The sequence below is a fragment of the Pantoea sp. X-Soil-YNGN-775 genome (assembly GCF_059730575.1).
Genome location: NZ_AP035946.1, coordinates 1 through 57671 on the forward strand (window position 1 = coordinate 1; position 57671 = coordinate 57671).

General features: G+C 54.1%; 43 protein-coding genes and 2 pseudogenes (1 of these 45 running past the window's edge). 25 read left to right on the forward strand and 20 right to left on the reverse strand.

Annotated features, from left to right (window positions below; translation table 11 throughout):
• Window positions 1-43: 43 nt before the first annotated feature.
• The 6 genes from AC6I8I_RS19905 to AC6I8I_RS19930 all read left to right on the forward strand — a co-directional run bounded on the left by AC6I8I_RS19905 (window position 44) and on the right by AC6I8I_RS19930 (window position 6278).
• Window positions 44-973, forward strand: a complete 930-nt coding sequence (locus AC6I8I_RS19905; protein ID WP_031376864.1) for a RepB family plasmid replication initiator protein — start codon at window positions 44-46, stop codon at window positions 971-973.
• A gap of 670 nt (window positions 974-1643) precedes the next feature.
• Window positions 1644-1853 (forward strand): hypothetical protein, encoded by a 210-nt coding sequence (locus AC6I8I_RS19910; RefSeq protein ID WP_312055539.1) that lies wholly within the window; start codon window positions 1644-1646, stop codon window positions 1851-1853.
• A 903-nt stretch (window positions 1854-2756) separates the two neighbouring features.
• A complete protein-coding gene (locus AC6I8I_RS19915) occupies window positions 2757-2882 on the forward strand; it encodes a hypothetical protein (protein WP_256377456.1) in 126 nt (41 codons plus the stop codon).
• 687 nt (window positions 2883-3569) lie between these two features.
• The gene (locus AC6I8I_RS19920; protein WP_046289285.1) at window positions 3570-4769 is read left to right on the forward strand and encodes an AAA family ATPase; all 1200 of its coding nucleotides are present in this window, start codon (window positions 3570-3572) and stop codon (window positions 4767-4769) included.
• 7 nt (window positions 4770-4776) lie between these two features.
• On the forward strand, window positions 4777-5748 hold the full coding sequence (locus AC6I8I_RS19925) for a ParB family protein (protein ID WP_312055540.1): 972 nt from the start codon (window positions 4777-4779) through the stop codon (window positions 5746-5748).
• Window positions 5749-5972: 224 nt separating this feature from the next.
• Window positions 5973-6278: a hypothetical protein gene (locus AC6I8I_RS19930; protein ID WP_497828779.1), complete on the forward strand. Its 306-nt coding sequence runs from the start codon at window positions 5973-5975 to the stop codon at window positions 6276-6278.
• 863 nt (window positions 6279-7141) lie between these two features.
• Here the strand turns inward: AC6I8I_RS19930 and AC6I8I_RS19935 are convergent.
• Genes AC6I8I_RS19935 through AC6I8I_RS19950 form a run of 4 tightly spaced genes read right to left on the reverse strand, consistent with a single transcriptional unit; the run spans window position 7142 to window position 11109 of the window.
• A complete protein-coding gene (locus tag AC6I8I_RS19935) occupies window positions 7142-8152 on the reverse strand; it encodes a transketolase family protein (RefSeq protein ID WP_497828780.1) in 1011 nt (336 codons plus the stop codon).
• Between the two features lies 1 nt (window position 8153).
• Window positions 8154-8996, reverse strand: a complete 843-nt coding sequence (locus AC6I8I_RS19940) for a transketolase (RefSeq protein ID WP_497828781.1) — start codon at window positions 8994-8996, stop codon at window positions 8154-8156.
• Between the two features lie 12 nt (window positions 8997-9008).
• The gene (locus AC6I8I_RS19945; RefSeq protein ID WP_312757730.1) at window positions 9009-10307 is read right to left on the reverse strand and encodes an MFS transporter; all 1299 of its coding nucleotides are present in this window, start codon (window positions 10305-10307) and stop codon (window positions 9009-9011) included.
• Between the two features lie 52 nt (window positions 10308-10359).
• Window positions 10360-11109, reverse strand: coding sequence for an SDR family NAD(P)-dependent oxidoreductase (locus AC6I8I_RS19950; protein WP_312055544.1), 750 nt, complete (start codon window positions 11107-11109; stop codon window positions 10360-10362).
• A 197-nt stretch (window positions 11110-11306) separates the two neighbouring features.
• Here AC6I8I_RS19950 and AC6I8I_RS19955 point away from each other — a divergent pair, with 197 nt between their 5' ends.
• The 4 genes from AC6I8I_RS19955 to AC6I8I_RS19970 all read left to right on the forward strand — a co-directional run bounded on the left by AC6I8I_RS19955 (window position 11307) and on the right by AC6I8I_RS19970 (window position 16296).
• Window positions 11307-12209, forward strand: coding sequence for a LysR substrate-binding domain-containing protein (locus tag AC6I8I_RS19955; RefSeq protein ID WP_312055545.1), 903 nt, complete (start codon window positions 11307-11309; stop codon window positions 12207-12209).
• A gap of 219 nt (window positions 12210-12428) precedes the next feature.
• Window positions 12429-13880 (forward strand): sugar porter family MFS transporter, encoded by a 1452-nt coding sequence (locus AC6I8I_RS19960; protein ID WP_312055546.1) that lies wholly within the window; start codon window positions 12429-12431, stop codon window positions 13878-13880.
• Between the two features lie 331 nt (window positions 13881-14211).
• Window positions 14212-14778, forward strand: a complete 567-nt coding sequence (pagP, locus tag AC6I8I_RS19965) for a lipid IV(A) palmitoyltransferase PagP (RefSeq protein ID WP_497820703.1) — start codon at window positions 14212-14214, stop codon at window positions 14776-14778.
• A gap of 18 nt (window positions 14779-14796) precedes the next feature.
• Window positions 14797-16296: an alpha/beta hydrolase gene (locus AC6I8I_RS19970; protein ID WP_497828782.1), complete on the forward strand. Its 1500-nt coding sequence runs from the start codon at window positions 14797-14799 to the stop codon at window positions 16294-16296.
• A gap of 34 nt (window positions 16297-16330) precedes the next feature.
• On the opposite strand, the gene AC6I8I_RS19975 is transcribed toward AC6I8I_RS19970, so the two are convergent.
• Window positions 16331-17185, reverse strand: a complete 855-nt coding sequence (locus tag AC6I8I_RS19975; protein WP_497828783.1) for an aldo/keto reductase family oxidoreductase — start codon at window positions 17183-17185, stop codon at window positions 16331-16333.
• A 95-nt stretch (window positions 17186-17280) separates the two neighbouring features.
• Between AC6I8I_RS19975 and AC6I8I_RS19980 the strand changes: the two genes are divergently transcribed.
• Window positions 17281-18195: a LysR substrate-binding domain-containing protein gene (locus tag AC6I8I_RS19980; RefSeq protein WP_497820705.1), complete on the forward strand. Its 915-nt coding sequence runs from the start codon at window positions 17281-17283 to the stop codon at window positions 18193-18195.
• Here the strand turns inward: AC6I8I_RS19980 and AC6I8I_RS19985 are convergent.
• From AC6I8I_RS19985 to AC6I8I_RS19995, 3 genes are all read right to left on the reverse strand, one after another.
• Complete coding sequence (locus AC6I8I_RS19985; RefSeq protein ID WP_497828784.1) at window positions 18179-22774, reverse strand: ATP-dependent helicase; 4596 nt, start codon at window positions 22772-22774, stop codon at window positions 18179-18181. The genes AC6I8I_RS19980 and AC6I8I_RS19985 overlap by 17 nt on opposite strands.
• Before the next feature lie 115 nt (window positions 22775-22889).
• Window positions 22890-24083: an MFS transporter gene (locus AC6I8I_RS19990; protein ID WP_497828911.1), complete on the reverse strand. Its 1194-nt coding sequence runs from the start codon at window positions 24081-24083 to the stop codon at window positions 22890-22892.
• Between the two features lie 908 nt (window positions 24084-24991).
• Window positions 24992-25858: an SDR family oxidoreductase gene (locus tag AC6I8I_RS19995; protein WP_497828785.1), complete on the reverse strand. Its 867-nt coding sequence runs from the start codon at window positions 25856-25858 to the stop codon at window positions 24992-24994.
• Between the two features lie 107 nt (window positions 25859-25965).
• On the opposite strand from AC6I8I_RS19995, the gene AC6I8I_RS20000 reads away from it, so the two are divergent.
• Window positions 25966-26835, forward strand: a complete 870-nt coding sequence (locus tag AC6I8I_RS20000; RefSeq protein ID WP_497828786.1) for a LysR family transcriptional regulator — start codon at window positions 25966-25968, stop codon at window positions 26833-26835.
• A 287-nt stretch (window positions 26836-27122) separates the two neighbouring features.
• Here AC6I8I_RS20000 and AC6I8I_RS20005 read toward each other — a convergent pair whose 3' ends face one another.
• The gene (locus AC6I8I_RS20005) at window positions 27123-28214 is read right to left on the reverse strand and encodes a mechanosensitive ion channel family protein (RefSeq protein WP_497828787.1); all 1092 of its coding nucleotides are present in this window, start codon (window positions 28212-28214) and stop codon (window positions 27123-27125) included.
• An 846-nt stretch (window positions 28215-29060) separates the two neighbouring features.
• Here AC6I8I_RS20005 and AC6I8I_RS20010 point away from each other — a divergent pair.
• The 3 genes and pseudogenes from AC6I8I_RS20010 to AC6I8I_RS20020 all read left to right on the forward strand — a co-directional run.
• A pseudogene (locus AC6I8I_RS20010) lies at window positions 29061-29255 on the forward strand (winged helix-turn-helix transcriptional regulator); the annotation flags it as partial.
• Window positions 29256-30266: 1011 nt separating this feature from the next.
• Window positions 30267-32039, forward strand: coding sequence for a coiled-coil domain-containing protein (locus tag AC6I8I_RS20015; RefSeq protein ID WP_497828788.1), 1773 nt, complete (start codon window positions 30267-30269; stop codon window positions 32037-32039).
• A gap of 354 nt (window positions 32040-32393) precedes the next feature.
• Window positions 32394-32741 (forward strand): hypothetical protein, encoded by a 348-nt coding sequence (locus AC6I8I_RS20020; protein ID WP_497828789.1) that lies wholly within the window; start codon window positions 32394-32396, stop codon window positions 32739-32741.
• Window positions 32742-32985: 244 nt separating this feature from the next.
• Here AC6I8I_RS20020 and pdxR read toward each other — a convergent pair whose 3' ends face one another.
• Window positions 32986-34467, reverse strand: coding sequence for a MocR-like pyridoxine biosynthesis transcription factor PdxR (gene pdxR, locus AC6I8I_RS20025; RefSeq protein WP_312055560.1), 1482 nt, complete (start codon window positions 34465-34467; stop codon window positions 32986-32988).
• Window positions 34468-34569: 102 nt separating this feature from the next.
• Here pdxR and puuE point away from each other — a divergent pair, with 102 nt between their 5' ends.
• The 3 genes from puuE (at window position 34570) to AC6I8I_RS20040 (ending at window position 38871) form a co-directional block, all read left to right on the forward strand.
• Window positions 34570-35835, forward strand: coding sequence for a 4-aminobutyrate transaminase (gene puuE, locus AC6I8I_RS20030; protein ID WP_312055561.1), 1266 nt, complete (start codon window positions 34570-34572; stop codon window positions 35833-35835).
• 121 nt (window positions 35836-35956) lie between these two features.
• Window positions 35957-37228, forward strand: a complete 1272-nt coding sequence (locus AC6I8I_RS20035) for a Glu/Leu/Phe/Val family dehydrogenase (RefSeq protein ID WP_312055562.1) — start codon at window positions 35957-35959, stop codon at window positions 37226-37228.
• 161 nt (window positions 37229-37389) lie between these two features.
• Window positions 37390-38871 carry an APC family permease gene (locus AC6I8I_RS20040; protein WP_312055563.1) on the forward strand — a complete coding sequence of 494 codons (1482 nt, stop codon included), beginning with the start codon at window positions 37390-37392 and terminating at the stop codon, window positions 38869-38871.
• A gap of 123 nt (window positions 38872-38994) precedes the next feature.
• Here the strand turns inward: AC6I8I_RS20040 and AC6I8I_RS20045 are convergent, their stop codons facing one another.
• On the reverse strand, window positions 38995-39687 hold the full coding sequence (locus AC6I8I_RS20045; protein WP_312055564.1) for a cache domain-containing protein: 693 nt from the start codon (window positions 39685-39687) through the stop codon (window positions 38995-38997).
• A gap of 24 nt (window positions 39688-39711) precedes the next feature.
• On the reverse strand, window positions 39712-40437 hold the full coding sequence (locus AC6I8I_RS20050; RefSeq protein WP_312055606.1) for a FadR/GntR family transcriptional regulator: 726 nt from the start codon (window positions 40435-40437) through the stop codon (window positions 39712-39714).
• 318 nt (window positions 40438-40755) lie between these two features.
• Here AC6I8I_RS20050 and AC6I8I_RS20055 point away from each other — a divergent pair, with 318 nt between their 5' ends.
• The 4 genes from AC6I8I_RS20055 to AC6I8I_RS20070 all read left to right on the forward strand — a co-directional run bounded on the left by AC6I8I_RS20055 (window position 40756) and on the right by AC6I8I_RS20070 (window position 46041).
• On the forward strand, window positions 40756-42183 hold the full coding sequence (locus tag AC6I8I_RS20055; protein WP_312055565.1) for a gamma-aminobutyraldehyde dehydrogenase: 1428 nt from the start codon (window positions 40756-40758) through the stop codon (window positions 42181-42183).
• 8 nt (window positions 42184-42191) lie between these two features.
• The gene (locus AC6I8I_RS20060; RefSeq protein ID WP_312757751.1) at window positions 42192-42665 is read left to right on the forward strand and encodes an ester cyclase; all 474 of its coding nucleotides are present in this window, start codon (window positions 42192-42194) and stop codon (window positions 42663-42665) included.
• A gap of 263 nt (window positions 42666-42928) precedes the next feature.
• Window positions 42929-44821: a flavin monoamine oxidase family protein gene (locus tag AC6I8I_RS20065; RefSeq protein ID WP_312055567.1), complete on the forward strand. Its 1893-nt coding sequence runs from the start codon at window positions 42929-42931 to the stop codon at window positions 44819-44821.
• Between the two features lie 11 nt (window positions 44822-44832).
• Window positions 44833-46041 carry a cytochrome c gene (locus AC6I8I_RS20070; protein WP_497828790.1) on the forward strand — a complete coding sequence of 403 codons (1209 nt, stop codon included), beginning with the start codon at window positions 44833-44835 and terminating at the stop codon, window positions 46039-46041.
• 352 nt (window positions 46042-46393) lie between these two features.
• Here the strand turns inward: AC6I8I_RS20070 and AC6I8I_RS20075 are convergent, their stop codons facing one another.
• The 5 genes from AC6I8I_RS20075 to AC6I8I_RS20095 all read right to left on the reverse strand — a co-directional run bounded on the left by AC6I8I_RS20075 (window position 46394) and on the right by AC6I8I_RS20095 (window position 51667).
• Window positions 46394-47680 carry a histidine-type phosphatase gene (locus AC6I8I_RS20075; RefSeq protein ID WP_410477758.1) on the reverse strand — a complete coding sequence of 429 codons (1287 nt, stop codon included), beginning with the start codon at window positions 47678-47680 and terminating at the stop codon, window positions 46394-46396.
• A gap of 22 nt (window positions 47681-47702) precedes the next feature.
• The gene (locus AC6I8I_RS20080) at window positions 47703-49061 is read right to left on the reverse strand and encodes an MFS transporter (protein ID WP_031376935.1); all 1359 of its coding nucleotides are present in this window, start codon (window positions 49059-49061) and stop codon (window positions 47703-47705) included.
• A 109-nt stretch (window positions 49062-49170) separates the two neighbouring features.
• Window positions 49171-49980: an inositol monophosphatase family protein gene (locus AC6I8I_RS20085; RefSeq protein WP_497828791.1), complete on the reverse strand. Its 810-nt coding sequence runs from the start codon at window positions 49978-49980 to the stop codon at window positions 49171-49173.
• A 129-nt stretch (window positions 49981-50109) separates the two neighbouring features.
• Window positions 50110-51090, reverse strand: coding sequence for a LacI family DNA-binding transcriptional regulator (locus AC6I8I_RS20090; protein ID WP_312055569.1), 981 nt, complete (start codon window positions 51088-51090; stop codon window positions 50110-50112).
• Between the two features lie 187 nt (window positions 51091-51277).
• Window positions 51278-51667 (reverse strand): nuclear transport factor 2 family protein, encoded by a 390-nt coding sequence (locus tag AC6I8I_RS20095; protein ID WP_497828792.1) that lies wholly within the window; start codon window positions 51665-51667, stop codon window positions 51278-51280.
• 118 nt (window positions 51668-51785) lie between these two features.
• On the opposite strand from AC6I8I_RS20095, the gene AC6I8I_RS20100 reads away from it, so the two are divergent.
• A complete protein-coding gene (locus AC6I8I_RS20100; RefSeq protein WP_031376931.1) occupies window positions 51786-52013 on the forward strand; it encodes a hypothetical protein in 228 nt (75 codons plus the stop codon).
• Between the two features lie 55 nt (window positions 52014-52068).
• Here the strand turns inward: AC6I8I_RS20100 and AC6I8I_RS20105 are convergent, their stop codons facing one another.
• Window positions 52069-52791 carry an SDR family oxidoreductase gene (locus AC6I8I_RS20105; protein WP_497828793.1) on the reverse strand — a complete coding sequence of 241 codons (723 nt, stop codon included), beginning with the start codon at window positions 52789-52791 and terminating at the stop codon, window positions 52069-52071.
• Window positions 52792-52908: 117 nt separating this feature from the next.
• On the opposite strand from AC6I8I_RS20105, the pseudogene AC6I8I_RS20110 reads away from it, so the two are divergent.
• Window positions 52909-53829: pseudogene (locus tag AC6I8I_RS20110) on the forward strand (LysR family transcriptional regulator).
• A 339-nt stretch (window positions 53830-54168) separates the two neighbouring features.
• On the opposite strand, the gene eptA reads toward AC6I8I_RS20110, so the two are convergent.
• Window positions 54169-55809 carry a phosphoethanolamine transferase EptA gene (gene eptA / locus AC6I8I_RS20115; RefSeq protein ID WP_497828794.1) on the reverse strand — a complete coding sequence of 547 codons (1641 nt, stop codon included), beginning with the start codon at window positions 55807-55809 and terminating at the stop codon, window positions 54169-54171.
• A 540-nt stretch (window positions 55810-56349) separates the two neighbouring features.
• Window positions 56350-56874 (reverse strand): VOC family protein, encoded by a 525-nt coding sequence (locus tag AC6I8I_RS20120; protein WP_312055574.1) that lies wholly within the window; start codon window positions 56872-56874, stop codon window positions 56350-56352.
• A 170-nt stretch (window positions 56875-57044) separates the two neighbouring features.
• On the opposite strand from AC6I8I_RS20120, the gene AC6I8I_RS20125 reads away from it, so the two are divergent.
• Window positions 57045-57671, forward strand: the 5' portion of a protein-coding gene (locus AC6I8I_RS20125) for a LysR family transcriptional regulator (RefSeq protein WP_312055575.1). It continues 303 nt past the right edge of the window; only the first 627 of its 930 coding nucleotides appear in the window; the start codon lies at window positions 57045-57047; its stop codon lies off the right edge, out of view.

Here is a 57671-nt window from a genome sequence, read left to right on the forward strand (position 1 = left end):
CAGAAAACGATCCCTTTCATCCACAGAATGAAGATCTCAAGCCATGGCAGATAAAGACAGTGAAAACAAAGCGTTACTAGAACCTTTTCTGTCGGTGACCAAAAACAGTGGTGAAGTTATTCAGCTTCATCCCAACAAGAATAATACGGTCCAGCCTGTTGCCTTAATGCGGTTAGGATTGTTTGTTCCGACGCTGAAATCGACTGCGCGCGGTAAATCGGGTGCGATGGCTTCAACCGATGCGACCAAGGAGCTGAAAAACCTCTCGCTGGTGAAAGCCGAAGGCTATGAAAAGATTACCATCACCGGCGCGCGACTGGATATGGATAACGACTTTAAAACCTGGGCTGGCATTATCCAGTCCTTTTCGCGTTATCCGACCAAAGGCGACACGGTGACGCTGCCGTTTATCGATTTTGTGAAGATGTGTGGCATTCCTTCTGCCAACTCCTCTGCCGCGTTGCGTAAGCGACTGGATGCCTCTCTGCGTCGTATTGCGACCAATACCCTCTCTTTTGAAGGCAATGGCAAGGCGTACCATACGCACCTGGTGCAGTCCGCCTATTACGACCGTGAGAAAGACATCGTTCGTATTCAGGCCGATCCTAAGCTATTTGAACTGTATAACTTCGATCACAAGGTCTTACTGCAGCTGCGGGCTATCTCACGGCTCAAGCGTAAAGAGTCAGCGCAGGCGCTTTATACTTTCCTCGAAAGTCTGCCGACCAATCCTGCACCCATCTCCCTCGCTCGTTTGCGGATGCGTCTGAACCTCGGTTCTAAAACCACCACCCAAAATCACGTAGTGCGCCGTGCAATGGAGCAGTTGAAAGAGATTGGTTATCTTGATTATTCAGAGGTGAAACGCGGCCGCTCGGTATTCTTTATCATCCACAGCCGTACGCCGAAACTTGATGGCATCAGTAATCTGGAGAGCATTGACTCGCTGGATGAGATTGAATTCGACGACTGACCTCACCATTCACTGCAATCAGTTACTGTGCGTTGCAGTGTCACTTTCAGCCGAAACGTGACACTGCGTCTTTTCCCCGTTTTTCCCTCCCGTTCACTGTAATCAGTTCCCCTGTCACTGTTCACTGCAATCAGTAACGTTCACTGTAATCAGCAAACCTCAATCAGGCGAATAGATCCTCCTGCGGGGGTGTTAATGAAAATCATTAAATAACAGTTCTTTACTGGTTAGTGAGTGCTCGCTTCATTTTGTTTTCTTCATGCCGGTCGCTGCGTTTACCCGCTTTACTGATTACAGTGAATGTTCCCGGCAGGTAAACGCGGGTCTGCTGATTACAGTGAACCCTTTACCACAGCGCATTACTGATTACAGTGAATGATAGGGCCTAAATCACTGAGCTATAAGATTATTAACTGACTCAGTGCCTTTGAGCAGGCTATTACGCTTACCGGCAAAGTTTTTCAGGATAATCAGTGACAAACGTGACAGGGTTCGCAAAATCGCTGATTACAGTGAACGTTAAAGACCTGTGCCCGCCTCCCCTGACGTGACTGAGCATCGCTGCCAACATGATTGTTGTGACCTCCGCCGTAAGTGATGGCAAGGAAACCGGATGGATTACTGATTACAGTGAACGTTGCGCACGGTTTGTTCTCCGGCTGGATACGCTGTGAATAAAACGCTGCTTATGGCAGCAAAGCGAAAGCGTTTCCAGGATGTCCTACTGATTACAGTGAATGGTCTGCTGATTACAGTGAATGTTTGTGGCGTTGTGCTGGCTGAAAGAGAACGAGCTAATCGGACTACTGATTACAGTGAATGTCTGGTTGCGATTCTGAATGCGGATTACGGGCTGATCGGCTTCATCCGTGGTAATTAGTTCAGCTGTTTGAGCGTAGCTGTGACTGGCTGGAAAGCTGATGGTGCTCTGCTCTGCTCCATGAGTGGCAGGCGGTCTGACGTTGACTGCTTAGGCGTAATGCTGAAGCTCTGGAATAAAGTCTAAGGGTTGCGGGCGTAGGGTTAATGATTGTGACTTCTGGCTACGAGCTACGAGCTACGAGCTACGAGCTACGAGCTACGAGCTACGAGCTAAATTTTCAGGCTCAAAGCGTAGGTTAAGACATCACGGTTTTGCATCCATGTCAGTGTCAGGGCTCAGGATTGAAAGCTCACGCCTCACGATAAGCAGGCAAGCTCACGGGCTGGAAAACTGCGGTTGTGCTGGTCGATTCGGCGCTTAAGGCACGAGGCAAAGGCTGAGGATGCTGCACGCTGGGATAGCGCTTAAGGCATACGGCAAAGGCTGAGGATCCTGCTCGCTGGGTTTAGCGCTTTAAGTTAGCGACAGGTCTACGGCTCTCGTTCAGGGGCCACATCTGATGCCTCAGAATCAACGCCAGAAGCGCTAAGCTCAGTTCAGGTCTCGTTTCAAAGGTCAGACAGGTCAAGCCAACACACGGCGCTGTATGCCTTTTGGGTGCCTGCATTACGCGGGATGGCAGCCGGGTGACAGTCTGCATGTCTGATGCACTTTGAATAAGCCCGCCGTTCTGTCGAAGGTGGTTTACTGATTACAGTGAACGTTACGAGCAACGCGCGTATATTTTACTGATTATAGTGAACGCTGAGTTGTCATGATAATGCTGCGCTACTGATTATAGTGAACGTTTGACGCTTTGCTCGCTCTTCATCTCTGTCAGCAATAGAGCCAGCCAGTTAGTCAGCGCTCAATGATTAAACAGTTAGCCTGACGCCTGCTGAGATTTGCTGATTACAGTGAATGTTTGCCGGATTTCCCTGCTGCATTATCGCCAACAGTCACCCGGTTACTGACTACAGTGAACGTTCAGCAAGTTTCGTTGCCGGTCGCATCATGCTGCAAAGCTTTGTCGGTGGATTTTACTGATTACAGTGAACGTTACATAAACCGTTTCTCGTAATGCCATAATGCTGGGTGTTGGGTGTTGGGTGTTGGGTGTTGGGTGTTGGGTGTTGGGTGTTGGGTGTTGGGTGTTGGGTGTTGGGTGCTGGGTGCTGGGTGCTGGGTGCTGGGTGCTGGGTGCTGAGTGCTGGGTGACATCAATTCATCACCGTGCTTAGCTACGTATGGTTCCCCCAGAAAAGCCAGTAAAGGCACCGTTCAGCGGTCACTGCCGGGGGCTTCTGCTCATATCGCTACTACCATGCTGACAGGTGCTACTGATTACAGTGAATGTTTGAACCCGTTCCGGACTATTATTCTCCCTGCTCTCCCTGCTCTCCCTGCTCTCCCTGCTCTCCCTGCCAGTCCCGCTCCCCTCTTCCTTTTGTGCCCTGTTCTCTCCTTAACCGGCAAACTCAATCCTCATTACCTTAGCCAGACCCTACCGGTTACTGATTACAGTGAATGTTCTGAAGCCGATCTACTGTTTACAGTGAACGTTCAGCTCACTGGAGAGGCTTTAAGTAAATCAGCATAGCGACGATAATGTGATGAAGCTCACCATAACCAGCCTGACTACACAAATACGAGCTTTACGTTGAGAAGATAAATTATTGCCTCATGTGCAGGATTTCTGTATAAAGTCATAAATCCTACATGTCTGGAGCAACTATGGCTAACGATGATAAGCAGGTAATGAAGGTGGCGCAGCGTTCAGAACGCATGCTGCTAAGCCTAACCGAGCAAATTCAGGCGCAAAAACAAGAGTTACACGAAAACACTTATTATCAGGTCTATGCCAAAGCGGCGTTAGCCAAGTTGCCTAAATTGACCCGTGCCAGTGTGGATTACGCGGTTAATGAGATGGAAGAGAGTGGCTACCAGTTTGATAAACGCGCAGCCGGTTCATCGGTAAAGTATGCGATGTCGATTCAAAACATCATCGACATTTACCACCACCGCGGTGTGCCTAAGTACCGTGACCGTCACGCTGATGCTTATACTTTGTTCGTGGGTAACCTGAAAGGTGGCGTCTCTAAGACGGTTTCCACCGTTTCGCTGGCACACGCGCTGCGCGCCCATCCCCATCTTTTGTTTGAAGATTTGCGCATACTGGTGATTGATCTCGATCCGCAGTCATCGGCCACCATGTTTTTGAATCACGAGCGTTCAGTTGGCCTGGTGGAAGCAACTGCGGCACAGGCCATGCTGCAAAATGTCAGCCGCGATGAGCTGGTGAATGAATTTATTGTCTCATCGATCATCCCGGGCGTTGATGTGCTGCCGGCATCTATCGACGACGCCTTTATTGCCTCACGCTGGGATGAATTATGCGCTGAGCATCTGCCCGGTCAAAACGTCCATTCAGTGCTGTATGACAACGTCATCGCTAAACTGAAGAAGGATTATGACTTCATCTTTATTGATAGCGGTCCCCATCTGGACGCTTTCCTGAAGAACGCTATTGCCGCGTCAGACCTGCTGATGACGCCGGTACCGCCTGCTCAGGTTGATTTCCATTCAACCCTGAAGTACCTCACCCGTTTGCCAGAGCTGATTGGCATCATTGAAGACTCGGGAGCAACCTGTCGGCTGCAAGGCAACATCGGCTTTATGTCGAAACTCTCAAACAAGGCGGATCACAAACTGTGTCATAGCCTCGCCAAAGAAATCTTTGGTGGAGACATGCTGGACGCAGCCCTTCCCCGTCTTGACGGCTTCGAACGGTGCGGTGAATCATTCGACACCGTGATCTCAGCAAATCCTTCGACTTATGTCGGCAGTAGCGAAGCATTAAAAAATGCGCGTTCGGCTGCTGAGGATTTCGCTAAAGCGGTTTTTGACCGTATCGAATTTATTCGCCTGAACTGAGGTTTGTATGAGCGCAAAAAGAATTACGATTGGCAGAACCTTCAGCCAGACTCCGCTGGATAATGACAACAAAGGTGACCAGCACAGCCAGACCTTTGTGCTGGCTACCGGCAAGCGCGCACTGTTTCGCTTTGAGCGCATCGCCGCAAATGAAGTTGAAACTAAAACCTTTGTTACGATGGAAACGAACGGCCGCGACCAGGCCGGGCTGACGCCGGATTCACTGCGTGACATTATTCGCACCATAAAACTGCAACAGTTCTTCCCGGCTATCGGGATAATGCGAAACGACCGGATAGAAATCCTCGATGGTTCACGTCGTCGTGCTGCGGCAATTTATTGCAAAACCGGTCTTGATGTTCTGATCAGCGATGCAGAAATCAGCGCTGATGAGGCGCGTCGTCTGGCGCAGGATATTCAGACTGCGCGTGAACACAATCTACGTGAAGTGGGCATGCGGCTGTTAGCGCTAAAAGATGGCGGTTTGTCGCAGAAAGAGATCGCCGAGAATCAGGGTTTATCGCAGGCTAAAGTGACGCGAGCATTACAGGCGGCCAGCGTTCCGGCTGAATTGATTTCGCTGTTCCCCAACCATTCTGAGCTAACCTATCCAGACTACAAAGCGTTGTTGCAGGCTGCAGATAAACTCAGTGAATCCGGACAAACGGTTGAAGCGCTAATTGATTCAATCTCGATGGAAATTGATGTGATCTGTTCGCGTGATGGTCTGGCTGAGGATGAGCTTAAAAACCATATCCTGCGTTTGATTCGCCATGGCAGCCAGACATTGATAAAAGAACCAGAAAAAGATAAAACGCAGGCGACAACGCTTTGGTCATTTGCTGACAAAGATCGTTTTGCCCGTAAGAAGGTTCGCGGTCGGATGTTTAGCTATGAGTTTAATCGCCAGTCGAAAGAGTTGCAGGAAGAGCTGGATAAAGTCATTGCTGAGACACTGAAAAAATATCTCTCTCGTTAATTGCTCATCGGACAATCAAGCCAGCGCTCGTCGCTGGCTTTTTTTATGTCTGCAGCCAGCAAAAATTCGCTGCGTCCTGCTCTGAAGGTGAATTTCAGGCTGAAATCGCCAGCTTTTCATTTATGAGTAATGTTGTATGTATTTGATATATTTGAATTAAAATTGATATATGGCAGTGAAATTCAGGCTGAAATCGCCAGATTTCATTTCACACCGCCAGCGAAATGGCAGACTTCCCTGCCAAAGCCAAAGCCAAAGCCAAAGCCAAAGCCAAAGCCAAAGCCAAAGCCAAAGCCAAAGCCAAAGCCAAAGCCAAAGCCAAAGCCAAAGCCAAAGCCAAAGCCAAAGCCAAAGCCAAAGCCAAAGCCAAAGCCAAAGCCAAAGCCAAAGCCAGAGCCAGAGCCAGAGCCAGAGCCAGAGCCAGAGCCAAAGCGGCAGATTACATTTTTTTCTGCACGTTTTTATTCAGTCTGCCAGCCCAAAACAATCACCGCTTTGCAATAAAAAAATTCAGCCAGCTGGTTCATTAGTAACCACTTAACCTTAATTTTACATTCGCTGAAACCGGTTCTGTCCCTGACAATCCGGCTACTGTAAAGGCCGCTGCCGGCAATAAATTTATACGCCAGGGCTATTTCGTTATTAAATGATTGTTTTTAATACATAAATATTATGAATTTCAGCCTGAAATCGCCACTATTTCACGCCTTAAAAGCTTGATCCTGTGCGCCCGGACGAAGCGACGAGTAAATAAAATATGCATTTTAGGTCAGCAGCGAAGCCGCGTAAGCCCAGAGAAAAAAGATACTCAGAAAATATCCCTCAGTTATCCACAGAAAAAGTGGATAACTTTTTTTGGATTAAAAAACTTCACTCTCTGCCCGTTATTCTGACGATTGCCGATCGTGCATTTTGCGGCTGCTGGCTCAGTCTCATAAAACATGTTGTCATCAGGATATGTCCACCAGACCGAACAACGATATCGGTTCCTGCGCTGCAAACTGACGTTCACTGCGATCGGTAACGGTGCTTTGGATAACACTGCTCCAGCCTCGCGGCCACCTTCATTGCCGCTGCTCGCAGGCAGCAGATCGATAACTGCTCCGTTTGCTGTTTACAGTGAATAGCGTTTTTCGATTGAAAATCCGGACTCCATTGCCTGAACCGGATAAGAACAAACGCTGTTGCCCAGTGGTGCGCAGAATTCAGCTTATGCTTTGTTGTCAGAAATTCGCTGACCACTGCAATCAGTAGAGAAGGTTCGGATGAGCGCCGTTTAATCGCTCATCTCCGACGGAACGGGAATTCAGAGATAGCGGGCTGAAGAAAATTGCAGGAAGCAGAAACCAGAAAGAAGAAAAAAAAACCGGGCCAGGCCCGGTTTCGATGCGGATTAGCCCGCCAGCCAGGCGGTGATTTGCTTGACCATCGCCTCGGTAGAGATGCCATAACGATCATGCAGCGTTGGCAATGCACCTGCCGCCAGAAACGCATCCGGCAGTGCGATTTGTTTAAAGCGCGGCGTGACATTATTACGCATCAGTACCCCGGCAATCGCCTCGCCTAACCCGCCTACTACCGAGTGATTCTCAGCCGTGATCACCAGCCGATTCATGTCGACCGCTTCCCCCGCTTCGCGCAGGATGGTCGCTTCATCCAGCGGCTTGATGACCGGTGAATGCACCACCCCCACCTCAATGCCCTGTTTCTCCAGCGCCTCGGCGGCTTCCAGCGCCCGCATCGTCATTAACCCGCTGCTGATGATCACCGCATGCTTACCGCCACGCAGACGCTGAGCTTTACCGTGCTGATAGCGATAGTCATATTTATCCAGCACCAGCGGGACCTTACCACGCAGCAGCCGCAGATAAACCGGACCCTGATGTTCTGCGATGGCGGGCACCACCTGGCTAATCTCCAGCGCATCGCAGGGATCGATAATGGTGAGATTAGGCATCCCACGGAAGATAGCCAGATCCTCGGTGGCCTGATGACTGGGGCCGTAACCGGTGGTCAGGCCGGGCAGCGCACAGGCAATTTTGACGTTCAGATTTTCTTCGGCGATTGCCATACAGATAAAATCATAGGCCCGGCGTGAAGCAAACACGGCATAAGTGGTGACGAACGGGGTAAAGCCTTCGCGCGCCATCCCGGCCGCTGCGCTCATCAGCAATTGTTCCGCCATACCCATCTGATAGAAGCGTTCAGGAAACGCATCAGCAAACAGATGCAGGTCGGTGTACTTGCTCAGGTCAGCCGTCATACCGACCACATCAGGCCGTTGCTGCGCCAGCGAGACCAGCGCATGTCCAAACGGTGCAGAGACCGTGGGCTGACCTTCGGCGGCGATCGACGCAATCATTGCTGAGGTTGTCAGGCGTTTTTTCTGTGGTTGTGAATTCATCTCAGACTCCTTGCTCTAGCGCGGTCAGGGCTTTATCCCACTCATCGGCATCGACCCGAATAAAGTGCGTTTTCTCACGACTCTCCAGAAAAGAGACGCCTTTACCCATCCGGGTATCGCAAATAATCACCCGGGGTTGCGGCGCCGGCCAGCTACAGGCGGCATCAAAGGCTGTCTGTAACGCTGTAATGTCATTGCCATCAACCCGCTGCGTATACCAGCCAAAGGCCTGCCAGCGATCGACGATCGGCTCGAAGGCGAGAATCTCGCTGCTGTGACCATCGGCCTGTTGGTTGTTGACGTCGATAATGGCGATCAGATTATCCAGCTGCCAGTGCGAGGCAGACATCGCCGCTTCCCAGGTCGAGCCTTCATTAAGCTCGCCATCAGAGAGCAGGTTAAAAACCCGCGCCGTCGAACCTTTCTGCTTCAGTCCGAGGCAGGCACCAACGGCGATACCCAGCCCATGACCGAGTGAGCCACCGGTGATCTCCATTCCTGGGGTATAGGCTGCCATTCCCGACATCGGTAAGCGGCTTTCATCGGTGCCGTAAGTTTCACGTTCCGTTACCGGTATCACACCCGCTTCCAGCAGCGCGGCATACAGCGCGATAGCGTAATGGCCAATCGACAGGTAGAAACGATCGCGCTGTTCCCAGTCAGGCTGGTCGGCACGATAGTTCATGGCGTGAAAATAGCTAACCGCCAGTAAATCGGCTGCACCGAGGGCCTGGCCGATATAGCCCTGTCCCTGTACCTGACCCATCAGTAAGGCATGGCGGCGGATATTGGTGGCGCGTTGTTGCAGCGAAAGACCGGAAGATGCGTGCAGATGGTCAGTCATGTTACCTCCTGTTTAACGATTAACGTCTGCTGCCCGGATGCGCAGCACGCACAGCGCACCACCCAACAGTACGGCAGCAATAAAATACATGCCCGTCGCGGGCGAGCCGGTTGCCGTGGTGATGGCACCTATCAGCCACGGCGAGAAGAAACCTGCCAGGTTGGCAATGCAGTTGACGGCGGCGATACCTGCGGCAGCAGAAACACCACCCAGCAGATTGGTTGGCAACATCCAGAACAGCGAAGAAGCGGAAAGAATCCCGGCGGCGGCGATACACAGCGAGAGCAGTGATAAAGAGACGCTGTGGCTCATTAAGGTCGCCAGCGACAAGCCGATAAGCCCCACCAGCATCGGGATCACCAGATGCCAGCGGCGCTCACGATGACGATCGCCACTGCGACCGGCCAGCAGCATAAAAATGATGGCGCACAGGTAGGGCAGGCTGGTCAGCAGGCCAATATGCAGCGGCTGACTGACGCCTGAGTTTCTCACCAGGGTGGGCAACCAGAAGGTCAGGGCGTACTGGCCCATCACCACGCAAAAATAAATCAGCGCCAGCAGCCACAGGCGCTTATCTGCGATAAACGCTTTTACCGTGCTGTGACAGGCTTTCTGCTGATTATCCTCATCAAGATCGGCGCGAACCCGGCGTTTTTCCTCATCATCCAGCCAGTCCGCCTGCTCAACGCGATCTTTCAGCACCAGCAGCACCACTACACCCATTGCAATAGTTGGGATAGCCTCCAGCAGGAACATCCATTGCCAGCCTGCCCAGCCATGAAAGCCGGCAAAGGTGGCCATAATCCAGCCAGAGAGCGGGCCGCCGATCATCCCGGAGAGCGGAATGGCAATAAACCACAGCACCGTCATGCGGGCGCGTCGGTAGGAGGGGAACCAATAGGTGAGATAGAGCAGCAAGCCCGGTGCGAGGCCCGCCTCGGCGATACCCAGCAGGAAGCGCAGCAGATAGAACTGCCATGCCGTTTCAACCAGCGCGAACAGCGCCGAGATCAGGCCCCAGGTGATCATGATGCGGGCAATCCAGCGGCGAGCGCCGACCCGATGCAGGATCAGATTACTGGGAACTTCAAAAAAGAAGTAGCCGATGAAGAAGATCCCGGCGCCCAGTCCGTAGACCGTTTCGCTCAGCGACAGGTCGTCCATCATCTGTAATTTAGCGAAGCCGACATTCACGCGGTCAAGGTAGGCGCAGAGATAACACAGCATCAGCCAGGGCATTAAGCGCCAGGCAATTTTGCGATAGGTGAGATCGCGCGCAGCAGAGGCTGCGCTCAGGTTAAGCGTGGTCATGGTATTCACTCCCGGTATAAGCCCGCCGAGTGCGGGCAGGGCAGGGCGCTCGTTAGTGGATCAGCATGCCGCCGTTGACGTCCAGCGTGATGCCGGTCAGGTAACCGGAGAGATCGCTGGCGAGAAACAACGCAGCATTGGCGACATCGCTGGCTGCACCGAGGCGGCCAAGCGGAATACCGTCGATGATGGCGTGGCGGCGCTCATCCTGCAGCAGGCCGCCGGTGATGTCGGTCTGGATCAGGCCGGGGGTAATCGCATTGATACGAATCTGGTCGGGGCCAAACTCGCGCGCCATCGCTTTGGTTAAGCCCAGCACGCCGGCTTTGGCTGCGCTGTAGTGCGGACCGCCAAAAATACCGCCGCCGCGCTGCGCGGAGACGGAGGAGAGACAGACAATACTGCCGCTTTTTTGCTGCTGCATGGTGGGGATCACCGCCTGTGACATCAGCAGCGTGCCGCGCAGGTTCACATCGAGAATGCGATTGTAATCTTCCACGCTAATGTCCAGCGTTTTTACCGGCTGGGTGATACCGGCATTGTTGACCAGCACATCAATGCGGCCGTAGTGCTCAAGCACCTGCTCAATCGCCCGGCGCACCGAAAGCGGATCGGTCACGTCTGCGGCCAGCCCCAGATGGCCATCACCGCACCCCAGCGCACTGGCTCTGGCCGCCTGCAGGTCTAAATCCAGTACCACGACGCGGGCACCGTGTTGAGCAAAACAGGCGGCTGTTGCACGGCCGATGCCGCGTTGAGAAGCCGCACCTGTGATAATCGCAACTTTATTTTCAAGTAACATGGTCCACTCCAGAAGAATAATTATTAGTGGTTCGGTATGCCTACCGGCAGGGTCACGATCAGAATTGATAAAGCCATCGATATTGGCAATGCAAAAAAATTCATTTGATGCTGAATGAATTTGTTGGTTTGATGCAGTTAACATTTCTGCGGTTTAAAAATGGGCATACATCACAAATTTTTGGCATGGAGAAAGAGATGGATAAGCAGGCGGACCACTTACCGTCGATTAAATCGCTGCGGGTTTTTGAGCAGGTTGCTCATTTTGGCAATGTGGCGCGCGCGGCGGAAGAATTAAGCATTACGCCTTCCGCGGCCAGTCATCAGCTGGCAAAACTGGAGCGGGAACTGGGCTGCATCCTGTTTAATCGCTCGGCAAAAGGAGTGGTGCTGACGCTGGCGGGCGAACATTACCTGAAAGAAATCAGCCCGATACTACTGGGTCTGGCGCAGGCGACGGCGCGCATCAGCAATGAGAAAGCACGCAGCAATTTACGCATTCACTGTGCCCCCAGTTTTGGCCTGCTGTGGCTGCTGCCGCGCATCCATAAATTCCGTGACAGCTATCCCGAATTCCAGTTGACGCTCTCCTGCTCCTACGAAAATTTATCTTTCAGCCGCGATAATATTGATATTGCGGTGCGTCACGGTTTTCCGGACTGGAAATCATTCGATATTAAAACCATCCGCCATGAAAGAATGTCGGTACTGGCTTCGCCCGATTATTTAGCCCGTCATCCGGTTACTCAGGCCGGTGATTTAATTAATCATGCATTGATATTATCGGAATCACCGCTTATTCAGTGGCCGCAGTGGTTTGCTGCTCAGCAGTTGCCCCAGCCAGATAATGAATGGCTATTTCGCTTTGACCGTTCCTATATGAGCCTGGAAGCAGCCATGCTGGGCCATGGGCTTATTTTTGAAAGTGAGTTGCTGGCGGAAGATTATTTACGCAGCGGTAAACTGGTCAGAGTTTTGCCTGAGCACTACAGCCTGCCGGTCAGCGCGCACCATCTGGTCTACCCGCGCGGATTTGCACAGTTTCCCCGCGTCAGCCACTTCCTTTGCTGGATTCAGAGCGAGCTTAACGAGTTAATATAATGTTAAATTAAGTTTCGCATCATCACTATACCGGCCCTGCTGCCGGTCATATTTCAGCACACCGTTTTGTAATTAAATATCCCGTCAGAAAAAGCGCATTGCTAAAGCTAATTCAAAAATACCGTCTACACTTCATCTCCCAATCGGTAAATATGTTCCATTTCTATTCCGTATGAAATTTAATCAGCGGATGTTTAACTTGTTAATGGCAGGGTAATTATGAGTACGAATACACCAGATTCTGGTGAAGCGGGCGAACACGCGCCTGCCGATACGGTACGCCAGCGTATTTTTTTAGTGGTGCTGGTGGCCACTATGGGTGCGCTGGCTTTCGGTTATGACACCGGGATTATTTCGGGTGCCTTACCTTATATGACCTCACCGCCGGATCAGGGCGGATTGGGGCTTAATTCCTTCACTGAAGGACTGGTGGCTTCCTCATTGGTGTTCGGCGCGGCTATCGGCTCGTTCCTGAGCGGCTTCTTCTCCGATCGCTTCGGGCGTCGCATCACGCTGCGCAGTCTGGCCGTGCTGTTTGTGCTTGGCTCGCTGGGCACGGCGCTGGCGCCGTCGGTCAATGTGATGGTGGCGATGCGTTTCCTGCTCGGTATCGCGGTCGGCGGGGGATCGTCTACCGTGCCGGTGTTCATCGCTGAAATTGCCGGGCCACGCCTGCGTGCGCCGCTGGTCAGCCGTAATGAGCTGATGATTGTTACCGGACAGCTGATTGCCTACGTAGCCAGTACTCTGCTGAGCTATCTGCTGCACGATGAGCATCTGTGGCGTTACATGCTGGCGATCGCCATGGTGCCGGGCCTGTTGCTGTTCATCGGGACCTTCTTTGTGCCAGCCTCGCCTCACTGGCTGGTGGCCGAAGGCCGCCTTAAAGAAGCGAAAAAAATCCTCAAATACCTGCGCGAAACGCCGCGTGAAGTGCGTCATGAAATGGCGCAGATGAAGAAGCAGGCAAGGGCGGCAGAGCGCGGACCTGATGCAAAAACCCTGATCCGCGAGAAATGGGTGATCCGTCTGATGATCATCGGTGTTGGATTGGGCTTTGTTGCCCAGTTCACCGGGGTGAATGGCTTTATGTATTACACTCCGATCATCCTTAAACAGACCGGACTGGGCACCAGCGCCTCAATTGCCGCGACCATCGGTAACGGGGTAGTTTCGGTTGTGGCCGCCATTGTCGGTATCTGGGCGGTCAGCCGCTTCCCGCGCCGGGCGATGCTGATTACCGGCCTCTGTCTGGTGATCACTTCGCAGGTTCTGCTCGGTGTGGTGATGACCTTCATCAGCCCGAGCCTGATGCAGAGCTACCTTGCCCTGGGCTGTATTCTGCTGTTCCTGTTTTGTATGCAGATGTGCATCTCGCCGGTTTACTGGCTGATGATGTCGGAACTGTTCCCGATGCAGTTGCGTGGCGTGTTAACCGGTGGTGCAGTCTCATTACAGTGGATCTTTAACGCGATAGTCGCCTTTGGCTTCCCGCCGATCATGGAATATGCCGGCAGCACCACCTTCTTCATCTTCGCTGCGATCAACGTAGGCTCGCTGATCTTTGTTATGGCGATGGTGCCTGAGACGCGCGGCAAGAGTCTGGAAGAGATTGAGTCACATATGAAAGAGAAGTTTGGCGAAAATTCTGAAGTGGCGAACGCCAGCTAATTTTTTCCGCCAGCGACACAGCAAAACCGGACTGAACCCAGTCCGGTTTTTTTTGCTCTGATGCGCGGTAGCCGCGTCATAGCTGGCCGGCACCACGTATCTCCTCTGTCTTACATTCACTGTAATCAGTAGAGCAGCACCATTTAACATTCGCGCATCGCTGGCGATTTCAGCCTGAAATTCTGCTTGCTGGCCGATCGTCGCGGCGGATGCTGACCGGTATTACCTGGCTCAGCAGCGAAGTAAGCGAAGCATGACCGCTGACAATCTGCATCTCAGGCGCTGCGCTATACTGATTCGACATGAGCTGCGTGCGCTGAAGGGACCTGCCATGAAAACTGCCATTGCAACGGTATTGCTTACCTCGACGCTGGCCGCCGGGCCGCTTTATGCTGAAACCGCCGTTTCATCACTTTCCTCGTGGTGGGACGGCGTGACGGATGATGTCGCCACAACGTGGAATGAGCCGCAGCACACCGATCTATATCTGCCGTTTATCAGCTGGCATGCCCGCTTCATGTATGACAAAGAGAAAACTGACCACTATAACGAGATGCCGTGGGGCGGTGGCCTGGGGATTTCACGTTACAACGACAGCGGCAACTGGAGTGCGTTATATGCGATGGCGTTTAAAGACTCGCATAATAAATGGCAGCCGATTGTCGGTTATGGCTGGGAAAAAGGCTGGTATCCGGGCGCAAGTCAGGACTTCCGGTTGGGCGCGGGACTGACCGCAGGTATTACGGCGCGCGATGATTTCGGCGGATATATTCCGTTGCCGATCGTACTGCCGCTGTTCTCTGCAGGTTATAAGGCACTTAATCTGCAGTTCACCTATATTCCCGGTACCTATAACAACGGCAATGTCCTATTTGCCTGGTTCCGTTATGGATTTTAATTTCTCAGGAAAGGATGCATGAGCAGGACATTAACTATTATTGCCCGCTGGGCCAGACGCATCACCCTCGGTGCCGCGCTGCTGTTGATACTGTTGCTGATTCTTCGGGTCTATGAGGCCGGGCGCGGACCTGAATTACACCGCTGGCACACCTGGGTCCCGCATGAGTTAAGCGTCGGGCAACTCGATCACGCCAGCTACGCCGATTACCTGACGGCAGAGAACCGGCTGTTCGATGAGATGAAACGGCAGGTCAGCGACAAGCTGGAGGCGGATGAGAAAACGCCGCTCAATCGTTACTACGCCCACAGCATGATCTACCCAGAAAGCTTTGAGCGTGACTGGAACCGTTCTTACGTGCTGCGACCGGCAGGAGTACCGCGAGGTGCGGTGGTATTACTGCACGGCCTGACCGACAGTCCTTACAGCCTGCGCCATGTAGCCGAAGCCTATCAGCAGCAGGGTTATGTGGCGGTGGCGTTGCGGTTACCCGGTCACGGCACGGTCCCGGCGGGCCTGACCGATGTGGACTGGCAGGACTGGCTGGCCACCACGCGGTTAGCGGTACGCGAAGCGACCCGGCTGGCCGGTGAGAACACGCCGCTGCATCTGGTTGGATTTTCAAACGGCGGGGCGCTGGCGGTCAAATACACCCTCGACACCCTGACCGATCACCATTTACGCCGCCCGCAGCAGCTGATCCTGCTGTCACCGATGATTGGGGTAACCCGCTTCGCCAGGTTTGCCGGTATCGCCGGGCTGCCTTCCATCTTTCCTGCTTTTTCCAAAACCGCCTGGCTTAACATTGTGCCGGAGTTCAATCCCTTCAAATACAACTCCTTTCCGGTACACGCGGCCCGCCAGACCTATTTACTCACCCAGGCGCTGCAAAAGCAGATTGCGCAGGAAGCGCGCAGTCAGCAGCTGGCGGATTTCCCGCCGGTGCTGACCTTTCAGTCGGTAATGGACTCGACCGTCAGCACTCCGTCGGTGATCCGCTCTCTGTATAATTATTTGCCGGATAACGGCAGTGAGCTGGTATTGTTCGATATCAATCAGGCGGTCAGCGTCAGCCCGCTGTTCCGTCACTCCTCTTACACTGCCGTTAATCAATTGCTGCCGGCTGCCCGACGTTTATATGCCTCAACGGTGATTACCAACGCCTCAGCAACCTCGCTAAAGATGGTGACTAAAACCGTGCGTGCCGGTGAGACCATTGAACAGACGCAACCGCTGGCGATTAATTACCCGGCCGGTCTCTATTCGCTATCGCACGTCGCGATCCCGTTTCCGCCACAGGATGGGTTATATGGCAGTGAGCCGGCAGAAAAAAATCAGTTCGGCATCAGCTTTGGCACCCTGTCGCTGCGCGGCGAGAGTGCGGTGCTGATTGTCGGCCTCGACTCGATTATGCGTGCCACATCGAATCCGTTTTATCCCTATATGATCGACAGAATCGATCATCACATCAGCTGTAGCGATCGGCCGCAGCTGACGGAATGCCTCAGGCGCTTCTGAGGCATTCCAGCGGCAAAAAAACTGGCGAGCGGTTTCAGATGCCGTTAAGTTTTTCCATAATCTCATCGGTTAAGGTCAGACGGGCGCTGGCGAGGTTCTCCTGCAAATGCTCAGGTGAGGAGGTGCCAGGGATCAGCAGAATATTGGGCGAACGGCGCAGCAGCCAGGCGAGCGCCACCTGCATTGGCGTGGCATTCAGCGACGTGGCAACTTCATTCAGTTGGGTCGACTGCAACGGTGAGAAACCGCCCAGCGGAAAGAATGGCACGTAGGCGATCTGCTGTTGTGCCAGCTGGTCGACCAGCGCATCATCCTGACGATTTGCCAGGTTATACATGTTTTGCACGCAGACAATCGGCGTCATGGTCTGCGCCTCGGCAATCTGCTGCTGCGTCACGTTGCTCAGACCGATATGCCGGATCAGTCCGCGCGATTGCAGTTCCAGCAATGCCGCCAGCTCCGGTTCCAGCGAACCCTCTTTGGGCTTCGCGGCATTAAACATGCTGCGCAGATTCACCACCTCGATCACATCCAGTCCCAGATGACGGAGGTTATCTTCTACCGCCTGGGTCAGCGCTTCCGGCTCCATCGCTGGCAGCCAGCCTCCTTTATCATCCCGTCGGGCGCCGACTTTCGTCACAATGCACAGCTCTTGTGGGTAAGGATGCAACGCTTTTCGGATCAGCTTGTTGGTTTCGTGCGGGCCGTAAAAATCACTGGTATCAATATGATTAACCCCTGCGGCAACGGCATCATGCAGCACCTGAATGGCCCGCGCTTCATCTTTGACCGGGCCGAAGACGCCCGGTCCAGCCAGTTGCATAGCACCGTAGCCTAAACGGTTAACGACACGATCGCCCAGCTGATACGTCATGGTGGTGTATGACATGGAAACCTCCTGCGTGAATGTAGATTGATTGTAACGGTGATTCAGCTGTGCAACTATCCGGTGAAATCGGCACAGACTGTACGGAGTACTGCACAATGGCGGTGGATATTGCGTTGCTGGAAGCGGTGGTGGCGGTGGCGAAAGCTGGCGGGTTCCGCGAGGCGGCTCGCGTGAGCGGCAGTAACGCCTCACGCCTGAGCGAGGCGGTGCGCCGGGCAGAGCAGCAGCTCGGTATCCGGTTGTTTCATCGCACCACGCGCACGGTGGTGTTAACGGAAGCGGGCAGGGCGCTGATGGAACGCCTGCTACCGGCGATGAATGAGGTCAATGCCGCGCTGGATGCGATCAATCTTTATCGCAATACACCCGGTGGGACGCTGCGGCTGAACGTACCGGTGAGCGCCACGCGGCTGGTGTTGCCGGCGCTGATCCCGGCGTTTCTGCGGCGTTATCCCGATATTCAGCTGGAGATTGTCGCCGAAAGTAACGTTCAGGATGTGTTCCGCGACGGCTGCGATGCCGGCATTCGCTACGATGAACGGCTGGAGCAGGATGTGGTGGCGCTGCCGATTGGCCCCCGGATTCAGCGGTTTGCAGCGGCCGCCTCTGCCGATTATCTGGCTGAAAAGGGGCGTCCGACCCATCCGCGCGATCTGATCGATCATCGTTGCCTGCGCGGCCGTTACGCCAGCGGCGTGATGCCGGACTGGGAGTTCAGCCGGGATGGCACCAACCTGAGCGTGCAGGTTAGCGGGCCGCTGGTGGTGAGTGTCGGTGGCGCAGTCGATCTGGCTGTTGAGGCGGCGATGGCCGGTAGCGGCATCGTTTATCTGTTTGAAGAGTGGCTGCGACCCGCTTTTGAGAGCGGCAAACTGGAACCGTTGCTACAGCCGTGGTGGCTCAGCTTCTCCGGGCCGTGGCTTTATTACCACGATCGCCGGTTAATTCCGGCACCGTTACAGGCTTTTATCGATTTTGTTCGTGAAGATAATCTCAGCCGTACCAGCTAAATCCCTGTGGCACCCGCGAAAAGCCAGCATGGCGCAGCACGCTGAGTAACGGCGACTGCGACACCGGCTGACCGTTAACCGTTTCCAGCGTAAAGCTCAGCGATTTTTCGCGTTTCAGTGCCACCGCCAGTGCGGCGATGGCGGCATGCTGTTGCGCGTCATCATCGGTGAAAAGCAGCAGATCTTTTCCGCCCTGCGGCAGATACAGAGCCAGCTTGCCAGCGGCGATCACCACCCGCGCGCCCAGACGTCGCACCGGACGTACTCCGCTCGGATGAAGCGGCCAGCCCAGCGTCGCGCCAAACGGATTCGCCGGATCCATCGCCGCCAGCGCCACGGCTGCGGTGGTTTCCGCCGGTTGCTGCGCCAGTTCACGCAGTCGCTCAATGGTCACGGCGTCAGCGAACTGCGTGCCGCCAGCGCCGGTAATAAAGCGCCCACGCATAATCCGTCCGGCATCCTCCATACCGCGTAATACCGGCTGTAACGCGGGAAAGCCGCCTGGGATCTGTTCTGAAATCGCGCTACCACGGCTGATGACGCCATAGCGGTCGAGCATATTTTCCGCCAGCGCGAGCGCCTGTCGGGTCGGCGAGATTTCCCGGCGAGTGAGACGTGACCAGCGACCGGCAATAGTGTTGACCCCGGGACCCCGCCCCGGCAGCGCGGACGGGGTGAAGCGCTGGCCGTGACGGGTCCGCAGCGTTCGCGTCGGCCGTGAACGTGTCGCGCCAGACGATCCCAGCAGTCCGCGCAACGCTATCCAGCTGTCGGTGGCGATCGCGCCCTGCCACACCAGTTGCCACAGCGCGGCATAAACCTCAGCGGACGGCGGCGATTCCGGCCCGTCGAGTTTTGCCATAATCTCGTGGGCGAACCACGCGCCGCCGTGACTGAGCGCCTCCAGGATCGCCTGCTGTAATGCTGTCAGCGGTTGTGCTGAATCGAATGGCGGCAAGGTCTCAGCGGCAAACTCGCTCAGATGCAGCGAGACCAGACCGTCGTTGTTACCCAGTGCCTTATGCCCACACCAGATCACGTCACCGCTGGCGAGTAGCTCATCAAGCATCGCTGGCTGGTAATCGCGAATGCGGGCGCGGAGGATCTGCGACTCCCACAGCGATGCCGGCAGCGCCACTGCCGCCAGCTGCTCAATCACCCGCGCCAGTCCGTCGACATCCTGGTAAACAGCCTGGGCAACCGGAGACGGCTCACGGGTGAAGGCCGCCGCCGGATTGAGTACGCCGTGTCGCTCCAGCAGTAACGTCACCCAGGCAGTGGGAGGGACCGGGCGGGTCGCCTCGCGTGCTGATTGCAGTGAACGTAGCCGAAGCCGTTTAAAAATGTCGGATGAGACCCAGACGCTGCCAGCCGGGCTGGTTCCGCTACTCATGTGCAGCAGTTTGCCTTGTTCGCGTAACGGCTGCAGTGCGCTGTTGATCACCGCGACGCCTGCGCCATAGCGATCGGCAAGCTGCTGCGCGCTGAACTGGGCGTGGGTACGGGCATAACGGGTGATTAAATCGCGCAGCGGATCGGGCAGCGGTTGTAAAAAGGTAGCAGGCAAATTATCAGGGATGATGGTCGCAAGCGCATCGCGCAGACGGGCAGCATCTTCCACCACCGCCCAGCGCGCCTCACCGGCAAGGGTGACCGGAATGACCCGCTGTGCCGCGGTAAACTGCCGTAACGCCGCCGCCACATGTTGCCGATCGCCGTGGAAACGCGCTTCAATTTCAGCTCGCGACAGCGGGCCGAGTTCGCGCAGCAGATCGACGATGCCTTCGGCATGCTGAGCCTGATAACGTGGGTCCAGCCGCTGTAACTCCTGCTCGACCTGTCCGACAACGGCGGGAGCCAGTAAATCACCTTTATCGGTCTGACCCAGCAGTTCACCCAGCAGGTGACTGTCGAGCGCCAGTAAAGAGGCATGGCGCTCTGCCTGTGGCGCATCGCTGGCATAGATAAATTCTGCCACATAGCCAAACAGCAGCGGCGCCGCGAACGGCGAGGGAACGTCAGTTGTGACCTCAACAAACTGCACGCTTCCCTGCTGTATCTGATTCATCAGACGGTGCAGGGCGGACAAATCGTACACATCCTGCAGACACTCGCGCGCGGTCTCAATCAGGATTGGGAAATCCTGATACTGGCGAGCCACTTCCAGCAGCTGGCCGGCCCGTAAACGCTGTTGCCAGAGTGGAGATCGTTTACCCGGATTGCGTCTCGGCAGCAGTAACGCCCGGGAAGCGCATTCACGAAAGCGGGCAGCGAACAGTGCTGAGCCGCCGATGGTGTCAGAAACACGCTGCGTCAGGTTATCGGCATCAAACACAAACAGTTCCGCGCCTGGCACCCGACCTTCGCTGTCGGGAAAACGGGCAACGATGCCATCGTCGCTGGCGACCACGGACGCATCCATGCCGAGGTGCTGCTGAATACGTGCCGCAATCGCCAGCGCCCAGGGCGCATGGATGCGTTGTCCCCAGGGTGAATGCAGGATCACTCGCCAGTCACCGCTTTCATCACGGCAGCGCTCAAGCACTAAGGTGCGGTCGCTGGGAAGAACGCCGGTGGCGGCGCGCTGTTCTGCCAGTAACGACAGCAGATTGTTGACCGCATTGTCATCCAGCCCGAGTGAACGCAGATAACGTTGTGACTCGACGGGCGTTGCGCTATCAATCTGACGCAAAAAAACCGCCAGGCTGGCACCCGCATCGGCAGCCCGGCCAATGCCTTCGCCGCGCCAGAACGGCAGGCGTGCGGATCGGCCTGGCGCTGGCACCACCACTACCTGATCGTGAGTTATCTGCTGGATCCGCCATGACGTTGCGCCGAGGGTGATGATGTCATTCACCCGCGATTCATACACCATCTCTTCATCCAGCTCGCCGACCCGGCGCGATCCTGACTGCTCTTCGCCCTCCGGCAGAATGACGTTGAACATGCCGCGATCGGGAATGGTGCCGCCGCTGGTGACGGCCAGATGCTGGGTGCCGGGCCGCGCCGTTAACAGGCCGCTTTGGCGATCCCAGACCAGGCGGGGACGCAGATGAGCGAAATCATCCGAGGGAAACTTGCCGGCCAGCATATCCAGCGTGGCGTCGAACACGCGGCGTGACAGGGTGCGGAACGGATCGGCACGCCGCACTCGTTCAAACCATTCATCCGCCTGCAATGGCTCCATAGCGACCGCTGCCAGCGTCTGCTGCGCCAGAATGTCCAGCGGGTTACGCGGCGGCGAAAGGGCATCAAGCTGACCGTTCTGCATCGACTGTACCGTCACGGCGGCGTCAAGCAGATCGCGGCGGGTACGGGGAAACAGGATACCGGTCGAGGCTCCGCCAACCTGGTGTCCGGCCCGGCCAACCCGCTGCAGCGCGCTGGCCACGGACAACGGCGCGCCGACCTGAATTACCAAATCGACCGGCCCCATATCAATGCCAAGTTCCAGGCTCGACGTCGCCACCACACAGCGCAGTTCGCCCTGTTTCAGCGCCGACTCGATTTCACTGCGCTGCTCTTTCGACACTGAACCGTGGTGGGAGCGCGCAATAACGGCAGGCGCGCTGTCGCTGCGATTCTGGCTGCCGCCGGAAAAGGAGTCATATTGCTGCGCCGGATGCGGCTGTCTTTCCGCTGGCTGCGTCGCCGCGTAGCGTTCATTCAGCCGCGCGGTCAGTTTTTCTGCCAGCCCGCGTGAGTTAGCAAACACCAGCGTGGCACGATGCGCCATGACCAGCTGCAGAATGCGTGTCTCAATGTAGGGCCAGATAGATCCGCCCGCCACGCTATCGGGTTTCGGATCGCTGGCGATATCGGTCATGTCGGTCACCGGCACTTCAATGCTGAGATGCAAGGTGCGGCCAGCGGCGGGATTTACCACCTGGGTCGGCTGACAGCCGCCAAGGAATGCCGCCACCCGTTCGACCGGGCGTACCGTGGCGGACAGGCCAATGCGCTGAGCGGGCTGCGGCAGTAAGGCATCAAGCCGCTCAAGGCTGAGCGCCAGTTGAGAGCCGCGCTTTGATCCCGCTACCGCATGCACTTCATCTACAATCACCGTGGTGACGCCCTGCAAGGTGTCGCGGGCTTTTGAGGTCAGCATCAGAAACAGCGATTCCGGGGTTGTAATCAGAATGTCCGGCGGCCGTCGCAGCAGTTTTGCCCGCTCCGCGCTGGGCGTATCGCCGGATCGCATCCCGACCTGCAGTGTTATCTCTGGCTCGCCCTGTTGCTGACGTTCGGCAACCACACCGGCCAGCGGCACATTGAGGTTACGCTGCACATCAGCCGCCAGCGCTTTAACCGGCGATATGTACAAAATGCGGGTGGTGGTCTGGCGATCAGGCGCAGGCTGCCCGGTGCGTAACTGGAACAGCGAATCGATTGCGGTCAGGAAGGCCGCCAGAGTTTTCCCCGAGCCGGTTGGCGCAATCACCAGACAGTGCTGACCGCTGGCAATAGCCTGCCATGCCGATTGCTGCACCGGCGTGGGTGCGTCAAAGGCGGTGGAGAACCAGCGCCGTGTGGCGGGTGAAAACAGCGCTAAAGCATCATCAGAACGGGAATCAGGCATGATATTTATGGCGTTACGCCTCGACAGCGCTCAGTGAATCAACCCGTTGAGTGTAAATGATAATCGCCGTTTGTGAATGACGCCCCGGCGGGCGGCACGTCAATCAGCCCACTCCTCAGGATTGTGCCGTGCTGGCAAATGAACCGGATCGCACCGCCAGCAGCGACACCAGCGCCAGTATCACTATCGTCATGCCATAAAGAAACGCGGTCTGGGTCAGGCCAATGTGTGGCGCGGCGATACCTGCCAGAATCGCCGGCACGGCGAAGGCGAGATAGCTTTTGATTAAAAAAGCAGAGAACAACCCGGCGCGCTGATGGCTTTCCGCCAGCTGCATAATAATCTTCAGCACATTTGAAAAGATTGAGCCAAATCCCTGTCCCGCTATGGCAGTGCCGAGATAGAGCCAGGCGACGCTATGCAAACCAACACCAGTCAGCGTGACACTGACGCCTGCTGTCAGCATCAACGTACCAATAAACAGCGCTCGCGCCGGTGCTAACGACCGGAAGATAAACACTGCGGCGGTCGCACTCAGCATCAGGGTCGCCACCACGCTGCCGCCAACAAAAGGTGAAGTCAGACCGGTAGCGCTGATCACCAGCGTCGGCATTAATGAGAGATAGAATCCGCCCAGCATCCAGGTTGCAATGTTCACCGGTGCGACTTTCAACAACGGCCCGAGCGCCCGACGCGGGATCATCACCTGCGGCCGGAGTGCAGCCAGTACGCCCGGCTGGGGTGAAATGGTTTCGGGTATCAGCGGTAACAGCGCCATCGTCACCAGCATCGCCAGCAACAATAGCGCATAGAGCGTGACGGTAGGGAAGGGAGCGTAAGTGACCAGTATGCTGCCTGCCAGCGTGCCCAGCGTCATTCCCAGAAACGCGGTGACTGAGTTGAGCAACGGACCACGATGTTTATTGGCATCGATCAGAGTGGCACCAAAGGTCGGTAAGGCGATACCGGTCGCAAAGCCCTGAACCAGACGGGCGCCGATTAAAACCGCGGCAGAATCTGCACAGATAAAAATCATCAGCGCCACGCTATTAAGCGCCAGCGCCAGCAACATCAGTGGCCGACGGCCGGTATAGTCAGAGATTTTTCCCACCGTCAGCAGCGCCGCCAGTAAGGCGAACGCGTAGACGCCAAATATCACGGTGAGCAGCGACGGACTGAGATGAAACAGCGTGCGGTAGAGCGGATAAAGCGGTGTCGGGGCACTGCTGGTGGCAGAAATCAGTACCGCGCCAGTGAAGCTGAAAAGCGTCAGGCGCGCAGCAGACTGGGGGGGCAGAACGGGCTGGATGGCTGTCATGAACGATACCTTAATGCAAAGGATTAGCTTTAATCAGGTATACGGGCAGGGCGTCCTTAATGCAATATCTTTGCTTTAACCTTTCCTGCGGTGTTGTTAGCAGGATGGGATTAAACCGAATGGGGAACCCGGTTCGGAGAGGTCAGTTCATAAGTAACTTTCTGAAAAATAGATGATTATATATCGTTACATTCATAAAGGCATAATCGTCAGCCGGTTTGTACGGATAACTGCGTTACAGATTCGCGGAGAATGTGTTCACTGATTACAGTGAATGAAGAGGGGGACAGGAGAAGCCAGAAACAGAGGTGAACAGGCCGTATCATTCAGTTATTTCGCTCAACTCAGACTGTCCGGGCGAGCACTAACCTGAATGTCCACGACAACAGCTTCGTTTTTGCCCTATAAGCGCGCAGGCAGGATAGTTAAGACGCTCGCATCTGCTGTTGCGGCCCTATGCGTTCGGCTAAAACAGCCGGTTCCTATGCGGGGGAGAGTCAGCGCAGCACTGAACGCTGACTGTACTGACTTCAGTGAACAATGAGCACCTGCAGCCATGTCTGCGTGAGTCAATCATCAGGACGCGTGCTCGCCTCAACCCGGATACGGATCATAACCCCTTCATACCGATCGATGACCATCGCAGCGGCGCTTTCAGGCGCGACTGCCGGTCTGAGCGAGGATGTCTGCTATCCAGCCCGTTAACCGTCTGAACAGGGTGAGGCTGGCGTTACACCACGTTGCCGCGCTTCGGTCGGCAAAGGATGAAAAATCGCCTCCAGCGCTACACTGGCTTTTCATCATGCCGGACAGGCGCTGAGTGGCGATGAACTATCAGGCTGTTTAACACTACGGGGCAGCCTGTCATCAGGTCTGCACCCGCAGAGTGAAGGCGTTATTTACCGGATGACGAGAGCGGTAACGAAGTCGCGATAGGAACGCAGCGGACGCCCAAGCAGCGTGACCAGACGCTCTCTGTCGCCATCCAGAGGGCGCATTCCCTCGCTGACGTAGCGCTCAGCCATCAGACGCATTTCATACGCCATCCACGCAGGCATAAACTCTGCCATGCTTGCCTCAAACGCTGCCGGATTGTCGCCGCCGTAGATGACCTGACGGCCCAGTAGATCGCGCCAGATCGCAGCAACATCTTCACCCGTCAGCGTATCAGGGCCGACAAGGTTAATGGTTTCAACCGGCAGCTTCTCGCGGGACTGGTCGCGACGCATCAGTTCAATCGCCGCAACCTCAGCGATATCCCGTGTATCCACCATTGCCAGGCCAATACTGCCAATCGGCATCGGATATACGCCGTGATTGATGATGACATCCTTAATCATCACTTCATTGTCGATGAAATAGGTCGGCCGCAAAATGGTGGCGCTAAAGTTCATCTCTTTCAGCATCCGTTCGACGCCATATTTAACCGCGAAATGAGGCACATTGACCGCAACATCGGCACCCATTACCGACAGGTAAACCACCCGTTCAACACCGCACTCACGGGCAACATTGAGTGTGATGATCGCCTGGGTATATTCATCGGCCACGACTGCATTCAGTAAAAAAAGTGTTCGGATGCCGCTGAATGCCGCGCGCAGGGAATCGATATCCAGTAAATCCCCCTTAACCACCTGCACGTTGTCAGCAAAGCCCGCCTTTGCAGGGTCGCGGGCCAGGACCCGAAAATCAGCGCCACGGCGGATAAGCTGGTCAACAAGATTGCGGCCCACGCGGCCAGTCGCTCCGGTAACAAGAATTGTCATGATCGTCACTCCGTAATATTGGGTTGGTGTGAATCAACCCTACATCGATCCGTTTTGCCTGGTAAGATGCTAATATCAGGATGGTTTGTTCCATAAATGAGACACCTATGGATATTAATGCTTTAAAAGATTTTCATCTGGTTGCCGTCTGGGGCGGCATTGGCGCAGCCAGTCGCGCCAGCGGCAGGCCAAAAGCGACGCTTTCGCGCAGGCTGGCAGAGCTTGAAGAGGAATTGGGTGTCCGTCTTATTGAACGCGGCGGCCACCGGCTGAAAATCACCGAGGCGGGTGAACAGCTTCTGTCCCGCACTGCCGGACCCTTACGAGAGATTGATGAAGCGGCTGAGGCGGCGCGGCAGCACTCAGCAAACCCGTCGGGCTGCCTGCGTATTGCTGCGCCGTTACTGTTTTCGCAACTGGCGCTGGGGCGGCTTCTGGCTGAATTTCATCTTCGTTACCCGGATGTCCGGATTGAAGCCATTTCTGAGAATCGGGTAAGCGATCTGGTTGATGAGAACTTTGACGTGGCTATCCGCATCAATCCGCAGAAAAACAGTTCGCTGGTTGGCAGGTGCTTCGCCAGAGACCGGATAGTGCTGGTGGCTGCGCCTGGGCTTACCATGCCATCAGGCGATGCGGAAAATCCGGCAGCGATCCCGGCGATCGTCATGTCCACCTATACCCGCGGCGATCTCTGGACCGTCGGGGAGCGATGTTTTGCACCTCAGCCAGTGATGAGCCTTTCTTCCCTGCCGACGATCCGTGATGCCGTTATGGCCGGCGCCGGAGCGGCCATGCTGCCGCAGTCTATTGTCAGCAGTCAGCTGGAGAAAGGGGAGCTTGTTTGCTGGGGGGAGGCGGGAAGCCTGACAGAACTTTGGGTGCTGCATACTTCGCGCCGGCTCCAGAGCCCAAAGGTTAAGGTGTTTGTCGACTTTATCTGCGAGCACTATCCCAGGGGCTGGTTCTGCACCTGATCCCGCCGGGTGAGATTACGCTAAGAGGCGGAGCATTCCGGCATGGCCAAAGTGCGTGTCTGGTAGGTACAGACGGGCAGGTCATCACGCTTTTGTCGATCACCAGCGAGGCACTGACAGGTTCGCTGATAAAGCTCCCGCATAACAGCCGCCGGTCATATCAATCAGGCTGGCGGCCGTCTGCTCCGGTCAGACCTGGCGTGAGGAGCAGAGCGGGGCAGTTTTGTGAGTAACAAAAGTACAGCGGCCCTGACGCTTACGCAGCTCGCTGTACCTTCCACTTTTATCTAAAACGACGGCGACTCACTCCGTTTCTCAGGAGCGGTATCGGTCAGGGAGGCTCTGACGTGAGGCAGACTCTGCGGGTAATTTTGCTGAATAAATTCAATCATCTTTTCCCGCACGTGACAGCGTAAATCAAAGGCTATCGGGGAGTTCTGCGCGGTCATCAGCATCCTGATGGTCATGGTTTTTTCGGTGGTATCGGTCACCTGAAGCACCTTAGTTTCCCGATCCCAGAGTTTGGTTTCATTCAGCACTTTTTCAAAATGCTGTCGCAGCGGTTCCAGCGGCATCGAATAATCAACATAGAGAAAAACTGAGCCTAAAATCTGGGCATTATTGCGCGTCCAGTTCTGGAATGGATTTTCTGTAAAATAGGTGATGGGTAACACCAGCCGGCGCAAATCCCAGATTCGCACCACCACATACGTCAGGTTGATCTCTTCTATCCAGCCCCATTCTTTTTCTACCACCACCGCATCGTCAATTTTGATCGGCTGCGTAAAAGCGATCTGAATACCGGCAAACAGATTGACCAGCGACTTCTGCAGGGCAAAACCGATGATAATACCGGCTACGCCAGCACCGGCGAGGATAGTGGTGCCAAATTTCCGGACGCCAGGGAAGCTGAGCAGAATCAGAGAGAGGCAGAATAACACCAGTATGACGATCACTACTTTCTTCACATAAATGATCTGCGTGCGAATTTTACGCGCACGAAGATTATTCGAAATATTGATGTCGTAGCGGATATAGAGCATATCCTGTGCCACATTGGTCAACCGGATTAACACCGAACAAAATGATAATATTATAAAAACGTTTACGCTATTAGTGATAAAGACCAGCAGATCCGGATGAATGTTAATGTAATTAATCCCTACATTGATCATCAGTAGGGGAATAAAAAGAAACATCGAACCGCGAAGGTGCTTTTCCAGAGATTTGAACAGTTTTCGGTCACGGCTCTGCCAGTAGCGAATAAACCTGAGAAGGATAAGACGTGCGAGAAAACCCAATACAAACGAGAGAGAGAAGAGTAATACAACAGGTACCCATGACGGGAGGCCAGATAACTCATCAAATATAAACGGCATTATTTTCCCTTATATTCAGTCAACAACCTTTGGCTGTCAGATAAATTTAAAAATTCAGTAACCGTTGTTTTCACGATTATCAGCAGGTAAATCACGTAACACCCCGACTTACCCGTTATTCAATTTATCAACTGACGTAACACATGAAATCTCCTGAAAATCGAATTTTATGAATAGCAACGCCGATACCGGCATCGTGCTGACGTTTGCTGCACCCGGCCAGATAACCGGGCGTCCACGCTGTGTGCCCGGCGCGATGCGACGACATGCGCAGCATTGAGTATGAACCATAGTGGCCGGGTTAACCGAAAATGGTTGCGACCGGCGTGGCTAAGATGAAACGCAGCTGTCTGGGTGGCGTCAGCCGGGCCGCTCCCGCCGCTGAGCTGATGTCATACCCGGTCTCGCAGCAGCGCCTCTGCAAACCGGCTGGCACGATGATCGCGATGGACTAAAGCAGGCGGAAGGGGCAAAGAGGGATTAATCCCGCTGATAACAGCAGGTGAGAGACCACTGTTAATCTCCTCACCATCACAAGAAGCGCACGCACGGTCGGAACCCGTGAGACGACATTGATGTCGTTTGGCTCGTCGGGTTAAGCGAACGCTGCCGTTTCTTCGAGATGATCCGACCCAAAGCTGGCAGAGTTTTTTATGCATTTCGGTCAGTTCACCGAGTCATACCGCAGCTATCCGCCCACACTCAGCCGGCGCGCTGAACAGCATCTGCACATTTTTTCAAGACGATAATGCGCGCCTGATATCAGGCAGAGAATCGCCGTCTCGGTAGAACACTAAAACGGGGAGTGAAAATGAACAGGCTTCCGCGTTAAAGCTGAATGGATATATTCAGCAGTTGAAAGATCCAAAAGCCGAACAGGTGCTGTTGCGAACTGATTATAAGAAGGTGCCACCGCGTGTGGATTATTCACTGACCCCGCCTGGCAGCAGCCTCTCCGATGCCATTATCACGCTTTGCAACTGGGGTACGAAAAATGCTGAGCAAATGACAAACATCTTTGCCAGTCGCGAAAGCAAATAGAGGCATTGCAGGGAAGGGGAACAGGGCAGTTATGCAGGATAACTGCCTCAATTTATCCTGCCCGATAGCCGGAATGGCAGCACTCAGGTCGTTATTTGTTCGGATAAATGGGGGAGCTAAAAGGTGGGCACGCTTCCGGTCAGTTTCACAGGTTTTATTGCCGGATGAATGATTAATCCGAACGTTCAGATAGCACTTTTTGCATAATATTTTTCTTTGCGAAACAATGGATTGAAATGTGCGTGTAATCGCATTCATATTTATGCTTAACAAAACTGATTAAGATCAATTTTAGCCTACCCATTCAGGGTTAGATTTCGCCTAACAGGCGGCACTCACCGCTTAAAGTCACCGATGTAATCGCTTTCACTTTTTTCCCTGAGAGAATTTTCCAGGTGGCTACTTTTTAGATTTTAATGGGGATTTATGGCCCGTTAATATCTGAAAAAAAATAAGACTGAAAGATTTTCAGCCGAAAAACCCTGATTCAGGTAACTGATAATGAACAAAAAAATCAATTCTGTTGCTGTTATGTTAGCTTTTTTTTCTTCGTTTAGCGCTATGGCCATCAATTATAATAACGTGAATTATCCAGCAGTTGAGTCACTACGAGCTGCATTAAATAACACTGTAAATCAGCACGCTCCTCTGGATGCTGCTCGCGCTGTTCTGGATAAGATGAATGCTGATTCAATAGAACAGGCCAAAATAACAATTGGCGATGCAGCACCCCATAAGCTGCTGGATCAACTGCTTCAGGACGCAACTTTACATCAAGGCATTATTCAGACACCCAGCGTTAACCCGCCAGCCGTTATTCAGCAAGACCCTCTGATTGCATCTACCCCGACTCATATTGATGAATCAGCTAATCCACATATTTCAAATCCTGACGCTGTTGCGCAAGTCACTGGTGATAATCAGGGTTGGAGTCAAAATACCGTGCGCCCTGGCTATGACGGATGGGCAGCTAACGGACAGAACGCCGGCCTGACTATCAGCGGTTCACAAATGAAAATGGATGAGGCTACCGCGCAGGCGAAGACGATTAACGAAGGTCTGCAGAATGCTGTCGCACAAGGCGATCAGCGAAATGAAGTAAGCCGTCGTTTAAGTGCCCAGACGAAAGAGCAGATTAATCATAATCAGCGATTCAGCGGAATAGTTAATTCAAAATTTGACAGCCAGCTTCAGCAGACTGCTCTGGAAGCAAAAGCGCGTGATGAAGCTCGGAAAGGTGAAGCGCTGACAAAAGCCAACCAGCAGCGCACCCGCCAGCAGATTGTGGCGGGTGGCGTGGCGGAAGTTAACGCACAGATGCAGCTGGAAGCGCAGGCGCGCGGTGAGGCGCTGACAAAAGCCAACCAGCAGCGCACCCGCCAGCAGATTGTGGCGGGCGGCGAGGCGGAAGTTAACGCACAGATGCAGCTGGAAGCGCAGGCGCGCGGTGAGGCACTGACAAAAGCCAATCAGCAGCGCACCCGCCAGCAGATTGTGGCGGGCGGCGTGGCGGAAGTTAACGCACAGATGCAGCTGGAAGCGCAGGCGCGCGGTGAGGCACTGACAAAGGCTAACCAGCAGCGCACCCGCCAGCAGATTGTGGCGGGCGGCGTGGCGGAAGTTAACGCACAGATGCAGCTGGAAGCGCAGGCGCGCGGTGAGGCACTGACAAAGGCTAACCAGCAGCGCACCCGCCAGCAGATTGTGGCGGGCGGCATGGCGGAAGTTAACGCACAGATGCAGCTGGAAGCGCAGGCGCGCGGTGAGGCACTGACAAAAGCCAATCAGCAGCGCACCCGCCAGCAGATTGTGGCGGGCGGCGTGGCGGAAGTTAACGCACAGATGCAGCAGGAAGCGCGGGCGCGCGGTGAGGCACTGACAAAAGCCAACCAGCAGCGCACCCGCCAGCAGATTGTGGCGGGTGGCGTGGCGGAAGTTAACGCACAGATGCAGCAGGAAGCGCGGGCGCGCGGTGAAGCACTGACAAAAGCCAATCAGCAGCGCACCCGCCAGCAGATTGTGGCGGGCGGCGTGGCGGAAGTTAACGCACAGATGCAGCAGGAAGCGCGGGCGCGCGGTGAAGCACTGGTGCAGGCAAATCATGATCGCGCTGAAGCGCAGAATGCAGCATTAAACGCCGCGCGTGCTGCCTCACTGGCGCAGCATGAATCTGAGGCCGCTCATGCATCCCAACTGGCAGCCCACATGTCGCAGGTAGCAGAGCAGGCACAGCACGAAGCCCAGCAGGCTCAGGCTGCTTTGACGTCGGCTAAATATGCCGCCGTGTCTGAAGGTCAGGCGCAGCAGGCAATGCGTGATCAGACAGCGGCTAAATATGCCGCCGTGTCTGAAGGCCAGGCGCAGCAGGCAATGCGCGATCTGACAGCGGCTAAATATGCTGCCATAAATGACAATATTCAGATTGCACACCAGCAAATTCAGGCGCTTGAAGCTGCAGCGGCCGCCAAATCATTAGCCGCTACAAAAGCTCAAGCCGAAGCTAAAGCTGCAATTGACGCGCAAAACACCTTAAACGCACCCACGGTTGGACAGTTAACACCGGTAAACAAAGTCCCGGCAATTGTCACCAATATTCCAGCCCCGGTGATTGCAAAAGTCTTCGTGGTTGAAAGTTCACACAACAACGGCGGCCAGCATAAAGGCACACATAATGAAGCCGCATCAACACGCAACAATGGCAGTAGTAATGCGCATTGTTCCGCGATGGGCGGACGAGGACAGGGCGGTCAGCGTAGTGGACACAGCGCTGCGGGTAATTTTTAGTGCCTGAATGAAAGAGGACGCTGGACCGGCAGGCTTAGAAGGGCGCCTGCCGTCTGACATCTGATTATCGTTAAGAAGATGAACGCGACATAATAGCGGAGTCACTGTCTGCTTGTCGCGCTTCACTCTCAGCAGGATGGGAGGCTCAGGCCTCCTGGCACACAACGTTGAAGATTTCCCTGTTTAAAATTTTCAAAATTCCCGAATAACGCGACTAACTGTGAGAAACGTAACCCTGCATATCTATGGGCGTGTATAAGTGCTCATCAATGACGACCGACGAACTCATAAAGAATATTCATCCGGCTGAACCGATGAATAATTTAACTGCTGAACCTATTCTGGAAATATAAAATGAAAAGACTGATTTGTATTACGTTATTTTTAAGTGCGCTGGCTGGTTGTTCAAATAATCCAGATGCCTCAGATTATGAACTTTGTCAGGCCATGAGCGGAGACACCTTTACCAGCGGGTCTGAAGCTGCACGCATGATGCAGTCAAGACAATTGGCAGGAATTGCAACTATTTCACCCTCAGACTGCGCGGCTATTGCTCAATCAACGGCGGCAGGGTGGCAACAAAAGGCGGCTAACCTGAACGCAGCCAGTGCCAGTTATAATCAAGCCATTCAAACGAGGCCTGTTGTTCAAACAACCTGTACGCCAGCCATCAACGGAGGTTTTATTTGTAATCAGCAATAGTCTTACCCACGAAAATCCGAAAAGCAGTGCTTCCCCGACATCCTGTCAACAGGCCTGTTTATTGACTCAGGATAACAGGATAGTTGCAAGAGCTACATCTATTCTCCCTTTGCCTGTTTTTATTCCGTAGCGGATAAAGCATGACAGCAAATACACGAAAGATGTGCGTAAGTTTACTGTAAAACAGGGCAGCGATGAAAATGATACCTTTCTGTCCGACCAGCTATCCCATTTTAATCCTGCTTTAATGCGGTCCTGCGCTGGAACGTATAATTGCAAGCAGCCGGACGAAAGCAGATTCAATTTCTTTTTCATCCATATGAGCAAAACCCAATAGTAAGCCTCGCGTTGTTGCCTTGCCCACAAAGTAGCGCGATAACGGACGAACCAGTAATCCGGCATTATTGGCATCAAGGGCAATGTTGACATCATCGCTTTCAACGGGAAGCTGCAGAATAAGATGCAGACCGGCATTACTGTTGTGCTGACCTGAATAGTCATTGCCCAGGTAGTGGGTGATAAGACTCACCAGGACCTGCCGGCGGCGTCCATAAAGCTGACGCATTTTGCGGATATGTGCCGCGTAATAGCCTTCGCGGATAAATTCGGCTAAAGCGGCCTGCATCTGCAGATGACCACCCCGATAAAGCTCACTGTGCATCTTTTTAAGCGGCGCCGATATTGCTTTTGGCAGAACCACATAGCCAAGCCGGAGAGCGGGGTAGAGGGTTTTACTGAATGTACCGATATAAATGACCGGACTGTTTTCTTCCAGCCCCTGTAGCGAGGGAATAGGCTGGCCGGAGAAACGAAACTCGCTGTCATAATCATCTTCAATAATCCAGCTGCCGCTATCCCGGGCGAGGGACAAAAGCAGCTGTCTGCGGCTCAGGCTCATAACAGACCCTAAAGGATACTGATGTGAGGGGGTGACGAACATCAGCTTTGGCGCAGTTCCGGAAGTTGCCGCCGGTATCAGCCCCTGTTCGTCTACCGGCATGGGTAAAATGCCCACACCATTAATCCGCAAAATATTCTTTATTCCCCAGTAGCCCGGCTCTTCCGTCCAGGCGGTATCACCTGGATTACAAAGTGAGCGCGTTACCAGGTCAAGCGCCTGATGAATGCCTTCTGTGATGAGAATCTGATCGGGACTACAGCGCACGCCACGCGCGGTGCGAAGATAGTCGGTCAGGGCGGCTTTAAGGACGTGTGCGCCGCCAGTCGAATCATAGGTCAGATGTTCCGGAAGCGGCTGGCGCGCCTGGCGATCGTGGATTTTTTTCATCACCCGATGGGGAAAGCTGACAACATCGGGTACGCCTGGCAGAAAGGCTCCCCACTGGCGAGGACTTGCGCTCGCATGCTGAAGAAGCTCAAGGCAGCGATCGGATAGAAGAGAACGATCCTCCGCGGGTGCCTCCTCCGCGCTTAGCAGCGGTCGGGCATCGAGGTTGTCCAGCACGCTATGGGTCACAAACGTACCGTTGCCGCGATGGGTTGAAATATAGCCTTCGGCCTGCAATTGCTCATAAACCCGCAGCACCGTGTTGCGCGACAGCTCAAGTTCTTCTGCTAAATCGCGCGTCGGTGGCATGCGGGCAGAAGGGTTGAGATTTCCCGTCAGGATTGACTCTGAGATGGCGATATAGAGCCGCTTATGCAGTTTTCCTTCTTCACACTGGGAAAATGCTTGTCTGATCACATCTCCGGCAATTGAACGCATTTGGATCCTATAAATAAAACATTCTGGCTCTCGTTAAAGGTGCCAAACGCTGACAGATTATTCATCGTATTACAAACAAATTGAAATCGATGAGGCATCAACATGAGTAATAACAATCTCCAGCAGCGTCGTCTGAGTGCGACCCCGCGCGGTGTCGGCGTGATGTGTAATTTCTTTGCGATGTCGGCAGAAAACAGCACGCTGACAGACGTTGAAGGGAATAACTATATCGATTTTGCCGCGGGTATAGCGGTGCTGAACACCGGCCATCGGCACCCACGCCTGGTTCGGGCAATGGAACAGCAGTTGCAGGCATTTACGCATACGGCGTATCAGATTGTACCTTATGAGAGCTACGTTGCGCTGGCCGAAAAAATTAACGCAGCCGCGCCGATTACCGGTCCGCTGAAGACCGCCTTTTTTTCTACCGGGGCGGAAGCGGTTGAAAACGCGATAAAGATTGCCCGTGCCCATACCGGCCGTCCGGGCGTCATCGCCTTCAGCGGGGCGTTTCATGGTCGCACATACATGACGATGGCGCTGACCGGAAAAGTGGCGCCGTACAAAAAAGGTTTTGGTCCGTTCCCGGGTTCGGTCTACCACGTCCCTTATCCTTCTCAGTTGCATAACATCTCAACCGCAGATGCGTTGATCGCCATTGAGCGTCTGTTCAAAGCCGACATTGATGCGAGCCAGGTCGCAGCGATTATTTTCGAGCCGGTGCAGGGGGAAGGCGGCTTTAATGTCGCTCCGCCGGAGCTTATCGCGGCCATTCGCCATCTGTGCGACGAGCATGGCATTGTTATGATTGCCGATGAAGTACAAAGCGGGTTTGCCCGTACCGGTAAACTGTTCGCCATGGATCACTATGCGCATCAACCCGATCTGATGACGATGGCCAAGAGCCTGGCGGGCGGCATGCCGCTGTCAGGCGTTGTCGGTAAAGCCGACATCATGGATGCTCCATCACCAGGCGGACTGGGCGGAACCTACGCCGGCAATCCTATGGCAGTGGCTGCGGCGCATGCGGTGCTGGAGATTATTCAGGATGAAAAGCTTTGCCAGCGCGCGGATGCGCTGGGCGAACGTTTACGGGTTGCGCTGCTGGACTGCAAAGAGGCGTGCCCGCAACTGGCGCAGGTTCGCGGTCTGGGATCGATGATTGCGGCAGAGTTTTGTGATGCTGAAACCGGCGAACCCTCCGCAGCGACTGCCCAGCAGATCCAGAAAAATGCACTTGATCAGGGGTTGCTGCTGCTGACCTGTGGGCAATACGGCAACGTGATCCGCTTCCTTTACCCATTAACCATCCCCGATGACCAATTTGACACAGCGCTGAACATTCTCCGTACGGTGATAAAAAGCTGATTCGCTGAAGCGCTGTCGTCACCCTCGCCGTAGTACTTAGCTCTCAGGAGCGCCGACGATAGGCATTTATCGTCGGTTTTTTTGTGCCCTAAAACTCATATTGTCTTATTCAGGAGGCTGAATGAAAACACTGTCATTTTTAAATGATCATAAGGATTCTGCATGGAATATTTTTATTACTCAGGTGGAAAGAGTCCTTCCCCATTTAGGTGAGCTGGAATACTGGGCTAACACCCTGATGCGCCCGAAGCGGGCATTGATTGTGGATATTCCACTCGAAATGGACGACGGCAGCGTCAAACATTTTGAAGGCTACCGGGTGCAGCACAACCTGTCTCGTGGACCGGGCAAAGGTGGCGTCAGGTATCACCCGGACGTCACGCTTGAAGAAGTGATGGCGCTTTCCGCCTGGATGACGGTGAAATGTGCCGCGCTGAATCTGCCGTTTGGTGGCGCGAAAGGCGGGATCAGAGTTAATCCCGCCTCACTGACCACCAAAGAACTTGAGCGGCTGACGCGACGTTATACCTCTGAAATCGGCCTGATAATCGGTCCTCAGCAGGATATCCCGGCACCCGATGTGGGCACCAATGCCCAGGTCATGGCGTGGATGATGGATACCTATTCAATGAATGTTGGGGCCACCACAACCGGCGTGGTCACCGGCAAACCGGTTCATCTTGGTGGATCGCTGGGACGGGTTAAGGCCACCGGAAGAGGCGTCTATGTTACCGGGTTAAGGGCTGCCGAACGACTCGGGATGTCAATCCACAATGCGCGTATTGGTGTTCAGGGATTCGGTAATGTAGGCAGCGTTGCGGCGCAATTGTTTGCCAGTAAAGGCGCGAAAATAATCGCCGTACAGGATCATTCGGCAACGCTGGTTAACGAAAACGGGATTGATGTCGACGCGTTGATTGCCTGGCAGCAGCGGAACGGTGAGATTCGCGGCTTCAGTGACGCCGGGCAGCTGGAGAGTGAGGCATTCTGGACGCTGAGTTATGAAATTGTCATTCCGGCGGCTTTGGAAGGGCAGATCACCGCCGCGCGAGCAGAGCAACTTTCCTGTCAGCTGATCCTTGAGGGCGCGAATGGACCGACTGTCCCCCAGGCTGATGACATTCTGCATGAGCGCGGTATTACGGTATTACCTGACGTGATCTGTAATGCGGGCGGCGTGACGGTCAGCTACTTTGAATGGGTTCAGGATTTCTCAAGCTTCTACTGGTCTGAAGAGGAGATCTACCAGAAACTGGACGCAATCATCCTCCGCGCATTTGACGATGTCTGGCAAAAATCAGAACAGCTTGGCGTGCCTCTTCGCACTGCCGCTTACGCAATTGCCTGTGAGCGTATTCTCTCTGCCAGAGTGGATCGCGGTATCTACCCCTGACCCTCAGCCCCGTTGCCGGGGGCTTTCCCTCACACTGAATTCCAGCCCGGTTTTAACCGTTTCTTTTAACAAAAATGTGACATAGTCAATATACATATAACTTATTATGTTTTATAAATTAGCTTTATCGCCCGAGATTACGCCACGAGAGAGAGCGACACATGGAACAGACATCCGAGAAAAATAAGCTTAATAATCAGCCGGAAAGCAAAGAGCAATTCAACCGATCCATTGGTCTGATTTCAAATTTTGCGCTCGGCTTCACCTATCTTTCCCCCTTAACCGCCGTGTATTCGCTGTTTGCTCTGGCCATTACCCTTGCCGGGCCGCCCGCGGTGTGGTGGATCCTTATCGTGGCATGTGGTCAGTTACTGGTCGCACTGGTGTTTGGTGAAATCGCGTCACAATATCCAATCACCGGCGGGCTGTATCCGTGGGCGAGACGTCTGTGGGGCAAAAAATTTGCCTGGATCACGGCGTGGATCTATTTATGGGCACTTGTTGTTACCATTACCTCGATCGCTGAGTACACCTCTACCTTTGTCGCCTCGCTCTTTCATTTTGCTCAGTCACCGCTCAACCTGCTGATGACCTCGGTTGTGCTGTTGTTGATGATGATGGGCGTGAACATGTCGGGCACCCGAAACCTTGCTCGCGTAGCTAAAATTGGCTTCTGGTGTGAAATTGTCAGCGTTATCGCGCTGGGGATTTACCTGCTGATATTCCACCGTTCTCAGCCGTTTTCAGTAATCTTTGACTCAATGGGCATAATGGCCAAAGACGGCAGCTATACCACGGCCTTCATGTCGGCGTCACTGATGGGATTGTTTATGTTCTTTGGCTTTGAAGCCTGCGGCAACGTGGCGGAGGAGGTCAAAAATCCCGGCAGAAAGATTCCGCTGGCGATGATCCTGAGTATCGTGTTTGGTGCAATCTCAGCGGTCATTTCAGTGATGGGCTATCTGCTGTCATCCCCCGACCTGGCCAGTATTGTCTCTGGCAAAATCGCCGATCCGATTCCGGTGATCCTTAATGAAGCATTGGGCAGCACCGGTGCCACGGTTTTCATTGTGATAGCCATCATCGCGATGCTGTCCTGTATTCTTTCACTGCAGGCTGCACTGAGCCGGCTAATCTTCTCTTTCTCGCGCGACAAAATGCTGCCGGGCAGTGAGTGGATGTCTAAAATCTCGAAAAACAGCGTACCGGACAATGCCATGCTGGTTAGCTGCATTCTGCCCGTCATTATTTGCGTATGGGTTTACTTTCAGCCCGATAACCTTTCCCGCATCACCGCGTTTGCGGTTATTGGCATTTACATCTCGTTCCAGCTGGTGGTGCTCGCCGCTTTACGCCAGCGCTTAAAAGGCTGGAAGCCAGCGGGGGAATGGTCACTCGGCGCGTGGGGTGTCCTGGTTAACCTGTTCGCCCTGGTTTACGGACTCTGCGGCATCTGGCTACTGGCCCAGCCTGCTGACAGCGCCGGTTTCCTTGATCGCTGGACGGTGTTAATTGGCCTGGTGGTGGTGCTGATCACCGGACTCATATACATGAGCGTCGCGAATCCGTTTGGCCGCTCAAGTGCGCCCGAAAATGATGCTATCGAATACGCCAGCAAACTGCGCGCAAAAGAGGAATTTTGATGGCCGGGTAGATAAAGCCGAAACGGGTGTATTGAAGCTGAAGCCGTCGCGTAATGCGACGGCTCTTTTCATTCTGGCGGGCTAACAACCGGTTCATTCTGAGGCGTAACGGCCGGGCACGTTCTACTGTCTGTAAAGCATTGCGTACTCGTTTCGATGAATCGGAGCCTGATGTTCAGCGTTGAACAACTCACCGATGCGCAGCCGCGGATTGGTCGAAAAAATAATACGACCTTCCAGATTCGTCAGAATGACTTTTTGACTGGCGCAGAGAGGTAACAGTTCTTCTTCTATCCGGCTGACCAGAATATCGAGTGCCGCAACGCCCAGCACCTGACCTTCAACCCGAACCGGAACCGCAGCGGTGAGGGTAAGCGAGGTATTACAGATATAGTCGACGTAGGGCCCATGTATATAGGATTTTCCTTCTGAAATGGGCGTTTTGAACCATTCAAAGGTCCGGAAATCCAGCCTTTGCTGGGTGGACTGGTCAAGGTCAAGACTGACCTGTTTCAGGCCATTATCTTTTTTATACCACCACTCCAGCACCCAATACTCCTGCACGGAATCGGTACTTTCTATGTGGCCAGCCACGCCGGTGCCTGAGCAATAGAGGTTATCGTTTAGCGTCTGTTTGATCAGGGGAAGGATCGCCAGTTTAACCGCCGGCTCAAGTAATGCCTCGGGACCATACTTGTTTTGACTGTCAAGGCAATGGCCAATCTTCTCAGCTAATAAACCGGTACTTTCGACAGTAGAATTGATGATGTCATCAACTTTTAGGATTAGCGCGCGCAGCTGCTCTGAGTGATTCATTTTCCACATTGCCTATACAGGTTATTATTCAGAATGGTAATTCATTTTCTTTTCTAATAAATATTCGGTGAAGGTATCGATAAGTGTTGAGGCGGCTTGCGCTGCCGCATTTTCTGAATGTGATGCCAGCGCATCTGTCAGAACGGCATACCGATCTATAACCTCTTTATGAATGCCCGCAGAGCGGTAAAGTACCGCCACCAGCGAAGCCCACTCAGCCTGAAGTTGCAGTTCCTGGTTTGCAAGCCTGGCGGATTGTGAACTTGCTGCAATCGCCAGCAGGCAACGCATATCTGCCTGGGTTCGTTGTTCAGGCGTGCTGGCCGCCGCCAGCAATTCGGTAAACTCCAGCAGCCGCGTCATATCCTGTCCGGTCATTCTGCGTGAAGCCAGCCTGGCGCTGTGGCTGATGATAGCGCTGTGCATCTCAGCTAAATCAGACAGGTAATCGGTACTTATCCCTCTGAACGGGTTGAGATCCTTACCGGAGTGCAGAACCTTTTCGCAGACAAAACTGCCGCCGTTCCGGCCGCGCACGGTGTGGATTAAATTATTCGCCCGCAGGGTATTAAGCGCTTCCCGGATAGTGATGTGCGAAACGCCCATCATTTTTGCCAAATCAGACTCATTTGGCAGCTGTTCATGCGGTTCCAGCAGGCCGGTAACAATGGCATTTGATAGCCGCTGAACGATCTGATCCGAACGACTGGCCTGTCCGATAGGTGCGAAAATAACCGCGTGAGTAATCATAATATTCTCTGAAAGTCCCTTATGCAGGGCGCCATACTTAACATAAAGCCCCAATGCAGGGAAGCGCTGAATACCGTTCTCATTGATGACCCGGTGCGAAAAAAAACGGCCCCGGTTTGCTGATTTTTCCTCGCCTCCAGCGGCTGGCGCTAAAGACTAAACCCTTTCATCCGCGTCCGGCGACGGCGGTTAGGCCAATGTAATCATTTTGTTAAAAATGAGAGCCGCTTCATGTTGTCAGGACTCTCCGATTGAACTGGAGCACAATAATATATATTACATATTATATTATATGTATTAACCAAGGCGGAGAATGTCATGCAAACCCTACAGCACTTTATCAACGGTCAGTACGTGTCAAATCAGGCGGACGATTACTTTGCGCTGATTAGCCCGGTGGATGGCGAAACCTATGCGATGTCACCCAACGGCGGACAGGCTGAAGTTGGACTTGCTTACGATGCCGCTGAACGGGCGTTTACCGTCTGGAAAAAAACCACGCCGGCTGAGCGTCAAAAAGCGCTGCTCCGTCTGGCGGATGAAATAGAAAGAAACGTCACGCGTCTGGCTGAACTGCAAAGCAAAGAAACCGGGCAGCTCAGGCACTTTATTGAAAAAGAGGAAATTGCCGCATCGTGCGATGCTATTCGCTTTTTTGCCGGCGCGGCACGCTGTCTGGAAGGCAAAGCTGCGGGTGAATACTCAGCGGGGTTTACCTCGGTGATCCGTCGGGAACCGCTGGGCATTGTCGGCCAGGTCACGCCGTGGAATTATCCCTTCATGATGGCGGTATGGAAAATTGCACCCGCTTTAGCTGCAGGGAATACGGTGGTGTTAAAACCGAGTGATACCACCCCGATTAGCACCTTATTGCTGGCGGAATTAGCCGCACCTTTCTTCCCGGCTGGCGCATTCAATGTGGTGCTGGGGAAAGCACAGACCGGCTCGCTGGTGGTATCAAATCCGGTCGCGTCGCTGGTGTCGATTACCGGTTCTGTGCGGGCGGGTCTGCAGGTAGCAGCGTCTGCTGCGGCTAATCTCACCAAATCCCATCTTGAACTGGGCGGTAAAGCGCCGGCGATTGTATTTGCCGATGCTGACGTAAATAAAGCGGTTGAAACCATTACCACCGCCGGCTTTTTTAACGCAGGACAGGATTGCACCGCGGCGACCCGTATCCTCGTTGAGGCGTCGGTCTATCAGGAATTTTTGCATCAGCTGATTACACAGACACGCAAAATCAGATTCGGCACCCCTGACGATCGTGCGGCATTGTATGGCGCGTTAAACAGTCAGGGTCAGCTTGAGCAGGTTAAAGGTTTTATTGAGCGTCTGCCGTCACACGCCAGGATTGAAATTGGCGGAAATGCCGGTAAAGGACCCGGTTTTTACTTTGAGCCGACGATTATTTCCGGCCTCAGGCAGCACGATGAAGCGATCCAGCATGAAGTCTTTGGCCCGGTAATGACTATCCAGCCTTTTACTGATGAAGCCGATGCGCTGCTTAAAGCGAATGATGTGGAATATGGTCTGGCAGCCAGCGTCTGGACTAACAGCCATAGCCGGGCACAGCGCTTTAGCATCGACCTCGACTTTGGCACCGTGTGGATCAATAACCATATTCCGTTGTGTGCGGAGATGCCGCACGGTGGATTTAAAAAATCCGGTTATGGCAAAGATTTATCCTCTTATGCTCTCGACGAATACACCCGCGTCAAACACATCATGTGCGACATTAACCATTAAGGTGAGATATGAAATTCATTAAAATCGCTGCCCTTAGTTTGATTTTTAGCGCCTCTGGCGCACTGGCGGAAGAGTCACCTCAATCGGTGATTGAACACTATATGGCAGCATGGAATGCCCATAGTGCTTCGCAGGCGTCCCGTTATCTGGCCAACGATGTGATTTATTATGATGCGGCGACCGGTTCGCCGGTAAAAGGAAAGGAGAAGGCGGAAAAAGAGGTTATTGGGGCTTTTATCCAGGCGGTTCCCGACCTGAAATGGAAAATGACCAGCCAGCCGGTTTTCAATAACGATACGATCGCTTTTCAGTGGGAGTTCTCAGGAACCAACGCGGGAGAGTGGGCAGGCAGCCCCGCCACGCACAACAAAATAAAGTTCGAAGGGGTCAGCTTTATCAAAGTCAATGAGGGGAAAATTACCTATCAGGGTGACTATTACGACTCAAAAAAACTGGATGCTGAGCTTGCAGCTGCGAATTAACCGGTCAACCCGATGACGTTCCACGGGATAACGCAGAGCAGATTTTCTCTCAACGTGGATCGGATTCAGGATGGGTATTTCTTAACTGATAAACGCATCGGGGAGATGACAGAAAAGAACATGGAAATATCACGATAAATACAGTGAGCCGAATGCTGCCGATAACAGCGTGACGGCGTCGCTGCAGAAGGCGCTAAAGAGCAATGACTTCATCAGTGACCTGTTGAATGGAATGCGTTAACTTCAGGAATTAAAGGTAAAATATGTCTATCACTCGACGCGATTTTCTTAACGGTATCGCTTTGACAATTGCGGCAGGGTTAACGCCCGTTGAGTTACTCAGAGCGGCAGGTCAGGACGCGATAACACCGTCTGATCGCTATTACCCGCCCTCACTAATGGGTTTACGAGGAAATCATCCTGGTTCGTTCGAAGGCGCGCACGCGCTGGGCCGTGAGCATCAGAAATTCGACTTCAGTTCGTTACCAGCAGAAGAAGAGTACGATCTGGTGATTGTAGGCGGAGGGATCAGCGGTCTGGCCTCCGCCTGTTTCTGGCAGCAGCTGGCAGGAAAAGAAAAAAAGATCCTCATTCTCGACAACCATGACGATTTTGGCGGCCATGCGAAGCGGAATGAATTTACCGTCGGCCAGAGCCGGATGATTGGCTATGGCGGCAGTGAATCTTTTCAATCGCCGACACATAACTTCAGTCCTGAAGTGAATAAACTGCTGGCCGACATCGGAGTGAGCGTTGTTAAAATGAAAAAAGCGTTCGATCAGAATTTTTATCCTGATCAGATGCTGAGCCGTGGCGTTTTCTTTGATAAGCGAAACTTTGGCGAAACAAAAATTGTCAGCGGCGATCCGGGACGCGCCGTCTCGGATGATATCCCGGCTGACAGACTCAATGGCCGTAAGATCGAAGACTTTATCAATGATTTTCCGTTAAACGACGCCGATAAAGCCGACTTAATTGAACTTCATGTCAGACCGAAAGATTATCTGGCAGGAATGAGCGTTGAAGAAAAAATCGCCTGGATGGATAAACACAGTTATCGCCAGTTCCTGGCTGAAAAAGTGGGGCTAAGCAACATGGCCTTACTCTATTTTCAACAGCGCACCAATGATTTCTTTGCCATAGGTATTGAAGGTATCTCCTGCAGCGATGCCCGTGTCTGTGCGTTGCCCGGCATGGAGGCCATGCATCTTCCGCCGCTGGATGAGGAATCATTGGCCGATCTTGAAGAACCCTACACTTATCATTTTCCCGATGGCAATGCGGGCTTAACACGCTTGCTGGTCAGGCATCTTATCCCTGATGCGTTACCGGGCCATACCATGGAAGATTCGGTCACTGCCGGGCTCGATTATGCGAGTCTGGACAAAAAAGAAAATAAGGCCCGCCTGCGACTGAATAGCATCGTTATTAATGCGACAAACAGCGATAACGGTGTGCTGGTGACCTATATCAATAATGGCAGGCTGCATCGTGTGCGTGGTCGCAATACGATTATGGCCGGTTATAACATGATGATTCCCTTCCTTGTGCCAGAGACGCCTGAAAAGCAAAAGGACTATCTGAGGATGAACGTCAAAGCGCCATTGGTGTATACCAACGTCGCAATCCGTAACTGGCGATCGTTTAAAGATGTGGGAATTCATGAGTTCTACTCGCCTGCTGCGCCTTACAGTCGGGTTAAACTCGATTATCCCGTCAGTATGGGGGATTACCACCATCCCCGGAATGCCGATGAACCCATGGTGGTTCATATGGTTTATGTGCCTACCTATCCCGGCAGTAATCTCACCGCGCGCGAGCAATTTCAGCGGGGACGTGCCTACCTGCTGGGCACCTCATTTGATACCCATGAAGCGATGATTCGTGAGCAGTTACAGGAAATGCTCGGGTCTGTCGGGTTTGATCATCAACGGGATATTGCCGGTATAACGGTTAACCGCTGGGCACACGGTTATGCCTATTACGCGAGTTCCCTGTTTGATGATATGGACAAAATGCCAGAGATTATAAAAGAAGCGCGTAAACCGATTGGGCGTATCGCTATCGCCAATTCTGATTCCGACTGGAGCGCCTACGCGCATGCTGCTATCGATCAGGCATGGCGAGCTGTTAATGAACTGGCAACGTTAGGCTAAGGAAAAATATTATGTATAAAACCATCCTGACGGGCGCTTTATTTATTTCTGCAAACAGTTTTTCCGCTACACCTGACGGCGAATATCTCTCACGTATTGCCGACTGCGCTGCCTGCCACACTAAAGAGGGCGGTGAACCTATGGCTGGCGGTAAAAAATTCCATACGCCATTGGGTGATATTTACTCAACGAATATTACGCCCGACAGTAAAGAGGGCATCGGCGCATATAGCTATGATGAGTTTGAACAGGCAGTGAGACGCGGTGTTGCGCCAGGGGGGCACTATCTCTATCCGGCAATGCCGTATCCTTCCTATTCAAAAATGACCGATGAGGATATTCATGCGCTCTATAGCTACTTTATGCATGAGGTGAAACCCTCCGGGCAAAAAAATCTATCGGCGGATATTCCATGGCTCTTTTCGCCGCGCTGGCCGCTGCGTATCTGGAACTGGATGTTTACTGACAAACCCGCTAACACGGCGAAGACGCCCGTCGGGCCTGTTGCTGAACTTATCCAGCGTGGAAAATATCTGGTCGAAGGTCCAGGCCACTGTGGCGCCTGCCATACGCCCAGAGGCATTGCTCAGCAGGAAAAAGCCTATGACAGTAGCGATGCTGCCTATCTCAGCGGCGCGATGATAGATGGCTGGTTTGCGCCCTCCCTGAGAAATAGTACTGTTCCGGATGAAGAGCTAAAGGATTTACTTCAGAAGGGCCGGAGTAAGCATTCCGCTATTACAGGGCCTATGGCTGAGGTCGTGACACAGAGTACACAATACCTGACGAATAACGATCTCACTGCGATCACCGCGTATTTATCAAGCCTTGATAATACTGTTTCTCACGCCGGGCAAAAAGTTCCTGCTACGGTATCAGCGCATCAGCCGGAAAACAGGGCGGGAAAAACCCTCTATTTCCGATATTGCTCTACCTGTCACGATGTTGAAGGGAAAGGAACCGACTATAACATTCCTTCGCTGATCAATAATTCATCAGTAGAAGCGGAGGATCCTGCCAATCTTATTCGCGTCATCGCTTTTGGCGCAGAAACACCGGTAACTCAGGGAAATATTCCTTACAAAATGCCCGCATATCACGGTCAATTAAACGCTCGGGAGATGCGCGACATCGTCAATTATGTAAGAGGGGAGTGGAGCGTTAATCAACAACCGGTCAAGCAACAACAAATAGAGGCGGTGATTAATAAAGGTCATTGATCCGTCAAGGGTTGCCGTTAACCGGGAGCACATCATTCCTCATCATTTATTGTCTGTCTTCTACAGACAAACGGCCCGGCTTTACCTGGCATACTAGCTTATCTGCTTTGGGCGTGGCGCGGCTCTTAACCTCACCCGGATATAAGCAATGTGGCCAGGCTGCTTAAAAGATGAATCCGGTAGCTATGCCAGCAGGGGAATGCTGAAAGTATCGCGACGTTTTTTATCCGGGCGGCAACGACGGGGAGTCAGCTATCGACGTTCAGGTTAAACTCTTTGCGGCCGGAATAAACCGCGCCAGAGGATCACAGCACGATGGGGCTTAACCTCTGGCGCGGCGGGTATTGCCTGATCAGAACGCTGAATAGTCCACTGGCGTAATGGCGTGGCGATCGAGATTTTTGCTCAACGCGCGCACGGTACTTTTCATCGGACACAGCGTGCCAACGTCCGTGACCCGGCAATCTGACTGTCGCCACTCTTCACGCAGCAGCGGGTGCGCCCGATCAACGGCTTGCAGATGACGCAGATCATCCATACTCTGCGCCTGGAAATAGACGTGCATAAACCGCTCGCCGCTCTTTCTGTCACGCCAGCGTTCAAACACCAGGCTGCTTCCCGGTGGAATGTTGCCGCGCGTATAACCCGGCAGCGTCCAGCTAAAGCCCATTAGCGTTCGCACCATCGCAATGTTGGTATCGTGCGCCACCAGCAGCAGCCAGCGCGTATCCGGCAGGCTATCCGCCGTTTTATTCACCCCTTGCTCTGCACCCTGCAACATGGCGTTAAGCAGGATTGAACCGCGTTTCCGGGCGGTATACAGCACATCATTTCCGAGATCGTAATTCTCCGTCAGCAGCGGCAGGATCGCGGTGATCTGGTCAGACGATGTTATTTTTCCCCAGGCCAGCTGGCTGACGGGCAGATTCTCACTCCATCCGAGCCGCAGTGTTTCCACCATGTTGGCCAGCACGCTCAACCCGTCAATCGAGGCCTTTCCGCTTTTACCCTGCTTAATCTGCCACGGTTTCTCAAAAAATGAGCAGTCTGCCCCGGGCAGACATACCGCATTTTTAAGCGCCAGCACGGCAGGCTGCAACGCCTGCTGGCGCGCGCTTAAATCACCCGCTTTTTCCTTTACCGCGGCCAGTTGTGTTGCCGGATCGGTATTGGTAGCTGGAAACGCTTCGGTCTGGAACAGCGGGTCGTTTTCACCCGGTACGACGTGAATGGCGACGCCGCAGCCGGGAAATGCGCCGTCCACCAGCGCCTGCGCAGTGGCGCGTGTGCGCTGCAGCGGGCTGGCGCGCACAAAGAGATCCTGCGGCTGCGGGCATCCGGCGGTGAGCAGCCCCAGTTCACGATAATGCTCGCCTTCCCAGCGTCCTTTATTCACCACGGCAGCATAGCCGTGGCCAGTAAGTTCACCATCCTGGGTGCTCCAGCTTGTCCAGGCGCGATGCGTGGCAGCCTCTATATCTTTGCGGTTTCCCGGCGTCGGCGGGCGAATGCCGTGGCGACTCAGTTCGACCACTTTTTCCAGCTGATACTGTGAATCCGCGTGCGCCTGCATGGCACCTGACCACAGCGCGCCGACAATCAACAGGCGTGCGGCGGCCTGACGGGTGAGTAGCATCATAATAGCGTCCTTAATGAGGTAATTAAGATGAATAGAGGGTGCGGCGTTCACTGGCGTTCAGTCTTGCCACCATCACAGCGGTGATAAAACACAACAGCGCAGACGCCAGACCGGCTGCAACCCAGAACAGCGACAGCGTGTGAAAGTCGTAGATCTTTTTGCCGTTCTCGATCACCGAGGTTTTATCGATGATGATACCGGTCAGAAACTCACCGAATCCTGCCCCGGCATAGCTGACAATGCCGATGGTGCCGAGTGCCGCGCCGGCCGCTTTGCGTGAAGAGATATCGACCGCCAGCAGTCCGCCGAGGAAGCAGGTCAGTGCCCCGATGGTGGCGCCGAAAATCACCATCGAAATGATATCGGTGTAGTAACTGTGTGGTGACCACAGCATCAGGGCAAACCCGCCGGTGTTCAGCAGGCTGATGAATCCGGCCATGATGCTGCGGTTACGGGCGAAGAAACGGTCAGACAGGATCCCGGCCAGTATGGTGCCGACAATACCCGCAATCGCATTGACGCCAATGATGGCCGAGGCTTCAACGGTGGTGTAACCTTTGCCCTGTTGCAGAAAAAAGATGCCCCAGGAGTTCACGCCGTAGCGGTCGATATACATAAAGGCTGAGGCCAGCGCCAGCGTCCAGAGCGCCGGATTACGCAGCGCCAGCAGCTGATTTTTCAGGATTGAGCTTTTGGCCTCGTCTTCTTCCATCGGCTCATTACTGATCTGATGGATTGACGGAAAGCCGCAGCTCTGTGGGGAATCGCGCATAAACAGCAGCATCAGCACCACGCCTGCCGCGCCGAGCGCCGCGGTCGAGAGATACCCCATGTGCCAGCCGTAACCGGCAATCACCGCGGCGATCAGCATGTAAGTGATGGCCTCGCCAATATTATGTGCCGTCGACCAGATCGAATAGAACGTGCCGCGCTCTTTGGTGCCGTACCAGCGTGCCAGCGACACCGCGCACGGCCCTACGCCCATCGACTGCGCCCAGCCGTTAATGCCCCAGAAGATCGCCAGCAGCATCGCATTGGTGGTCATGCCCATCATCAGGTTCATGCCCGCGCTGAGTAACAGTCCCAGGCTCATAAAGCGCACCACATGGGCATGATCGGCGAGAAAACCGTTAACCAGCTTGCCGATGGCGTAGCTGAAAAATAGCGCCGAACCAATCATGCCGAGTTCTGAGGGGGAGATACCCAGCTCGACAAGCGCACTTTTGGCGACGGTAAACGAGAGGCGACAGACATAAAACGTCACGTACGCCAGCGTCATGGCAAGAAACGTCTGCCATCTGACAAAGCGAAAGCGTTGTGGATCAAAAGCACCGGCGCTTTGCTCAGGGCTGGTGCGGAAAAAACTGAGTAATCCAGACATCATCTTGTCTCCGATAGGCGGAGGTGCCGCTGATCGCTGTTGATCATCCATGACGGCCAGATCCCTGTTTTTATGTAGAGTACAGAATCAGAAGCCCTGCCTGCCCAGGTTAGCGTAAACTTTGTTTAACCCACTGTTTTAACTGCGGATAGAGCGCTTTACTTGCCAGTAATACCGGGTTGCCGTCGGCCAGGCCGTTCGCCGCCAGGTAGTCATTTGTGGTGCCACCCGCTTCGCGCATCAAAACGATGCCCGGCAAGCCATCCCACGGATTCATATGCGGTTCGTAATAGCCGATCAGCCGTCCGGCCGCCGCCCAGGCGCTCATCAGCGCACCCGACCCATTGCGCACAAACATGCCGCCATGCTGTAACAGCGCCTCGAGGAAGGGCAGGAAATCAGCCGCTGAAACGCGATGTGACGTCCCGACACCCATCACGCCGCCCGCCACATCGCTGGCCGGGTGTGGCGTAATTCGCCGATCGTTCAGCCAGGCACCGTGCCCTTTAAGCGCGTGAAAAAGTTCATGATGGTTAGGGTCATAAACCACGCCGATCACCGGTTCGCCATCGACTACAATCGCCAGTGACAGACACCAGGTATGCAGGCCGTTGAGAAAACAGCTGGTCCCGTCGATCGGATCCACCACCCACAGCACCCGGCTGTTGCGAGCAGCCGTGCCGCTCTCTTCACCTAAAAACCCATCATCAGGAAATGCCTCGGCAATCCGCTGCTTAACGAAGGCTTCCACCTCGCGATCGGCGCGGCTTACCACGTCCTGCAGGTCAGTGCCTTTGTGGTCGGTCTGCAACTTTTCACGCTGCTGGTAGAACTCATCAGCCAGCTTTCCCCCTGACTCAGCAACACTGCAGGCGAAGCGGTAGCGCGCCAAAAGCGAATCATCTTCATGGGTAGCCATAACATCTCCTTAATGAAAATGCACACGTGTGCATTTCGTAGCAAAAAATTAGCCCCGCAGGGCAGAAAGGAGTGTGGCGATTCTGCGGAGAATAATCTGTGATTCACTCCGCATAAAATTAATTTTCCATTACGCGCTATTACGAACTATTAATTTCACCGGGACGGCGCGATGTCGGGAGGGCAGATCAAACCGGGCGATGCGCGTCACCAGCAGGTCGACCGCCTGCTGCGCCAGCCCCTCGGTATCCTGCTGAACGGTGGTGAGATTGTAAGGATCCCAGTCAGCCTGCGGAATATCATCAAAGCCGATGACCGCCGGAAGGGGAGTGTGACTGCCGAGCGAGCGCAGGCCGTCCATCGCGCCCAATGCCAGCATGTCAGTGGCGCATAACAGCGCCTGACAGTGGCTAAGCTCAATCGAGGCCGCACGACCGGCAGCGTATCCGCCGCCAGTAATAAAGCGCGCTGAAACGGATAAATCGGGAGTCAGCGAAGTTAGCGCCGAATAACGCTCGCTGGTGCTGAAATTCGAGAGATCTTCGCCAATAAAGCCAATATTACTCCATCCCTTCTGGCGACAATAATCGACCATCAGCTGCATGCCCTGCTGATTATCACTGGCGACACGATCGCAGCCGGCTAAATCCGCATGACGATTGATCAGGGTGACCGGAATTTTACGCTCCAGATACTCCTCCGCCAGCAAAAGAGGCGGTGCGCCAGAGGTAATGATGACGCCGGCAACATGATAACTCAGTAGCTGTTTAAGTGACGGGGCGAGCTGGTCAGGATCATCGGCGTTCATCAACAGCGGCATAAAGCCGTGTACCGCCAGTTGATTCACCAGCGGGGAGAGCAGTTTGCTGCGGAAAGGGTTATCGAAACCGGCGGTGATGATGCCGATGAAATTACTGCTGCCGGTGTTCATGGTTCGGGCGATGATATTGACCTGATAGCCCAGTTGCTCAGCCGCATGCATGACTTTGGCGCGCGTCTTTTCGGCAACCGACGCGCCCGGTGTAAAGGTTCTCGATACTGCCGAGCGAGAGACGCCCGCCAGCCGCGCGACATCCTCTGCCTTGACCCAGTTTTTCCCTTTTACCTTCATCCGTTCTCTTACCCTGTCAATGTGCCCTGAATGCCTGCGCCGCTAAAATGGGCTCTGAATGGATTAACCCTGGAAACAGCCGCTAAATCAATGTCGCCAGGCGCTTATAACCTTGCTGCAGGCTGGGGGGATCAGGGCCATGAGCAGTGTAGTGGCGACACAAGCAGGATGCTGCCTGGCGCAATAATTAGCATTGATGCCGCGACAAATCCACATCCCCGCCTGCTGCGGGGGTGCCCTGATGGAAAATCAGCTGCCAGCGATCGCTGTCACCGCGTACCCAGCAGGAACAACGCAGGGCAGCGAGCCTGTTTTGCGGATTGACGGTGCGGTAATTCACAATGACAGCGTCTGCTGCCGGGCGGATAAGTGAAAAATCACTGCTGACAATTACCGGCACATCTGCTTCGCCTGTCAGCGACGCTATCGTTTCCACCCGATCCACCATAACACCTGAGCGGGTAATTTCTCTGAATTCAGGATGGAGTATCTGTTCAAGCCATTCCCGGTCATTTCGTCTGGCAGCATGCAGGCTGCATTCCAGCGCCTTTAACTCTTCCAGCAGCGTTTCGCTCATCTGATTACCTGTTCCTGATGACAAAAAATTACCCTGACTCCCGAAAACGCCGCTATACGACATGCTTGCGGTTCAGTTATGTTACTGATGACCCTAACTTTTCCGCAGGACATCACGCATGAACGACTCAGTGCTTCTGAAAGCGTTTGTCGCAATAGCCACAATTATTTTGCTCTGGCTGGAGTTCAGGCCGCAGCAAAGAAAAATCAATCCCAACCCGACGATCGCCGCGGCTGATGCCAGCGAACGCCATGCCTGGCGTTTTACCCGATGGGGCAGCCGGATTGTGCAGATTATCTTAGGGATATATCTGCTGTGGATCACCATCAAATACCTGATTACCTGACCCGCGTTTTAGATCCGTGCGCTGCTTTTCTACGCTCAGGTGATCCATAAATCGATCACCACGCAACCACTTTGCCAAAGCGGTCTAAGAACTGCAGGCCGGGTTTGCCGAGTCTTGAGACAAGAGTATCGACGATGTCCGGAACGGTTTCTTCAAGACTGAATGCGGCATTGTCTCCTCCCAGCTCCGTTCGAATCCAGCCGGGTGCCAGCAGCAGCAAAGATCGAGCCGGATGCACTTCAGCTGCGCGGGCTGCATAGCTCCGCATGTACTGATTCAACGCGGCTTTGGTACCGCGATAGACCTCTTTCCCGCCTTTGGTGTTATTAGCAATACTGCCCTGACCAGACGACATAATGCCGATCAGGCCCTGGGCGGTTACCCGATCCTGCAGCGCCTCAATGGTACGCATTGGCGACAGTGCGTTGGTTATCATAAGCTGGGCAAATTCTTCGCTACTCACCTCAGCGATAGTGTCATCCTGATTGCGATTGGCGCTGCCGGCATTGATAAACAACATATCGAAATGCTTATCCGCCAGCCGGGTATGTAAATCAGCCAGCTGAGTCCGATCGGTTATATCCAGCTGCTCGATTGTCAGCCGGTGCGGATAGTGCTCAGACAGATTATCGAGCGCAGGGGAGCGGGCGGCTCGGATGGTGGCCGTGACCTGCCAGTCACGTCGGAGGAATTCTTCAGCCATCACCAGGCCGATGCCTCGTGAGGCGCCAATCAGCAGGATATGCGGTGTCGCAGACGGCAACGTTGTGTCAGCCATAGTAATCACTCCGGATTTGATGAACCAAACCTGAGCTTACCGACATTTAAGGATTGCACCAGACGCGTAGTATGCAACACTCGGTTGCATCAAATGCAAACTGGCGGGGTCACTGAAATGCAGGATATCGATCTGAATTTGCTAAAGGCGCTGGATGCGTTGCTGGCCGAGCGCAGCGTCACGCATGCGGCCCAGCGGATGGGCCTGAGCGTCTCGGCAATGAGCCGCAATCTGACCCGATTGCGCGCTGTCACCGGCGATCGGTTGCTGGTCCAGGCGGGACGTCAGTTAGTGCTGACTCCGTATGCCGAGGGACTGACTGAGCGGGTAGCGGAGATCGCCCGCAGCGCTTACGCCATCCTGCAACCGACCCGGCAGGTGTTAGATATCGCCACGCTTGAGCGCAGCTTTACCCTCAAGGCCAACGAAGGATTTATCGATCTGATCGCCGATTCACTGATTCATCAATTGCTGAAGACGGCACCGCAGGTCCGCCTGCATTTTGTCACCAAAAGCGACAAAGATGCCCGGCCGTTACGCGAGGGAGCGGTTGATCTGGAGATTGGCGTGCTGGGTACCGATGCGCCTGAACTGATGACCCGCACCTTATTCACCGATCGCTTTGTGGGCATCTGTCGCAGCCAACATCCGCTGCTTCAGGCACCCGGCGTAACGGCTGAACGTTATGCCAGTTATCCGCACGTAGTGGTATCAAGGGAAAATATAATCTATGGTCCGGTAGATGCTGCGCTGGCGGGCGAGGGCTTATAGCGCCAGATCCTGATGGTTGTTCCCGGCTTCGCCAACGCCATTAACATCGTACGCCAGACCGATCTTATCGGACTGGTCCCTTTATCGGCGCTGGGATGGTTGCCCGCCAGTCCACAGCGCGCCGGGCTGGCCGAATTTGCATTACCGGTGGTCACGCCCGCCATCAAAATCTCAGCTATCTGGCATCCCCGGCTGCACGCCGACCCGGCGCATCGCTGGTTGCGTGAAACCCTTGTCTCACTATGCCAGCGCAAAGCTGGCGAATAACGGGGTCAGCCAGGGTATTCAGCGACGGGAGGGAAACAGTGGAGCAGGTTTACGGCGCTACACCGGTTGCGCGATGAGGGATTCAAACCGACCAGGATGCACTCCACCGCCTCGACTATCCGTCACGATGATAAGAGTCAGTCCGCTGAGGGCGTGTTCCCGACATCCCTTCAGCGGTCACCGCAGCGTGACGGGTTCCCGGCACGGCGATAGCGGAATGACCGCTGGCATGGATCGCAAGCGGTGAGCAAACCGAGCAGGTCATCATCGATATGCTCAGTGAAACGCGGTCTGACTGTTACCACCTCGGTGAAACAGAGCCCGATGCAATGAGCCTTATCAACCTGTTTTGCGGCACGCCGCCAGCATATCGTCGGCGGCGACGTACTCGCGCGTCTGTACGCCGGTGATCCCCAACAGGGTAGAAAACAGGTTGTCCTGAGAGTAGGCGTGCGCTGTCGCCTGCTGGCTCAGGCAGTGCCGGTCCACCGCGTAACGCTGCTGAAAGTCGGGGGAAAGCCAGATCAGCATCGGTATCCGGGTCTGCACGGCAGGCGCAATCGCATAGGGCAGGCCGTGCAGGTAGACCCCGTTTTCGCCCAGCGACTCGCCGTGGTCAGAGAGATACACCAGGCTGGTGGTGAACCGATCCTGATGCGCCTTCAGCAACTCAACCGCTTTATCGACGATATAGTCAGCGTACAAAATGGTGTTGTCATAGGTGTTGAGCAGTTGCTGCTGCGAGCACTCCTGAATCTGTTTGGTTTCACAGGTTGGGGTGAATTTGCGAAACGCCGGCGGATAACGGTGACTATAGGTCGGCCCGTGACTGCCGATGGTATGCAGGACGATGATGCCATTGCCCTGCAGCTTGTCGATATACGCTTCCAGCCCATGAAAAAGCACCTCATCGTAACACTCGCCTTTAATGCACATGTCGGGCAGGTTCAGGGCATTAACATCCTGATTCGGCACCCGGTCGCAGGCGCCCTTACATCCCGCATCGTTCTCGTGCCATAAAACGCTCAGGCCCGCCCGCTGGATAATATCCAGCACTCCTTCCTGATGGCTGGCCAGCGCATCATCATAATGGGCGCGCGGCATGTTCGAGAACATGCAGGGGACCGAAACCGCCGTTGAGGTGCCGCATGAGGTGAAGTCAGGAAAATAGACCACCTCATCGTCAGCCAGCAGCGGATTGGTCGGCCGCGCATAGCCGCCCAGCGAAAAGTTTGCGGCGCGTGAGGTTTCGCCCACCACCAGAATGGTCAGATTGCGCTTCGCACCGTCCAGCATCTGCGGAAGCTGATGCGCGTCTTCGCCTATTTTCACCAGCGGCAGGTCAGCCTGATGGTGATGCTGGTAATAAGAGAGCGAGGCAGCGATGAAATTCGCCGGACTCAGGGCTTTGATCAGCTCATGATTATTGCGGATCAGCGAGGCGTAATCTTTGTAGAACAGCATCGCCACCAGCGCAATCATCACCAGCGAAGCGGCGACGTTGATCCCGCGGGCGACCAGGCTTTTCCAGCACGGCAGCGTCCTTTTAAATCGCGGCCAGAAAGCCAGCGTAGCCATCACAAAGCCGGTGAGAAACAACGCCGCTAACATTTTCGGCGTGAACAGCGCCATGCTCTCGGCCGGCGTGGTATCCACAATGTTGGTGATCATCGATCGGTCGAGCACGATGCCGTAGTGCTGAATAAAATACTGCGCCGTGGCTGCGGCGATAATAAACAGCGCGATGGTTATCCTGTCCAGCCAGAGAAAGGAGGCGAGGGTGACCACGATATAAATCACGCTGAACGCCACCAGCGGCATGCTGAGGAAGAACAGAATATTGCCGACGCTGTTCAGCGGAACTAAATCCAGCGCCTGCCGATAGAACGGGAGATTGAGAAAAAATGAGATGTATAACGAGAACAACACAATATAGGTAACGCGGTGCAAAACGGGCTTACTGAAGTGCAGTTGAGACATAAAGGTATTCCATGACCTGAGAAAGAGTGACCGGTACATATTCAGCTACCAGCTTATTAAAATTCATTAACTAAAATTCTGATGCCGGAACCCCTGGCAAAAAAGGTAAATACGCCACTAACCCGTATCACTTATTGAAACAGGTGATTACTAAAGGGCTTGCATCATATTTTCTCCGATGTCTATAAGTTGCCGAGCGTAAAAGTGAAGTAAATCTAAACTAAAAGCCGTTATTATCAGGGAAGGGCTGCGTAAGTATGAGATGTGCATCACGCTAAACCTGATTACCAGGCCTGTCTGTTTCTTTACCCGGTATTGCAGGTGGTTTGCTCACAGAAACAGTCGCTTCGCTACCGCCTGATTGCGGGCATTTGCAAGCAGCCGCGGGCGATAAAAAGCGGGATCGCAGCAACGGGGAGAGTGAGCTTTCAGGCGGAACGGGCGACGTAGCAAGCCCTGACGCAACAGGTCACGGGCAAGCGGGTGAAAAGCGGGCAGTTCAGCGGGGCGGGTACGCCCTGGCAGGCGCACCCGATTGTGTCAGGGTTTCCAGCGGCGCAGGGCCGTCTGATCTTCATACGGCATTTTTGAGGGCAGTGAGATCAGCTCAATCACGCTGCCCCACGGCGTGCGGCCATAGCAGAAGAAGTTGTTTTCGCCGGTCTCGGTCGGAAACATCAGCGGCTGAGGCGCGGTAAACATTTTGCCGCCGGCACCTTCAAACAGGCTGATGGCCTGGTAGATATCATCAACGTACACCGCGAAATGCTGTAACCCATAGTCGCTGGGACGCACCGGCTGACTCTGCTCCGGCCCTTTCATCTCGAATAGCTCAAGTCCTGGTCCGTGCTTCAGCGTCATCATCCTGACCGTGGTAATGCGGGTACCCGGAAACAGGTTGAGGATGCTTTCAGTCTCTTCGCCTTTCACGTCCTTATCAGCGGGCGACACCGAGTCGTAAATCACTTCAGCGCCAAACGCCTCCGCAAAAAAACGGGTCGCTTGATCAATATCAGACACGGTGATGCCGACATGGTCCATACCGCGAACAGTCTCGACAGACATAATTTTCTCCTGGGATGTGATTAAGTGTTGAAACAGCGTGCAAAGGGGTCAATCAGTCCGGTCTGGCTGCGATGGCGGCCAGCGCCGCGGATTTATTTACCGATGGAGATAAGCCTGGTATAGAATTAAACATCAATAAACCACCTGTAAGTCGCCACTGAGTCAACTTTATGTCTACCTCTTTCACCGCTGAGTCACTGCGGGGCATTACAAACTTTGTCATTACGGCAAAATCGAGCAGCTTTACCGAAGCCGCCGAGCAGCTGGGTATTACGAAATCCGCGGTTGGTAAAAGCGTAGCAAGGCTTGAGGAGCGGCTGGGCACGCGCCTGTTTCACCGTTCAACCCGCAAACTGAGCCTGACCAGTGACGGCGAAGCCTATCTTGCAAGCTGTCTGTCGGCACTGGAGATTCTGGACTCGGCGGAGAACAGCCTCAGCCGACGTCAGGACAATCCGGCAGGCACGGTGCGTATCGACATGCCGGCATCTTTTGGCCGCAACCTGATGATGCCAGTGCTGCTGGATCTGATTAGCCGTTATCCGGCGCTGCGGCTGGCGCTGACGTTTAATGACCGGCTGATTGATCCGGTGGAAGAGGGCGTTGATCTGGTTTTGCGGCTGGGCGAACTGCAAAGCACCGATGAGCTGATCGCCCGTCGTCTGAGCCGTCAGCGTCTGATACTGTGCGCATCGCCCGATTATCTCAGGCAGCATGGCACGCCCACCGACAGCGAGTCGCTAAAAAAACACTGCTGCATCATGGGATTGCGGCGGGGCGCCCCGCTTGCATGGCGG

What these genes read in the sequence shown, in the direction of transcription:
- AC6I8I_RS19905 (WP_031376864.1), top strand. Translation starts at nt 44, where the DNA reads ATGGCAGATAAAGACAGTGAAAACAAAGCGTTACTAGAACCTTTTCTG.
- AC6I8I_RS19915 (WP_256377456.1), top strand. Translation starts at nt 2,757, where the DNA reads ATGTTTGCCGGATTTCCCTGCTGCATTATCGCCAACAGTCACCCGGTT.
- AC6I8I_RS19920 (WP_046289285.1), top strand. Translation starts at nt 3,570, where the DNA reads ATGGCTAACGATGATAAGCAGGTAATGAAGGTGGCGCAGCGTTCAGAA.
- AC6I8I_RS19925 (WP_312055540.1), top strand. Translation starts at nt 4,777, where the DNA reads ATGAGCGCAAAAAGAATTACGATTGGCAGAACCTTCAGCCAGACTCCG.
- AC6I8I_RS19930 (WP_497828779.1), top strand. Translation starts at nt 5,973, where the DNA reads ATGGCAGACTTCCCTGCCAAAGCCAAAGCCAAAGCCAAAGCCAAAGCC.
- AC6I8I_RS19935 (WP_497828780.1), bottom strand. Translation starts at nt 8,152, where the DNA reads ATGAATTCACAACCACAGAAAAAACGCCTGACAACCTCAGCAATGATT.
- AC6I8I_RS19940 (WP_497828781.1), bottom strand. Translation starts at nt 8,996, where the DNA reads ATGACTGACCATCTGCACGCATCTTCCGGTCTTTCGCTGCAACAACGC.
- AC6I8I_RS19945 (WP_312757730.1), bottom strand. Translation starts at nt 10,307, where the DNA reads ATGACCACGCTTAACCTGAGCGCAGCCTCTGCTGCGCGCGATCTCACC.
- AC6I8I_RS19950 (WP_312055544.1), bottom strand. Translation starts at nt 11,109, where the DNA reads ATGTTACTTGAAAATAAAGTTGCGATTATCACAGGTGCGGCTTCTCAA.
- AC6I8I_RS19955 (WP_312055545.1), top strand. Translation starts at nt 11,307, where the DNA reads ATGGATAAGCAGGCGGACCACTTACCGTCGATTAAATCGCTGCGGGTT.
- AC6I8I_RS19960 (WP_312055546.1), top strand. Translation starts at nt 12,429, where the DNA reads ATGAGTACGAATACACCAGATTCTGGTGAAGCGGGCGAACACGCGCCT.
- pagP (WP_497820703.1), top strand. Translation starts at nt 14,212, where the DNA reads ATGAAAACTGCCATTGCAACGGTATTGCTTACCTCGACGCTGGCCGCC.
- AC6I8I_RS19970 (WP_497828782.1), top strand. Translation starts at nt 14,797, where the DNA reads ATGAGCAGGACATTAACTATTATTGCCCGCTGGGCCAGACGCATCACC.
- AC6I8I_RS19975 (WP_497828783.1), bottom strand. Translation starts at nt 17,185, where the DNA reads ATGTCATACACCACCATGACGTATCAGCTGGGCGATCGTGTCGTTAAC.
- AC6I8I_RS19980 (WP_497820705.1), top strand. Translation starts at nt 17,281, where the DNA reads ATGGCGGTGGATATTGCGTTGCTGGAAGCGGTGGTGGCGGTGGCGAAA.
- AC6I8I_RS19985 (WP_497828784.1), bottom strand. Translation starts at nt 22,774, where the DNA reads ATGCCTGATTCCCGTTCTGATGATGCTTTAGCGCTGTTTTCACCCGCC.
- AC6I8I_RS19995 (WP_497828785.1), bottom strand. Translation starts at nt 25,858, where the DNA reads ATGACAATTCTTGTTACCGGAGCGACTGGCCGCGTGGGCCGCAATCTT.
- AC6I8I_RS20000 (WP_497828786.1), top strand. Translation starts at nt 25,966, where the DNA reads ATGGATATTAATGCTTTAAAAGATTTTCATCTGGTTGCCGTCTGGGGC.
- AC6I8I_RS20005 (WP_497828787.1), bottom strand. Translation starts at nt 28,214, where the DNA reads ATGCCGTTTATATTTGATGAGTTATCTGGCCTCCCGTCATGGGTACCT.
- AC6I8I_RS20015 (WP_497828788.1), top strand. Translation starts at nt 30,267, where the DNA reads ATGAAAATGGATGAGGCTACCGCGCAGGCGAAGACGATTAACGAAGGT.
- AC6I8I_RS20020 (WP_497828789.1), top strand. Translation starts at nt 32,394, where the DNA reads ATGAAAAGACTGATTTGTATTACGTTATTTTTAAGTGCGCTGGCTGGT.
- pdxR (WP_312055560.1), bottom strand. Translation starts at nt 34,467, where the DNA reads ATGCGTTCAATTGCCGGAGATGTGATCAGACAAGCATTTTCCCAGTGT.
- puuE (WP_312055561.1), top strand. Translation starts at nt 34,570, where the DNA reads ATGAGTAATAACAATCTCCAGCAGCGTCGTCTGAGTGCGACCCCGCGC.
- AC6I8I_RS20035 (WP_312055562.1), top strand. Translation starts at nt 35,957, where the DNA reads ATGAAAACACTGTCATTTTTAAATGATCATAAGGATTCTGCATGGAAT.
- AC6I8I_RS20040 (WP_312055563.1), top strand. Translation starts at nt 37,390, where the DNA reads ATGGAACAGACATCCGAGAAAAATAAGCTTAATAATCAGCCGGAAAGC.
- AC6I8I_RS20045 (WP_312055564.1), bottom strand. Translation starts at nt 39,687, where the DNA reads ATGAATCACTCAGAGCAGCTGCGCGCGCTAATCCTAAAAGTTGATGAC.
- AC6I8I_RS20050 (WP_312055606.1), bottom strand. Translation starts at nt 40,437, where the DNA reads ATGATTACTCACGCGGTTATTTTCGCACCTATCGGACAGGCCAGTCGT.
- AC6I8I_RS20055 (WP_312055565.1), top strand. Translation starts at nt 40,756, where the DNA reads ATGCAAACCCTACAGCACTTTATCAACGGTCAGTACGTGTCAAATCAG.
- AC6I8I_RS20060 (WP_312757751.1), top strand. Translation starts at nt 42,192, where the DNA reads ATGAAATTCATTAAAATCGCTGCCCTTAGTTTGATTTTTAGCGCCTCT.
- AC6I8I_RS20065 (WP_312055567.1), top strand. Translation starts at nt 42,929, where the DNA reads ATGTCTATCACTCGACGCGATTTTCTTAACGGTATCGCTTTGACAATT.
- AC6I8I_RS20070 (WP_497828790.1), top strand. Translation starts at nt 44,833, where the DNA reads ATGTATAAAACCATCCTGACGGGCGCTTTATTTATTTCTGCAAACAGT.
- AC6I8I_RS20075 (WP_410477758.1), bottom strand. Translation starts at nt 47,680, where the DNA reads ATGATGCTACTCACCCGTCAGGCCGCCGCACGCCTGTTGATTGTCGGC.
- AC6I8I_RS20080 (WP_031376935.1), bottom strand. Translation starts at nt 49,061, where the DNA reads ATGTCTGGATTACTCAGTTTTTTCCGCACCAGCCCTGAGCAAAGCGCC.
- AC6I8I_RS20085 (WP_497828791.1), bottom strand. Translation starts at nt 49,980, where the DNA reads ATGGCTACCCATGAAGATGATTCGCTTTTGGCGCGCTACCGCTTCGCC.
- AC6I8I_RS20090 (WP_312055569.1), bottom strand. Translation starts at nt 51,090, where the DNA reads ATGAAGGTAAAAGGGAAAAACTGGGTCAAGGCAGAGGATGTCGCGCGG.
- AC6I8I_RS20095 (WP_497828792.1), bottom strand. Translation starts at nt 51,667, where the DNA reads ATGAGCGAAACGCTGCTGGAAGAGTTAAAGGCGCTGGAATGCAGCCTG.
- AC6I8I_RS20100 (WP_031376931.1), top strand. Translation starts at nt 51,786, where the DNA reads ATGAACGACTCAGTGCTTCTGAAAGCGTTTGTCGCAATAGCCACAATT.
- AC6I8I_RS20105 (WP_497828793.1), bottom strand. Translation starts at nt 52,791, where the DNA reads ATGGCTGACACAACGTTGCCGTCTGCGACACCGCATATCCTGCTGATT.
- eptA (WP_497828794.1), bottom strand. Translation starts at nt 55,809, where the DNA reads ATGTCTCAACTGCACTTCAGTAAGCCCGTTTTGCACCGCGTTACCTAT.
- AC6I8I_RS20120 (WP_312055574.1), bottom strand. Translation starts at nt 56,874, where the DNA reads ATGTCTGTCGAGACTGTTCGCGGTATGGACCATGTCGGCATCACCGTG.